General features: G+C 67.3%; 33 protein-coding genes and 4 tRNA genes (1 of these 37 cut by a window edge). 22 read left to right on the top strand and 15 right to left on the bottom strand.

All coding sequences use genetic code 11. From position 1 onward, the window contains the following. Positions 1-201: 201 nt before the first annotated feature. Together ACWEWT_RS24930 and ACWEWT_RS24925 are read right to left on the bottom strand one after the other, a co-directional pair. Entirely contained in the window at positions 202-660 is a 459-nt protein-coding gene (locus ACWEWT_RS24930; protein WP_452562405.1) for a TlpA family protein disulfide reductase, read from the bottom strand. Next, entirely contained in the window at positions 657-1,466 is an 810-nt protein-coding gene (locus ACWEWT_RS24925) for an LmeA family phospholipid-binding protein (protein WP_452562403.1), read from the bottom strand. The genes ACWEWT_RS24930 and ACWEWT_RS24925 overlap by 4 nt, the downstream gene beginning before the upstream one ends. A gap of 627 nt (positions 1,467-2,093) precedes the next feature. On the opposite strand from ACWEWT_RS24925, the gene ACWEWT_RS24920 reads away from it, so the two are divergent. From ACWEWT_RS24920 to pstB, 6 genes are all read left to right on the top strand, one after another. Then, positions 2,094-2,861, top strand: a complete 768-nt coding sequence (locus tag ACWEWT_RS24920) for a winged helix-turn-helix transcriptional regulator (RefSeq protein ID WP_452562401.1) — start codon at positions 2,094-2,096, stop codon at positions 2,859-2,861. Between the two features lie 11 nt (positions 2,862-2,872). Continuing rightward, complete coding sequence (gene mshD / locus ACWEWT_RS24915) at positions 2,873-3,781, top strand: mycothiol synthase (RefSeq protein ID WP_452562399.1); 909 nt, start codon at positions 2,873-2,875, stop codon at positions 3,779-3,781. A gap of 298 nt (positions 3,782-4,079) precedes the next feature. After that, positions 4,080-5,189 carry a phosphate ABC transporter substrate-binding protein PstS gene (gene pstS, locus ACWEWT_RS24910; protein WP_452562398.1) on the top strand — a complete coding sequence of 370 codons (1,110 nt, stop codon included), beginning with the start codon at positions 4,080-4,082 and terminating at the stop codon, positions 5,187-5,189. 88 nt (positions 5,190-5,277) lie between these two features. Further along, positions 5,278-6,246: a phosphate ABC transporter permease subunit PstC gene (pstC, locus tag ACWEWT_RS24905; RefSeq protein ID WP_452562396.1), complete on the top strand. Its 969-nt coding sequence runs from the start codon at positions 5,278-5,280 to the stop codon at positions 6,244-6,246. An 11-nt stretch (positions 6,247-6,257) separates the two neighbouring features. Beyond that, positions 6,258-7,154: a phosphate ABC transporter permease PstA gene (gene pstA / locus ACWEWT_RS24900; protein ID WP_452562418.1), complete on the top strand. Its 897-nt coding sequence runs from the start codon at positions 6,258-6,260 to the stop codon at positions 7,152-7,154. 20 nt (positions 7,155-7,174) lie between these two features. Continuing rightward, positions 7,175-7,951 carry a phosphate ABC transporter ATP-binding protein PstB gene (gene pstB / locus ACWEWT_RS24895; protein WP_030522834.1) on the top strand — a complete coding sequence of 259 codons (777 nt, stop codon included), beginning with the start codon at positions 7,175-7,177 and terminating at the stop codon, positions 7,949-7,951. A gap of 870 nt (positions 7,952-8,821) precedes the next feature. Here the strand turns inward: pstB and ACWEWT_RS24890 are convergent. From ACWEWT_RS24890 to dusB, 4 genes are all read right to left on the bottom strand, one after another. Next, a complete protein-coding gene (locus tag ACWEWT_RS24890) occupies positions 8,822-9,247 on the bottom strand; it encodes a hypothetical protein (RefSeq protein WP_452562395.1) in 426 nt (141 codons plus the stop codon). 445 nt (positions 9,248-9,692) lie between these two features. Next, positions 9,693-10,355 (bottom strand): phosphate signaling complex protein PhoU, encoded by a 663-nt coding sequence (phoU, locus tag ACWEWT_RS24885; RefSeq protein ID WP_452562394.1) that lies wholly within the window; start codon positions 10,353-10,355, stop codon positions 9,693-9,695. A gap of 716 nt (positions 10,356-11,071) precedes the next feature. Next, complete coding sequence (locus tag ACWEWT_RS24880; protein ID WP_452562392.1) at positions 11,072-12,700, bottom strand: LCP family protein; 1,629 nt, start codon at positions 12,698-12,700, stop codon at positions 11,072-11,074. 1,115 nt (positions 12,701-13,815) lie between these two features. Beyond that, the gene (gene dusB, locus ACWEWT_RS24875) at positions 13,816-14,964 is read right to left on the bottom strand and encodes a tRNA dihydrouridine synthase DusB (protein WP_452562390.1); all 1,149 of its coding nucleotides are present in this window, start codon (positions 14,962-14,964) and stop codon (positions 13,816-13,818) included. A 250-nt stretch (positions 14,965-15,214) separates the two neighbouring features. Between dusB and ACWEWT_RS24870 the strand changes: the two genes are divergently transcribed. Further along, a complete protein-coding gene (locus ACWEWT_RS24870) occupies positions 15,215-15,844 on the top strand; it encodes a hypothetical protein (protein WP_452562388.1) in 630 nt (209 codons plus the stop codon). 233 nt (positions 15,845-16,077) lie between these two features. Here ACWEWT_RS24870 and ACWEWT_RS24865 read toward each other — a convergent pair whose 3' ends face one another. Together ACWEWT_RS24865 and ACWEWT_RS24860 are read right to left on the bottom strand one after the other, a co-directional pair. Next, positions 16,078-17,046 (bottom strand): acyl-ACP desaturase, encoded by a 969-nt coding sequence (locus tag ACWEWT_RS24865; protein ID WP_452562386.1) that lies wholly within the window; start codon positions 17,044-17,046, stop codon positions 16,078-16,080. 476 nt (positions 17,047-17,522) lie between these two features. Further along, positions 17,523-17,595, bottom strand: a tRNA-Lys gene (locus ACWEWT_RS24860). Between the two features lie 875 nt (positions 17,596-18,470). On the opposite strand from ACWEWT_RS24860, the gene ACWEWT_RS24855 reads away from it, so the two are divergent. The 6 genes from ACWEWT_RS24855 to ACWEWT_RS24830 all read left to right on the top strand — a co-directional run bounded on the left by ACWEWT_RS24855 (position 18,471) and on the right by ACWEWT_RS24830 (position 20,676). Further along, positions 18,471-19,136, top strand: coding sequence for a TetR family transcriptional regulator (locus ACWEWT_RS24855; protein ID WP_452562384.1), 666 nt, complete (start codon positions 18,471-18,473; stop codon positions 19,134-19,136). Between the two features lie 94 nt (positions 19,137-19,230). Next, positions 19,231-19,306: transfer RNA gene (locus ACWEWT_RS24850), tRNA-Glu, on the top strand. 27 nt (positions 19,307-19,333) lie between these two features. Beyond that, positions 19,334-19,410, top strand: a tRNA-Asp gene (locus ACWEWT_RS24845). Between the two features lie 55 nt (positions 19,411-19,465). Next, positions 19,466-19,539: transfer RNA gene (locus ACWEWT_RS24840), tRNA-Phe, on the top strand. 73 nt (positions 19,540-19,612) lie between these two features. Next, positions 19,613-19,795 (top strand): hypothetical protein, encoded by a 183-nt coding sequence (locus tag ACWEWT_RS24835; protein ID WP_452562382.1) that lies wholly within the window; start codon positions 19,613-19,615, stop codon positions 19,793-19,795. A 161-nt stretch (positions 19,796-19,956) separates the two neighbouring features. Beyond that, on the top strand, positions 19,957-20,676 hold the full coding sequence (locus ACWEWT_RS24830) for a polyprenol monophosphomannose synthase (protein ID WP_452562381.1): 720 nt from the start codon (positions 19,957-19,959) through the stop codon (positions 20,674-20,676). Positions 20,677-20,704: 28 nt separating this feature from the next. On the opposite strand, the gene ACWEWT_RS24825 is transcribed toward ACWEWT_RS24830, so the two are convergent. Together ACWEWT_RS24825 and ACWEWT_RS24820 are read right to left on the bottom strand one after the other, a co-directional pair. Next, positions 20,705-22,153, bottom strand: a complete 1,449-nt coding sequence (locus ACWEWT_RS24825; RefSeq protein WP_452562379.1) for a 1-acylglycerol-3-phosphate O-acyltransferase — start codon at positions 22,151-22,153, stop codon at positions 20,705-20,707. Next, entirely contained in the window at positions 22,150-24,630 is a 2,481-nt protein-coding gene (locus ACWEWT_RS24820; RefSeq protein WP_452562378.1) for a glycerol-3-phosphate 1-O-acyltransferase, read from the bottom strand. The genes ACWEWT_RS24825 and ACWEWT_RS24820 overlap by 4 nt, the downstream gene beginning before the upstream one ends. A 235-nt stretch (positions 24,631-24,865) precedes the next feature. Between ACWEWT_RS24820 and ACWEWT_RS24815 the strand changes: the two genes are divergently transcribed. After that, on the top strand, positions 24,866-26,197 hold the full coding sequence (locus tag ACWEWT_RS24815) for a salicylate synthase (RefSeq protein ID WP_452562376.1): 1,332 nt from the start codon (positions 24,866-24,868) through the stop codon (positions 26,195-26,197). A gap of 27 nt (positions 26,198-26,224) precedes the next feature. On the opposite strand, the gene ACWEWT_RS24810 is transcribed toward ACWEWT_RS24815, so the two are convergent. After that, positions 26,225-27,850: a (2,3-dihydroxybenzoyl)adenylate synthase gene (locus ACWEWT_RS24810; RefSeq protein WP_452562375.1), complete on the bottom strand. Its 1,626-nt coding sequence runs from the start codon at positions 27,848-27,850 to the stop codon at positions 26,225-26,227. Positions 27,851-28,030: 180 nt separating this feature from the next. Between ACWEWT_RS24810 and ACWEWT_RS24805 the strand changes: the two genes are divergently transcribed. From ACWEWT_RS24805 to ACWEWT_RS24795, 3 genes are all read left to right on the top strand, one after another. Continuing rightward, positions 28,031-28,909: an oxidoreductase gene (locus ACWEWT_RS24805; RefSeq protein ID WP_452562374.1), complete on the top strand. Its 879-nt coding sequence runs from the start codon at positions 28,031-28,033 to the stop codon at positions 28,907-28,909. Positions 28,910-29,008: 99 nt separating this feature from the next. After that, a complete protein-coding gene (locus ACWEWT_RS24800) occupies positions 29,009-29,476 on the top strand; it encodes a carboxymuconolactone decarboxylase family protein (protein WP_452562372.1) in 468 nt (155 codons plus the stop codon). A 255-nt stretch (positions 29,477-29,731) separates the two neighbouring features. Continuing rightward, on the top strand, positions 29,732-30,823 hold the full coding sequence (locus tag ACWEWT_RS24795; protein WP_452562370.1) for a 3-deoxy-7-phosphoheptulonate synthase: 1,092 nt from the start codon (positions 29,732-29,734) through the stop codon (positions 30,821-30,823). A gap of 99 nt (positions 30,824-30,922) precedes the next feature. Here ACWEWT_RS24795 and ACWEWT_RS24790 read toward each other — a convergent pair whose 3' ends face one another. Continuing rightward, positions 30,923-31,486 (bottom strand): GNAT family N-acetyltransferase, encoded by a 564-nt coding sequence (locus tag ACWEWT_RS24790; protein WP_452562416.1) that lies wholly within the window; start codon positions 31,484-31,486, stop codon positions 30,923-30,925. A gap of 117 nt (positions 31,487-31,603) precedes the next feature. On the opposite strand from ACWEWT_RS24790, the gene sigJ reads away from it, so the two are divergent. After that, positions 31,604-32,533 carry an RNA polymerase sigma factor SigJ gene (sigJ, locus tag ACWEWT_RS24785; RefSeq protein WP_452562414.1) on the top strand — a complete coding sequence of 310 codons (930 nt, stop codon included), beginning with the start codon at positions 31,604-31,606 and terminating at the stop codon, positions 32,531-32,533. Positions 32,534-32,542: 9 nt separating this feature from the next. Here sigJ and ACWEWT_RS24780 read toward each other — a convergent pair whose 3' ends face one another. Continuing rightward, positions 32,543-33,187, bottom strand: coding sequence for a LysE family translocator (locus ACWEWT_RS24780; protein WP_452562369.1), 645 nt, complete (start codon positions 33,185-33,187; stop codon positions 32,543-32,545). A gap of 466 nt (positions 33,188-33,653) precedes the next feature. Between ACWEWT_RS24780 and ACWEWT_RS24775 the strand changes: the two genes are divergently transcribed. The 3 genes from ACWEWT_RS24775 to ACWEWT_RS24765 all read left to right on the top strand — a co-directional run bounded on the left by ACWEWT_RS24775 (position 33,654) and on the right by ACWEWT_RS24765 (position 37,594). Further along, entirely contained in the window at positions 33,654-35,324 is a 1,671-nt protein-coding gene (locus ACWEWT_RS24775) for a DNA repair helicase XPB (protein WP_452562367.1), read from the top strand. Positions 35,325-35,364: 40 nt separating this feature from the next. Continuing rightward, positions 35,365-36,033 carry a DUF3239 domain-containing protein gene (locus ACWEWT_RS24770; RefSeq protein WP_452562366.1) on the top strand — a complete coding sequence of 223 codons (669 nt, stop codon included), beginning with the start codon at positions 35,365-35,367 and terminating at the stop codon, positions 36,031-36,033. Positions 36,034-36,190: 157 nt separating this feature from the next. Further along, positions 36,191-37,594, top strand: a complete 1,404-nt coding sequence (locus tag ACWEWT_RS24765; protein WP_452562364.1) for a M1 family metallopeptidase — start codon at positions 36,191-36,193, stop codon at positions 37,592-37,594. Positions 37,595-37,618: 24 nt separating this feature from the next. On the opposite strand, the gene ACWEWT_RS24760 is transcribed toward ACWEWT_RS24765, so the two are convergent. Next, positions 37,619-39,892: a helicase-associated domain-containing protein gene (locus ACWEWT_RS24760; RefSeq protein ID WP_452562362.1), complete on the bottom strand. Its 2,274-nt coding sequence runs from the start codon at positions 39,890-39,892 to the stop codon at positions 37,619-37,621. Positions 39,893-40,043: 151 nt separating this feature from the next. On the opposite strand from ACWEWT_RS24760, the gene ACWEWT_RS24755 reads away from it, so the two are divergent. Next, positions 40,044-40,232: a hypothetical protein gene (locus ACWEWT_RS24755; protein ID WP_452562360.1), complete on the top strand. Its 189-nt coding sequence runs from the start codon at positions 40,044-40,046 to the stop codon at positions 40,230-40,232. A 71-nt stretch (positions 40,233-40,303) separates the two neighbouring features. Here the strand turns inward: ACWEWT_RS24755 and ACWEWT_RS24750 are convergent, their stop codons facing one another. Then, positions 40,304-40,620 carry the end of a transglycosylase family protein gene (locus tag ACWEWT_RS24750; protein ID WP_452562358.1) on the bottom strand. 343 nt of this gene lie beyond the right edge of the window, so only the last 317 of its 660 coding nucleotides appear in the window; the start codon falls outside the window, past its right edge; its stop codon occupies positions 40,304-40,306.

Here is a 40,620-nt window from a genome sequence, read left to right as displayed (position 1 = left end):
CGCAGGTGGGGCCCGCCCCGGTTCTGGAGCGACAGAGCGAAGGAGCGAAGCGACTGAGCGGCGGAGTGAAGAACCGGGGTTAATAGGGCCCCACCTGCGACGCCGGAGGCGGCGCCATAAACACGGCCCCCACCCGCGACGCCGGAGGCGGCGCCATGAACACAGCCCCCACCCCGCGGCGCCGAAGGCGCCGCCGAAAACTCAACTCGCGGCCGATCCCGCGGTGAGCGGGCTCAGCGCACTGCGCAGATCGCTGGTCTTGGGGACACCGGAGATCCGGAATCGTTCCCGGCCTTCGGCGTCGAATACGAACGTGGTCGGCAGCGAGAGTACGTTCAACGCCCTGGCCAGGGCCGGGTCGGTATCGATATCGATCTCGATATCGCGCGGTGGCTGGGGCGAATCGGCCAGGTCGCGAGTGGCGTCTGCGACCACCCGGCGTACCGCGGCGCACGGCCCGCACCAGTTGGCGGAGAAATGCAGTACCGCCGGGCTGCCCGACCCGGTCACTCCGGCGGCGACGAGCAGATCGTCACGCGCGCCGGTGTCGCGGTCCAGACCGACCGGCGCGGATCGCACCGAGCCCTCGCGCCGCCGCAGGTACAGGCCGACGGCCAGTCCGGCCAGCAGCATTACCGCCAGAATGGTGATCTCGATCATGGGCGCCGCAATCTGTTCAAATCGATCGTCACATCTCTACCCCGGCCCTCGACCACGATATGGCCGCCCAGGGCGGTGACCTCGGTGGGTCGGATTCCGAAAGGAAGTTCTTTCGTATCGATGGTACGGGTGAACATCGCGAGCATCGCCGGGATGTCGGCCTCGTCGACCACGGGCTCGGACGGGACCGGGGAAATTTCCTCGGAGTACAGACCCGTCGCCACGATCCGCACCTGGTCGCCGTCGAGCAGTAGGTCGGCGGCGACGCTCACTCGTTCCCCGGCGAAACTCGCGCCCTGCTGCCCACTCGGTGCCGAGGGCAGGGTTCCGGTCAGCACCAGTGCGCCCGCCGTGGTCATACCCGACCCGCCCGACCCGCCGGTGCCGTCGGATTTGTCCGCCGGCCGTGAGTGGACCTCCAGATCGGGGATACCGAACAGCCGGCCGAGCTCGGTGGGCGCGACCCGCATCCGGACGTCCACCTGCTCCACCGGCACGCTGCGCACCCGCCCGTCGACCAGGTCGCCGAGCGGCAGGTCCATGCCCAGCAGCGTGGCCTCCAGCCCGATCTCGCCGGGGATATCGGGCCGGACACTGTCGGCCTTGATCTCGATATTGTCGTAGCGGCCGTCGAGTGCCTGCCGCAGGAACGGGAAACCGTGGAAGGTGACCTCCGGGTCGGCACTGAGTTCGGCGCCCACCTTCAGCGATCGTGATACGCGGTACTCCGAATATGCGGCCGCACCGAAATCGACGACCACCGCCAGCCCCGCCAGGCACAGCAGTCCGATGATCAGCTTCCGCATGGCATGCACCCTAGTGGACGCCGACCAGGGCCCTCTTCGGGTCCGCGCGCAAAAGCGACCGGGCCCGCCCGGTTCGGAAGCGATGGAGCGAGGAATGCCGCGACCGGTCGCGTGCCGACGTCGACCATGGATCGGCAATCGTCGAGCACTACTGTGCTGTGAACCTGCCCGGGCGGCTCCAGCCGCACCGCAGCACCTACCTTTCGTCATCTGCTCTTCGCCGACTCCGGATGGTCGACCGGGGCCGCCCCTTTTTCCGGAGCGACGGAATGAGCAGTGCGCGGTGACCGATCCCGTGCCGGCGGCCTCGATAGACCGGCGGCCGGTGCTGCAGTGCGGCGATATGGGCTCACTCGAGCCCGCTGTACTGGTCTTCTGCCCACTCCGGACGGTCTACCTCAGTGGTCGGGGCCGGCCCAGGTTCTGGAGCGACAGAGCGAAGGAGTGCGGCGACTGAGCGCCGGAGTGAAGAACCGGAGTTAACAGGGCTCCGACCCCGCGTCGCCGGAGGCGGCGCAATAAATAGAGCTCGACGCGCTAATCTTGCAGCGATTGCATTATGGATGAGCAACGTGGCGACGGCGACGAAGCTGGCTTTCGCGTAGCTACGAGATGGGAGGAGTGCTTGTGGAGCTGCTCCTGCTGACCTCCGACCCCGACCCCGATTCGGTTCTGCCCTCGCTGACGCTGCTCGCGCACAATGTGCGTCCCGCGCCGACCGAGGTGGCGTCGTTGCTCGAGGCGGGTACCGCGGATATCGCGTTGGTGGACGCACGCACTGATCTGGCTGCCGCGCGCGGGCTGTGCCGGCTGCTCGGTAGCACCGGGTCTTCGGTTCCCGTGGTGGCCGTGCTCACCGAGGGCGGTCTGGTCGCGGTGAACGCCGATTGGGGTCTCGACGATATTCTGCTGCCCAGTACCGGTCCGGCGGAACTGGACGCTCGGCTCCGCCTGCTGGTCGGGCGCACCGGCGGGTCCGCCAGTCCGGAGAACTCGGGCAAGATCACCCTCGGCGAGCTGGTGATCGACGAGGGCACCTATACCGCTCGGCTGCGTGGGCGTCCGCTCGATCTGACCTATAAGGAGTTCGAGCTGCTGAAGTACCTCGCGCAGCACGCCGGCCGGGTCTTCACTCGTGCGCAGCTGCTGCAGGAGGTGTGGGGTTACGACTTCTTCGGTGGCACCCGGACCGTCGATGTGCATGTTCGGCGCCTGCGCGCGAAGCTGGGCAGCGAGTACGAGTCGCTGATCGGCACGGTGCGCAATGTCGGGTACAAGGCTGTACGTCCCGCCCGTTCGTCGAACAAGAACGATCCCGATGCCCGCTCTGCCAACGGCGGCAAGGACGAGGCCGAAGAGGATTCGATGGCACCGGTCAACGGCACCGTCCAGTGAGCTCGGGCGAGATGGACGATTACGAACTCCAATGGCACGAGATGCCCTCCGCCGATCTCGCGGACCGGGTGAGTGCGTTGCTCGGCGATGCCACCGCCACCGACGGTGTGGCGCCGGTTTCCGAGCAGGCCGTGCTGGCTCTGCGCCGGGACACTCCGGCGCGTCACCTGCTGGCGGTGGCGGGGGCGGAAGTGGCCGGTTACGCGAGTCTCACACCGGCGCACGGCGAGCACCCCGCCATGGTGGAGGCGGCGGTGGCGCCGAAGTGGCGTGACCGTGGCGTAGGCGGCGATCTGGTGGGCGCGGCGCTGGCGGCGGGTGGGCCCGGCGCGCGGATCTGGGCGCACGGGAAGCTACCCGCCGCCGAGGCGGTGGCCCGGCGGTTGGGGTTGGGTGCGGTGCGTGAGCTCTGGCAGATGCGGCGGCCGCTGGCAACTCCTGAGCTACCGGAGGTGGAGGTGCCCGCCGGTATCGTCGTCCGCGCCTATGACGGTCGCGGCGACGACGCGGAACTCCTGCGGGTCAACAACGCGGCCTTCGATTGGCATCCTGAGCAGGGTGGCTGGTCCGATGCGGAGTTCGAGGCGCGCCGCGCGGAGTCGTGGTTCGATCCGGCCGGACTCTTCCTGGCCTTCGATACGCAGCAGCCGCGGCGATTGCTCGGATTCCACTGGACCAAAGTTCATTACGACGAGGATCCCCCTGTGGGTGAGGTGTACGTGGTCGGTATCGACCCGGCCGCCCAGGGGCGTGGACTCGGTCGGCTGCTCACGCTGATCGGTTTGCGTCATCTACGGGACGCGGGCCTGGGTGAGGTCCTGCTGTACACCGAGGCGGACAACACCGCCGCCGTGCGCACCTATCGGGGTCTGGGTTTCGCTCCGGCGCATATCGATATCGCCTACTCGCTGCCGGCCTGAGCCGGGGCGCCCGGCGGGTTACCGTCCGGTACCTCCGGGTTGCTTCCCGGTGTGGGAATACTGCGTGGCGGTATGTGCGGAGTAACAGCGCGGCAAACATCACACATAACGGACGTGTTCGCGCCGCCCTGTTCACCTTCCGTTCACTTGCCCTGGTCCAGTTGTCCATCGACGCGCCCTAGGTTGATTCTGGGCGGCAGTAGGTCGCCTGGTGTGCAAGTTCCCCGCGAACGCCCGCACCACCGCACGCGCCCGGGCCGGTGAGGGACCGGGCGAGTAGGACGTCCGGAGGACTGGAGTGAAGTTCAAGCGCAGCAGCGCCCTCGTCGGTGTTATCGCGGCCGTGACGATGCCGCTGGCCGCCTGCGGCAGTGACGACAATGCGTCCACGACCGGTGTCGAGGCCAATTCCGACGTCACCTGCGGTGGCAAGGAGGCGCTCAAGGCCAGCGGTTCGTCGGCGCAGAAGAACGCCGTGGAGCGTTTCACCGCTGCCTTCGAAACCAACTGTGACGGCCAGACCCTCAACTACACCTCGAGTGGCTCCGGCGCGGGTGTCAAGGAATTCCTCGGCGGCCAGACCGATTTCGCCGGTAGCGACTCCCCGCTCAGCGAGAAGAAGGGCGAGCCCGCCGCGGCCGCCGAGCGTTGCGCGTCGCCCGCGTGGAACCTGCCGACCGTGTTCGGCCCGATCGCCATCACCTACAACATCGACGGCGTCACCGATCTCGCGCTCGACGGCCCGACCGTCGCCAAGATCTTCAACGGCACCGTCAAGACCTGGAACGCCCCGGAGATCCAGGCTCTCAACGAGGGCAAGCAGCTGCCCGCCGAGCCGATCAAGGTCGTGTACCGGTCCGACGAGTCCGGCACCACCGACAACCTGCAGCTCTACTTGGACGCCGCTTCCGAGGGCGCATGGGGCAAGGGTTCCGGCAAGGTCTTCAACGGTGGCGTCGGTGAGGGCACCCAGGGCAACGAGGGCACCTCGGCCGCGGTGAAGAACACCGAGAACTCCATCTCCTACAACGAGTGGTCGTTCGCCAAATCGCAGAACCTGTCCGTGGCCCGGATCATCACCTCCGCCGGTCCCGAACCGGTCGAGCTGACCTCCGAGACCGCCGGTAAAGCGATCAACGGCGTGAAGATCAAGGGCGAGGGCAACGACCTGGTGCTCGACACCTCGTCGTTCTACAAGCCCACCGAGGCCGGCTCCTACCCGATCATCCTGCCGACCTATGAGATCGTGTGCTCCAAGTACGCCGACGGGGCGACCGCGACCGCTGTCAAGGCATTCCTGTCCTCTGCCGTCACCAACGGCCAGGACGGTCTGGCGGACAACGGTTACGTGCCGATCCCGGAGGAGTTCAAGACCAAGCTGACCACGGCGATCAACGCCATCTCCTGATAGCGCGAATATGACAGTCAACCCAGAGGTAGCCGCCGCGGACTCGTCAGCAGTGACGAGCCCGCGCAAGGCCGGAGACACTGCACCCATGTCGAGCGACCCCAAGAAAGCGCCGTCGCGTAACAGTGGTGGCAACAGCCGGCGCGCCGAACTGATCTTCAAATCGCTGGCGACGACCGCGGCCGCGATCATCGTGGCGTCGATCGCACTGATCGCGCTGTTCCTGCTGATCCGTGCGGTGCCTTCGCTCCGGGCTGACGAGGTGAACTTCTTCACCAGCGCGGAGTTCAACACCGGTGACGCGGACAATCTCCGCTTCGGTATCCGTGACCTGTTCATGGTGACGGTGTTGAGCTCCGCCTTCGCGCTGGTCATCGCGGTCCCGATCGGTGTCGGTATCGCGTTGTTCCTGACCCGCTACGCACCCAAGCGGCTGGCCCGCCCGTTCTCCATGCTGACCGATCTGCTGGCCGCGGTGCCCTCGATCGTGTACGGCCTGTGGGGCCTGCTGGTGCTGGCGGAATACCTGAAACCGCTGCAGGAGTTCCTCAACCGGAATCTCGGCTGGTTCTTCCTGTTCTCCGACGGCAATGTGTCGATCGGGGGTGGCGGCACCATCTTCACGGCCGGTGTGGTGCTGGCGGTGATGATCCTGCCGATCATCACCTCGGTATCGCGTGAGGTTTTCGCGCTGACTCCCCGCGCGCATATCGAGGCCGCGCAGGCACTCGGCGCGACCAAATGGGAGGTCGTGCGGATGACGGTCCTGCCCTACGGCCGCAGCGGTGTCATCGCCGGATCCATGCTCGGTCTCGGCCGGGCGCTCGGTGAGACCATCGCTGTCCTGCTGATCCTGAAGATCTCCTCGACCCCGGGGACCTGGTCGCTGTTCGACGGCGGATTCACCTTCGCGTCCAAGATCGCCTCGGCCGCGGCCGAATTCAGCGCGCCGTTGCCCACCGGCGCCTATATCGCGGCGGGCTTCGTGCTCTTCGCGCTGACTTTCGTCGTCAACGCGCTGGCCCGGCTCGCGGCGGGCGGAAAGGTGAACGGCTGATGTCCACCACCATGACCAGCCTCGACAAGCCGATCAAGGCGCCGACCTTCCGGGACGTGAGTACGGCCCGCAAGATCAAGAACAATGTCGCGACCGTGGTGTTCGCGCTGTGCTTCCTCGTCGCGCTCATCCCGCTGGGCTGGGTGCTGTGGATGGTGGTCAGCAACGGTATCGGCGTCGTCATGTCGCTGGACTGGTGGCAGAACTCGCAGAAGGGCGTGCTGCCCGACCAGACCGGCGGCGGTGTGTACCACGCCATCTACGGCACCATCGTGCAATCGGCGGTGGCCGCGGTCATCGCCGTACCGCTGGGCATCATGGCGGCGGTCTACCTGATCGAGTACGGCACCGGCCGGTTCGCCAAGGTGACCACCTTCATGGTCGATATCCTGGCCGGCGTCCCCTCCATCGTCGCGGCCCTGTTCATCTTCGCGCTGTGGATCGCGACCCTGGGATTCCCGCAGAGCTCGTTCGCCGTGGCCCTGGCCCTGGTACTGCTGATGCTTCCGGTGGTCGTACGCAATACCGAGGAGATGCTCAAACTCGTCCCGGACGAGCTGCGTGAAGCCTCCTACGCCCTGGGTATCCCGAAGTGGAAGACGATCGTGCGGATCGTCATCCCGACCGCCCTGCCCGGCATGATCTCCGGGATCCTGCTCGCGCTGGCCCGCGTGATGGGCGAGACGGCGCCGGTGCTGGTGCTGGTCGGGTACAGCAAGGCGATCAACATGAACATCTTCGACGGCAATATGGCCTCGTTGCCGCTGCTGATCTTCCAGGAACTCAAGAGCGCCGAGGACGCGGGCCGGCAGCGGGTGTGGGGTGCCGCGCTGACCCTGATCCTCATGATCGCGGTGCTCTACCTGGCGGCCGCGGCTGTCAACAAGCTCCTCACGCGGAACCGATAAGGGCGGAAACGGAATAACTGATGGCCAAGCGGATCGACATCAAAGACCTGAACATCTTCTACGGCAAATTCCACGCCGTGGCCGATGTGGCGCTCAACGTCTTGCCGCGCAGTGTGACCGCCTTCATCGGCCCGTCCGGTTGCGGTAAGTCCACTGTGCTGCGGTCGCTGAACCGTATGCACGAGGTGACCCCGAACGCCAGCGTTTCGGGTTCGGTCATGCTCGACGGTGAGGACATCTACGCCTCGCAGGTGGACCCGGTCGGCGTGCGCCGCACCATCGGCATGGTGTTCCAGCGCCCGAACCCGTTTCCCACCATGTCCATTCGCGACAATGTGGTGGCCGGTCTCAAACTCCAGGGTGTACGCAACAAGGGCGAACTCGACGAGGTCGCCGAACGCTCGCTGCGCGGCGCGAACCTGTGGAACGAGGTGAAGGATCGCCTGGACAAGCCCGGTGGCGGACTCTCCGGCGGTCAGCAGCAGCGTCTGTGCATCGCGCGGGCCATCGCGGTATCCCCGGACGTCCTGCTGATGGACGAGCCGTGTTCGGCGCTGGACCCGATCTCCACGCTGGCGATCGAGGACCTGATCACCGAACTGAAGAAGGAATACACGATCGTCATCGTCACCCACAACATGCAGCAGGCGGCGCGGGTGAGCGATAAGACCGGTTTCTTCAACCTCGAGGCCCAGGGCAAACCGGGCCGGCTGGTGGAGATCGACGATACCGAGAAGATCTTCTCCAACCCCGGTGAGAAGGCCACCGAGGACTACATCTCCGGCCGTTTCGGCTGAGCCACCGGCGGCACCGACGACCAGAAGCCCGCGGGAACGATTCCCGCGGGCTTCTCTGTGTGCGTCGTACAGGCCGGAATCCCTCGTGTCGCCACCGGACCCGCAGCGGCCGCCGCGCCGCCACACCTTATTCCAGGCGAGTTGTTGTTTCTTCCAACATGATTCGATATCCTGTGTGAGGCAGGGGGGGAGAAAATGACACGACCTCTGCGAATTTTGTTCGAGTGAAAGAGGATTCGTGATGGCAATACGATTGTTCACCAGTGGATTGCTCGGTGTGGCCACGATCTTGGGCGCGACCTTGCTGGCCCCGCAGGCTGCGGCTGTGCCGACAGACCCGTGCAATGAGTCCACCGTTGGCAACACTCGCCATGAGGGCACGACGAAATGGGTGTGCTATTCGCATGGCCAGGGCCGGTACGAATGGATCGTGGCCAACTAGTGATACCGGCTTCGGCCGAAATCTACGCTGTCGACAATTGGCGATCCGTCGGCACGTAATCCAATTCCAATGATCGGCCCCGCCCGATATCAGGCGGGTTTCAGCGATCTCCGCAACGCCCGGAAACTCTGGATGTTGCGGAGATCGTGATTTCTGTACCGGGCGGCTTCGACTCCCACGTCTACCTGACCGGGGACGGTCCATCCCGGCCGACGGCACGACGGCTACCGGTTCGGTATGGCCCGCACCTCGCGCACCGCGACGGTGCCGGCCGTCGACCGAACGTGGGCCCGGGGCTATACCTCGGTGTCTTCGTCGGGCGGAAGTACACCGGTGACCGGGAAAATCGCCCGGCGACCGATTTCCACGGCCGGGCGAGAAGGCCCCCGAGGATTACACCTCCGACCGTTTCGACCGGTCCGGAGAATCTACTGATTCCAGACGCTGTTCTCGAATTTCCAGTCCGTGCAGCCCTGACCGTCCACGCACAGTTTCAGCCCGACCTGCAGAATGCGCGCCGGGCCCTCCGCGAAGATCTGATCGTGCGCGGGCTTGTCGCTACCGAAGCTGATCGTCCGATTGCCGCCGTCCTTCATGCCGAAGGTCGCCTGGGCTTCGAAACTGCAGTGGGCATCGGTATTGTCGTTGCGGCCCGTTTTGACGTACCACTGGATGCCGTACCCGTCCATGGGCACTCCGCCCAGGTGCACCACATCCGCGGACCACACACAGCTGCCGAGTTGCTGGCTGACGACGGGGGTGGCCGACGCGGTACCGGTGGTTCCCATCATGAGCGCGGTAGCGGAGGCGGCGACGCCGAGGCCGGACAGAACGGATTTCGCTGACTTGCGCATTACTCTTCCTTCTGGGGTTCATCGGTTCGAATATGCCGAATCCGCTGCTGCGGAGTCCGGTGATCGAGATTCGTCCGCCCGTAAAAGGGCAGAGTCGATCGAGCCACCGAGGCCCGATACCTTGTGGTTGTGGTTTCCGGTATATCGAACGACTACGGCATATCCGCGGTAGCCGGGATTCTCATCGGTGCGATTCCCGCGTCACGGGATCATCGGTCGACAGTTTTCCTTCCTCGAACGGCTGCACTCCGATTTCTCGGACCGCCCCCGCAGGCCATTACGAAGCCGTCCTCGTCGAAAATTTCGCTGACATGAGATTTGACGGTCTCGCCGGTGATCCGGTTCCACGGATTCCGAGGAATTCTGCCGATCCCGCTCACCGGACACAAAAATGCGGGACCGGTCGGACCGGTCCCGCAGTGTGTTGTATTTCGAGTTGTCCGGATCAGGACTCCGTGTCCTCGTCGGGGGGGAGAACGCCGGTCACCAGGAAGATCACCCGGCGGCCGATCTCGACCGCGTGATCGGCGAAACGCTCGTAGTAGCGGCCCAGCAGCGTCACATCGACGGCCGCGGCCACCCCGTACTTCCATTCCCGGTCCATCAGCAGGGTGAACAGGTGGCGATGCAGATCGTCCATCGCCTCGTCGTCCTGATTCAGCTGGGCCGCGCGCTCGGGATCACGGGTGTCGAGCACCTCCTGAGCGCTGTTGCCCATACTGACCGCGATCCGGCCCATTTCGGCGAAGTAGCCGTTGACCGCCTCCGGCAGGGCGTGATTGGGATGCCGGCGCCGCGCTACCTTGGCCACGTGCAGGGCCAGGGTGCCCATCCGGTTCACATCGTTGACGATCTGGATCGCGCTGACCACCTGCCGCAGATCACCCGCGACCGGGGCCTGCAGGGCCAGCAGCGCGAACGATTTCTCCTCGGCATCGGCGATCATCTCGGCGATCCGGTCGCCTTCCCCGATCACCTGCTCGGCGAGGGGGAGATCGGCCTGGAGCAGAGCCTGCGTGGCACGATCCATGGCCGAACCGGCGATACCGGCCATCTCGCCCAACAGGTGGGCGAGATCGGCCATTTGCTCGTTGTAGATGACACGCATGCAAAAGACAGTAGTTGGCGGCGCTGACCAAGTCACCAAACAAGCGGTGAATGAGTGGTGCCGAACGCTCGAGTCACTTCTACCGCATCCGAAAGGCCCAGAATTCGCAGATCATGCCGGAGATGTCCTGTTCGAGGAGGCCTGAGGCGAGCCGATCGCCTCGACAAGGCTCCCGTGTGACCCTGCACATCGGGTCACACGGGAGCTATTGTCGAAAAATCAGGCCGAGCGGCCGGACTCGGTCAGTAGATCCAGAAGAGCCAGGTGTCATTACCGTGCATATCGCCCTTGGCGCGGAACTCGCAAGTCGGGCTCACGTTGGAACCCTGCGCCTGCATCTGCGAACGCTCCTGCTCGCAATCCGCCGGCGACCGGTGCATATGCCACCGAGGAGCTGCCTGGGCCGGTCCCGCGAGCAGAGCCAAGGCGGCTACTACGGCAGAAGCTCCGAAGACAAATCTGCGTACCACTGAAATCCCCTCCCATGATGGTGATCACCCGATGATGATCGACCGATTCGAAGCTATCACCCACGCAGATGTTGCTCAACGGAAATTACTGCGCCGGAGCGTGTCTCGACACTGAAGCATCGGGTCGGATCCGCGGACAATCGCCTGCCGGAAGAGTTCTCCGGCCGCGTGCCGCAGCGAACCCGGCACCTCGCAACCGAGTTGACGGCACACGCACACCCGGCGCGGCCGGGTGTGGCCGCTGAGTCAGGCAGCGCAGGGGTCGTCAGCGGCGTTGACATGTTCGAGGTCGCTGGGCAACTCGACCGGGGCAGTGCTAGCGGCCGGTATATCGGTGATCAGGTTGCCGACAGGAGTGGGTTCGTTCACTGTCTGTTGGAAGTTCTCGCCCAGAACCAACTCGACAATGCTGTCCAACGATTCGTCGAGCTCCATGGTGGCGCCCGGGATGGCGCTGGCCACCGTCGCCGCTTCAGCCTCGTGACCGGCGGAATAGCGGACTTTGGTCTCGGCGGAGTTGCCGTCGGCGTAGTTGTCGGTGTTGTAGATACCGAAACCGACATTGGCCAACTGGCTGGCGGTCTGGTTGGCCAGGCCCGTGATACCCGAACCGTTGTAGACCAGCAGCGAAAGTGTACCGGGGTCGACCGCGGTGAGTGACGGCGGAACCGGCGCCTCTGCGGTTGGCGGCGGAGCCGGCGCGGTCTTCTCGCCCGGCAACGGCTGGTCGTCGCGGATGGCGCGGAAGATCGCTTGGATATCGGAGGTGCGGGGGATTTCGTTGCCGTAGGAGTTGGTTCCCGCGGTGGGGACAGTCAGAAAGGTGACCGCCCCGGATTCCAGGTCTTGTAGCGAACGGCCGAGCATGAGCAGATCGTTGGGTTCCACGTTGTGGACGAATGTCGCGTTCTTGAATGCCCCGATGACCCCGTTCAACTTGCCCGGATCCAGCAGGACCTTGCCCGCCAGCGTTCCGCGCAACAACGACGCGAGGAACTTCTGCTGCCGGTTGATCCGGTCGTAGTCGCTGCGCTCTTCGCCGTAGACATGGCGGGCGCGCACGTAGTTCAGCGCAGTTTTGCCGTCGATGCGATGGCGACCGGCTTCCGGGATGATCGTGCCGAGGACGCTGTCCTCGAGCGGTTTGGAGACACACACCTCGACGCCGTCGACCTTGTCCACCATCTGCTCGAAACCGGCGAAATCGATCCCGATGAAATGGTTGATGGTGCTACCGGTCAGTCGCTGGATAGTGGACACCAGGCAACGAGGGCCACCCAGGTTGTAGACGGCGTTGAGCTTATCGCCCATGGCCGAGTCGAAGAGCTCTTCGGTGTAGTCGTTCTTCTCGTTGTCGAAGCCGTAGCACTCGGGCCGGGTGACATCGAGGTCCCGCGGGAAGGATATGACGACCACCCGCGACCGGTCCTTGGGTATGTGCACCAGCATCGTGGTGTCCGCGCGGGCGCCCTCGGCGTCTTCCACGGTGCCCGCGCCGACATCGCCGTTGGCGCCGGCTCGGGTGTCGGTGCCGACGATCAGATAGTTCTCGTCGCCGAGCTGTGCGTTCGCGTCGATCACATTGTCGTCGTTCTCGGCGAGTGCCGAGACCTGGGTGAACCCATTGGTCGTCGCGCGCAGGTAGCTCCAGCCACCACCGGTGATCAGCAGCGCCAAGACGGAAAAGAAGGCCACGGCGGCGCGGCCGGCGAGTCGGAGCCGCCTGCTGCGTCTGCTCTCGGGGGCCGCCCGGCGTTTCGGTTTACCGACGGTTTCCGGGCCGGCCGGACTCGAGGTCGGCCACCCGGCGGTATCGGTCCGGCCGCCGATCCGGGAATCGGATTCGTCGAGCGGGTCGAGGACATCGGTGACCATTTCGGGGGGTTCCGCGGCCGTCGCCACGGCGGCTTTCGCGGTCTTGCCCCGCCGGGGTGTGCCGGAAGGTTGCCGGGACCGTTTCGGTGCCCCTTCGCTACCCGCTCGCGGGCCGCCTCGGGCCGGGTCGGGTTGCTGTGGAACCACCGTGGTCGGCTCGCCCGGCTCGACCGGTGGTGGTGCGGCGGGACGCTGTCCGGTCGGCGGGCGGGTGGACGGATCCGGCGCCGGTTTCGCGGGCGGCGGTACCGCTACCCGGTTGCCGGTGGGTGGTCGGTTCGGGCCGGGCGGCGGCAGCTCGCCGCCGGGGCGGCCGGGCGGGCGGCCGCCGGGCCCGGGCTGCTCGGGGCCCGGCCGCTGTGGGGGTACGGGCGGCTGGTTCCGGGCGGCGGGGTTCGGCGGCCGGTCGGGACGGCGCGGGGGCGGGCCCGCGGGCCGTCCGTCGGGTGGACCCGGTTGGGCGGCGGGAGTCGAGCCGGTGGGGGGCCGGCCCGGTCCGGGTGCGGCTGGACGCTGTGGGGGGGGCGGCGGCCGGTTCGGCCGGGCGGCAGGTGGACCTTCGGGACCGCCCTGCTCCGGCCGGGGGCGCTGCTCGGCCGCGGGCCGTGGTCCCGGACCCGGTGGGCGCGGAGCGCGTTCCGGGGGCGGCCCGTCCGGTGCCCCGTGCCGGGGCGCGTCGCCTTCGCGACGCCGGACCGTCCGTTCGCTGTCCACCCGGTCGACCAGATCCTGAACCGTCAGCGGCCCCGGGTTGGCCGGAGGCTCCGGCTGGCGTGGTCGCCGGGGCTCTCTCGCGCCGTCCATCTCGGGGGACTCTCCCGTGGGATACCGCTCCCACGGTGCGCGACCTCCGGGCCGTGGTGATCGCCCGTGCCGATCGTCACCCACCAATGAACCTCGCTTTTCGCATCTCGCTGCCGACACAGCCGTGCTCGAAAGGCTGCGCGGGATTCCGCAATGATAACGATTTCGCCACTGAGAGCCACTCGGACATTACGAGAGGGCAGCAAAAGCGGTAAATGCTGGAAAGTTGCCCGCAATTATGTTTGCACGCGCATACAACTGTTTACCGGCGTGGCGACCCGGCGTGTCGAATTCTTCCGTTGCCGTTCCGGTCAGCCGCCGCTGTGCATCACATCGGCGGCCGCCGGTACGGTTCCGTCTTCCGGATCGTCGAGCCAACCGTGCGGAAGCGCGACCTTGCCCGGCGATCCCTGCCGGCCCCGGGGACCTTCGGCGTCCTGTGGAAACGGGACGTCCGGATCGAGCTGGTCGATGAGTGTGCCGAGTTCGGCCAGCGAGGACACGGTCGCGAAACTGCGCCGCAACTCGGCGCCCAGCGGGAAGCCCATGAAGTACCAGGCCATATGTTTGCGCAGATCGCGCATGCCCTTGTCCTCGCCGTGGTGTTCGGCGAGCAAACCGGCATGGCGTGCCAGGATCGCGCCGACTTCACCGAGAGTGGGCGGGACCGGTGCGGGCTCGCCCTTCAGTGCCGCGCTCAATTCGCCGAACAGCCAGGGCCGGCCCAGGCAACCACGTCCCACCACGACCCCGTCGCATCCGGTCTGCGCCATCATGGTGACGGCGTCGGCGGCTCGGAAGATATCGCCGTTGCCGAGCACCGGAATGGTGGTGACCGCCTCTTTCAGGCGTGCGATGGCCGACCAGTCGGCTGTGCCGGAGTACCGCTGCGCGGCGGTCCGCGCGTGCAGCGATACCGCGGCCGCGCCCTCGCTCTCGGCGATACGGCCGGTGTCGAGGTAGGTCTGATGATCCTCGTCGATACCGATACGGAACTTCATGGTCACCGGGACTCCGGCCGGTTCGGCGGCCCGGACCATCTCCCGGACGATCCGGGCGAACAGGTTCCGCTTGTAGGGCAGGGCGGCCCCACCGCCGAGCCGGGTGACCTTGGGCACCGGGCAGCCGAGGTTCATATCGATATGGTCGGCCCAGCCTTCGCCGACAATGATCCGGACGGCTTCGCCCAGGGTCGCCGGATCCACTCCGTACAGCTGCATCGACCGCGGGGATTCGCCCGCGTCGAACGACATCATGTGCAGAGTTTTCTCGTTGCGTTCCACCACCGCGCGGGCGGTGATCATCTCGCAGACATAGATCGCGGTGGGACTGCCGAATTCCCGGCAGAGTCTGCGGAAGGCGAGATTGGTGATCCCGGCCATCGGGGCGAGGACGACCGGCGGGTCGACCGGGTAGGGGCCGATCCGCAGACGTGTCTCCTGCTCCAGCTGTGTTTGCACAGTGTTCTATTTTCCCTCGAGTGTCCCGGTCCGGTCACTGTCGGGTGTCTCACCGGTGGATTCTGTCCGGATGCGGCCCTCCTACCTGCGGCGCCGGTCGCCGGGACGGGGCCGCGGGGTAGTTGCCGGTTCGGTTCGGACCGAGCGCTAGCCTCGTGAACGCCGGAACCGCCGGACGCCCGATTTCCGCTGGACACACCGCCGGGGCAGCGCCCCGGATCGGGAGCAATCGAAAGAGGACGACATCACCATGGCCGAGCACACCGACGACGCCGTCCACGAGCCGGACAAGTCTCCCGCCGCAGCCGGCGACCCGGTCACCGCACCCGGGAAAACGGCGCCGGCCGCATCCCGCCCGGGCACCGTCTCGATCTCGGTGGCCGGCCTCGTCCGAGGCGCGGTACTCGCTGTCCTCGCGGTGGCGGCGATCGTATTCGCCGTGCTGTACTTCACGGCGCGCGGCGAGTTGGCCGATCGCGACGAGCGCGCGGCCGCCGACAGCCGAGCCGAACAACTGGCCACCGACTACGCCGTCGGCGCGGCCACGGTGAACTTCAAGGATCTCGATGCCTGGATCGCGGCCCTGAAGCAGAACACCAGCCCGCAGCTGGCCGGTAAGTTCGACGACACCGCGCCGAAACTGGAGCAGATCCTGGTGCCGCTGCAGTGGACCTCGACGGCCACCCCCATCGCGGCGAAGGTCATGTCCGAACAGGACGGGGTCTATCAGGTGAATGTCTTCGTGAACGTGACCTCGACCAATGCCCAGAATCCGGACGGGACGCAGACCACGGTCACCTACACGGTGACGATCGACGAGAACTCCGGCTGGCAGGTCACGGATGTGGGCGGTGTGGACGGCGCCCTGCCGATGAAGTGAGCTGTGTTTATCGGCGCCGCCTTCGGCGTCGCGGGGTGGGGGCACACTGTAAGCGGTCGATGGCCGCCGATCCGGAGAGGTCGGCTGTACGTGATCGTCGCTGTGCTCGTTCGTTCTGCCGCAGCGGGACCGGGGCCTGCCGGCGAATGGTTTGCCCATCCGGAACAGACGAGACCGCCGGTGGTTCCGGCGGTCTCGTCGTTGTGTCGTTGTGTTGATCGGCTGCCGGAAGCTCAGCTGTTGGCGGTGGCGAAGGCCTTCTCGCGCTTGGCCGCCTCGCGGGCGAGCATCCGGTCGCGCTGCTCCTCGAACTTCACCACGTCCTTGGACAGTTTCTCCAGGAAATCGCCGAGACGTTCCCGGGTCGCCTCACCACGCGCGGTGAAGTCGTTGCGGCCGAATATGTCCCACTTCTTCAGCACGGGCTGGACGACCTCTTCGAGATGCTGACGCAGGTCGTAGATGCCGTGTTTGGCCATCAGCACGCCGTTGCGGCGGAAGTTCGGCATCCCGGCACCCGGCATCTGGAAATTCTCCAGAATGAGGGTGATGGCATCGAGCGCCTGGTCCGGGGAGAGATCCAGGGCCGCCCCGCACATATTGCGATAGAAGATCATGTGCAGGTTCTCGTCGGCCGCGATGCGCTGCAGCATCCGGTCGGCGATGGCGTCGTCGCATACTTTGCCGGTATTACGGTGTGAGACCCGGGTGGCCAGTTCCTGGAATGTCACATAGGCCACCGAATGCAGAAAGCCGGCGTCGGCCTCGGCGGGCGAGGCGAAGCCGTTGGTCATATGCACCATGCGTGCCTGCTCCAGCGCGACGGGGTCGACGCCGCGGGTCACCACCAGGTAATCGCGGATCGCGATGCCGTGCCGGTTCTCCTCGGCGGTCCAGCGACCGACCCAGGTGCCCCAGGCGCCGTCCTGCGAGAAGTTCTCGGCGATTTCGCGGTGGTAGGAGGGCAGATTGTCCTCCGTCAGCAGGTTGGTGATCATGGCCGCCTTGGCGACCTCGTTGAGCTTGGATTGGTCGGGGTCCCAGTCCTGTCCGCCTAGCGCGGCGAAGTTGCGACCCTCGTCCCACGGGACGTAGTCGTGCGGATGCCACTCTTTTGCCAGGGAGAGGTGCCGGTTGACGTTCTGCTCGGCAACCGTCTCCAACTCTGTGAGCAGCTCGAGTTGAGTCAGATCCCTTGCCATGTAATCAAGCCCTTCATATGTGCGTTCGTGCGGGTCACCTGTTGTGGACCGTCGCCGATGCGGCCCTACCTTACGGCACCGTAGGTGTGATGCGAAACGCATCCGGCCGAGAAAGGTGCACGTTGGCGCAGGTGTCCCTGCACGGGCGGTCATACCCGAGTGTATGGCCGGATCCGCAGTCATGGGCGTATCGCCCGGTGTCCCGATTGCGTTAGCGGCCGTGGGAAATGGCACATCGGAAGGGCGCGGAGTACGCCCGGCCGGAGAGTTTCTGTGCTGATCAGCACGCTCCGCCGGGCTCCCGTGGGTGGGAAGGCGGATCCGCGATGTTCTCGGCCGGGGGCACCCGAGCCGGTTCGGGTCACAGCACGGCCGGGCCGAGGCTGGGCGAACTCACAGAGGATGAAGGAGAAGGAGGAGGGAGCGGAACCCCCGAGAAGAGATCGAGGGCCCGGCCGGTGGCCGGGCCCTCGTCGTGCCCCCACCAGGGCTCGAACCTGGGACCTGCGGATTAAAAGTCCGTAGCTCTACCAACTGAGCTATAGGGGCGCGGGCGCAAGTGTAATGGGAGCGTCCGGATTTCTCGTAATCGGGTGGTTGGGCTGGTGCTTTCCGTCACCCGGCCGGTCTCGTCCCCGGCTCCACGGCTGGAGACCGCGGGTGGGCCGGCGGGGGTCCGGGGAGGTCGGACTGTTCCGGATGGCTCCGGCGGGCCATAAACCATACCAATAGGTTCTGTATCACGGTACCTGCGGCATTGTTGATACAACGGGTAGCACGATACGATCCAAATATGTTGGATACCAATGCCTTTGGATCGGTAAAGGCAGATTTCTCGCAGATATGGGGTCCGGGGGCTCGTCTCGGGAGGTGTTTCGGGCCCATCGGCACGCTCCGGCGAGACGGTATGCACCGAGGGGTCGGAGCGGCCGACCGAGTGCTGGTCCGGGGATCGGCCGGGTGACGGAACATCCTCCGTTACCGGAGGATTCGCTCGGTCGTTCGATTTCGGCCGATCGTGTCGCGTTCGCGAAATCCGCGCGTCGAAATGGTAGCCCGCTGCATCGGTTTACCGCATGCCGGTACGAGATTCCGAGTACCGTTACGAATCAGCGAATTCGGAGTGTCACTCGGTTCGACGCTGCGGGAGGCGGATGGGGGACCAGGAACAGCGTGGCGGAATGCCCGGATGCGCACCCCCTGCGGCGCACCCGGGCCATCGAATTATACCAGCCGGTGTGTTTCCACTGCGGGCTGGGTTTCGTACCAAAGGTTCGGTACAGGTCAATAAACCGACCGATGGTCGGCATACAACAGGATAAGTTCGCGAACCCTGCCCGCCCCGCAAAGGCGGATGAACGGTCGCGAGCGTTCCGCGGGTGGAAATCCCGGGGATTGCACAAGGCTTCGGAGGCGTTTCGAGCATGGCACGGCAGCAAGAACGGGCCCGTCGGACACGGGCAGCAATTATCCGGTCCGCCGCCGTTGAGTTCGGGAAGAGCGGCTATGCCGCGGCTTCGCTCAACCGGATTCTGGAGGGATCGCGGGCGACCAAGGGCGCCATGTACTTCCATTTCGATTCGAAGGAAGATCTGGCCCGGGCCGTCCTCGATTCGGCGATAGAGCGGTACGGCAGCACAATCGAGCGCTGGCTCGCGCGTACAGACCTGGGGCCGCTCGACATTTTGCACGGTGTCTTCGACGAGCTCGCCCTGCGGCTCGAACACGACATCATCGTGCAGGCCGAATTCCGGCTCGTCATCGACCCGGGTTTCCACCGGCGGGGCCACGGCGGCTGTCCGATGCTCTCCGCGGCCATCCGCGATCTGACCGTCGGGGCGATCGAACAGGGGCAGTTGCGTCCGGATACCGACCCCGACCGTTTCACCCGCACCCTCGCCGGCGCGCTGATCGGTCAGCGTTATATGGCCGACGCCCACGGCGGTGGCGATCCCGATCTGCGCACGCGGTTCCGTGAATCGCTGGAAGTGCTGGTGCAGGCGACCTGTACCCCGGCCTGGACCGCGGAGTTCGACCGATCGGGGTGGCGGGCGAGCGCGCGGCTGGAGGAGCTGGGTTCGCCAGGTTGACCAGCAGATTTGGGAATTGTGTGCACCCTGTCATAAGCTATGCGAGCTCCCAACGGACAGCCGTTGAAAGCCGGTCCGGAGAAATCCGGGACGAGCCCCCTTCGTCTAGCGGCCTAGGACGCCGCCCTTTCAAGGCGGTAGCGCGGGTTCGAATCCCGTAGGGGGTACCACCTATGTGAGTAGGTGGCACACAGCAAGGCCCTGTGGCGCAGTTGGTTAGCGCGCCGCCCTGTCACGGCGGAGGTCGCGGGTTCGAGTCCCGTCAGGGTCGCCAGTGGATGCCGGAGCAATCCGGCTTCCATCGGATGGCATTCGTTCCGGGTGCCTGCGGCCAGGTAGCTCAGTTGGTACGAGCGTTCGCCTGAAAAGCGAAAGGTCGCCGGTTCGATCCCGGCCCTGGCCACAATCACCCCCCTGATCCCGGCGATCGGGGGGTTTTTCTGTTTCGGACCCCGTTCGAGTGGAATGCTGTGAGCATGGCCGAACGGTGGTACTACTGCTTGAAGCATCAGCGTGTCGAACGTGGGCGCCAGTGCTGGTTCCGGGACCGTATGGGGCCCTATCCGGATCAGGCCACGGCCGAACGCGCGCTCCAGATCGTGCATCAGCGCAACGCCACGCAGGACGCGGCGGACCGGGTGTGGCGCGAGGGCGACTGATCGGCCGGAAACTGCCCACGGCCCCGCTCTGCGACGCTATGACCGGTGCGCTGCGTGCCCTGGTGAGCGGTTGGGCTACCGTTCACGGGTAATACGTAGCGACGCTTGCGGCCGGTTGTACCGGCTGCCGGGCGAGACCAGGTGAGCAGGGAGGGCGACCCTTGAGGGTTACCGTTGTTGTGCCGACCTACAACGAGCGGGACAATCTGCCGGTTGCGGTGGAGCGGCTGACCGCGCTACCCGTGCCCGGCCTGCACGTACTGGTAGTCGACGACAACTCCCCGGACGGCACCGGCGAGGTCGCGGAGAAACTGGCCGCCGATCTGCCGAACGTGGTCTCGGTACTGCACCGGACCGAGAAGGACGGGCTGGGCCGGGCGTATATCGCCGGGATCACCCGCGCCCTGGAGGAGGGCGCGGATGTGGTGATCCAGATGGACGCCGATCTGTCCCATCCGGCCGAGGTGATTCCCGCCATGCTGGAGGAACTGAACCGGCCCGGGACGGGTGTGGTGCTCGGTTCCCGTTATGTACCCGGCGGTTCGACCGCGGCGGAATGGAAGTGGTACCGCAAGGCACTGTCCGCGTGGGCCAACTTCTACGTGAACACCATCCTCCAGCTCGGGATCAAGGACGCCACCGCCGGTTTCAAGGCCTGGCAGGCCGATACGCTGCGAGCCATCGATATCGGCACGATCCGCAGCAACGGCTATTCGTTCCAGGTCGAGATGAACTATCGGGCGAAGCGCCACGGCGTCGAGATCGCCGAGGTGCCCATCCGCTTCGAGGAGCGGACCCTCGGAGCCTCCAAGATGAGCCTCAAGGTCCAGCTGGAGTCGGCGCTGATGCCGTGGAAGCTGCTGCTGGGCCGCGCGCTCTGACAGCGTTCACCTCGACCGATCGCGCCGGTTACCGCGGCCAGTCCCGCAGGGTGTCCAGATAGCGCTGCCGGACCTCGGCGACCTTCGCGTCCAGTTCGCCCGCGCCGATCTCGATCGGCGGCAGGATCGCTACATCCACCACACCCGGCCGCGCGATCATCGAATCGCGTCTGCCGATATCGGCGGCATTGCGGATCACCACGGGGATCACCGGCACTCCCGCCTGCTCGGCCATGTGGAAGGCGCCTTTCTTGAACCTGCCCGGCTGCGCGGTATAGGAGCGGGTGCCTTCCGGGGCGATCGCGACGGAGAGCCCGCCGCGCAGGGTGTCCACCACGGGGGTCAGGGATGCCTTGGCCAGGTCGGTGTTCGAACGGTCGATGAAGGTGACACCGACGAATCGCATCAGCGGTCCGAAAATCGGATGCCGGATGAGTTCCTTCTTACCGATTCCGGTGACATTGCCGCCGAGCACCGCGGGCACGATGAGTACGTCGAACTGGCTCTGATGGTTGAACAGGAATACCGCCGGTCGCGGTGCCCGGGCGTTCTCGGCACCCGTGACCCGTAGCCGGATCCCGCAGAGCCGCAGCGGCCAGGCCGTGCCGTATCTCATGAGGGCATCGGCCATGGCCCGGCGGTCGCGGGTGTAGGACTTGCGCAGGACGCCGTACAGCGCCCCACCGAGCAGCGCGAAGAGGCCCAGCAGGGTCCGCAGATAGTCGGCGGGGCGCGGCGCGGTCCGCGCGGCGACGGCGGGTGCGGTCCAGCCGTACTCGGCGGCGGTCGCCGCGAGGACCGGGTCGGGAGCGATCGGCACCGGTGTCCCGGCGCGGGACAGCAGCGGCAGGTCGCTCGCACTACCGCTGTAGACGTAGGAAAGAGCGAGGTCGAAAGCGTTGGCCGCCGCGAATTCCGAGACCGCCGCGGCCTTCTCGGGACCGTGGACCACCTCGCCCTCGATCAGGCCGGTCAGCCGGTCGGCGGCCACCGCGGGCCGGGTGCCGAGCACATGGGGGATACCGAGAGCGGCGGCGGCGGGGCGTAGCTGGAATTCGGCCGAATCCCCGGCCAGCACCACCGTATGCCCGGCGGCGATATGCTCCTGGACCAAGCGCAGCAGCTCGGGGCGCACCCGGTCGTACCAGCCGCGCTCGAACAATCGTTCGCCCAGTGCGGTCAGCTCCGCCGGGGATCGACCGGCCGCACGGTGTACAGCGCGCTCGAGGATATCGGCAGCCGGACTCGTACCGGTGTGGCGTAACTGATCGAACAGGATGGCGGTCAGGTCGCGGTCGGGCCCACGCCACCGCGGCACCGGCGCCGACCGGAGTTCGGCCAGGGCCGTCAGATCGAACACCGCTCCGATGCCGGCGCCGCGGGGCCCGGATCGGATGGCCGCGACCGTGTCGTCGATCGTCGCGGCCGCGGGGAGCACGGCCGGGGTGTCCTCGGCTCCGTTTTCCCGGGCGCTCATCGGATCCGTCCCGCCGGGAGGTTGGAGGGGTCGAGGGCGGCGGCGCGTGAGATACGGATACCGATGGTGCGCAGCCGTTCGGCGAATTCGCGCCGCCGCTCGGCGAGATCCGCCGCCGATTCCGGGTCGGCGGGTTCGAGCAGCCCCCGGTTCGCGGCGAGTTTCAGTGCGCTGCCGAACAGTTCGGTGGAGACCGATTCCGTACTGTGCAGGCGTTGCTGGAGCAGCATCTGTCTGCCGACGGCGACGCACTCGTCGATCAGTTCCTTGCGGTCGACCTGCGCGGACGGGTCTCGGGCGGCCAGCCGTTCGGCCACCACCAGCTGTGCGTCGAAGAACGACCGTAGTACCCGGTGGGCCATCATGAAACCGGTGCCGGTGAGCGCGGCCAGGATCTCGCTGCCGAGCGTATCGCGGGACCGGGATCGCCACCCCGGGTCCACCAGCAGCATCTCCGCGGTGATCCGCTCGGCGAATTCGGCCCGGTCCGGGAAGAAGAACTCGAACTTCAGCAGATCCCGCAGCCGGTAGGCCTCGTCCCAGCCGATACCCAGGGCATCGGTATCCGGTCCGACGGCATCGCCGGCCGGATCCTCGGGCGCGGATTCCACCGCTGCCAGGATAGCCAGCTCCACGATGGCGCGATCGACGAACCAGTGCACCGCGCTGTTGCGGTAGAACGCGGCTTCGAGATGGGCACCCGCCTCGATCGAGTACACCGGTTCCACCCCGCCGCGATAGACCGTGACGACATTCGCGAGTGACAACTGCTCCAGCACGACGGCCAGGCTCTGCTCATCGCGCAGTTTCGCGATCTCGCCGCGTGGCAGGTCGCGTTGTTCGATGTAGTCCAGGACGGGGGCGAGGACCTCGCAGACCTCGGCCCGGGTGAGCGCCCGCTGGTGGACGCCCAGCAGGGCCAGCGCTACCAGGGCGTTGACGGTGATCGGGGTGACCGAGTTGATCCCCACCGCCACATCGAACGCGAGCCGCTGCACTGCCAGGCGTTCGCTCTCCTCCACCGAATCGCGCGGATCGACCGGTTGTGCTTCGTTTCGATCGGCCGGGTCGGTCCGGTGCAGCGGGATGGTGACCGGCCGCGCGGCGAGTGGATCACCGTGCGCGGCGAGGCGTTCCCGCGTCGAGAGCGGATCGCCGAACCGGACGTAGACGTGCCCGGCCGAATGCTGCTGATTGCGGACGTAGCGGGCCAGCCAGGCCAGACCTTCGGATTTCTTGCGGCCGCCCATCTGTTCCGCGGCGATGGCACCGAGTTCGTTGAGCCGCTCGTAGGTGATCGACACAGGTACCAGCAGCGCGTCGGCGATCCGTTCCTGCCGGACGGCCGCGGCCAGGTAGTTGAGCAGGCCGTAGCGGGGTGGGCGCAGTTTGCCGGTCCGGGTGCGGCCGCCCTCGAAGTACCACTCCAGGTTGAACCGTCGTGCCATCAGATAGCCGAAGTACTCCTCGACCACCGCCTGGTAGACGGTATCGCCGCCGAAGCTGCGCCGGATGAAGATCGTGCCGGTACGCCGGGCGATCGGGCCCATCGGCCAGAACCGCAGGTTCGCGCCCCCGACCACGTGGTTGGGTGGGAAATCGTTGCGTGCCAGCACATCGCCCAGCACGAACGCGTCCACATACGACCGATGGGAGGGCAGGAAGACCAGCGGATAGCGTCGGTTGAGCTCGCGTAGCGCGGTCAGCCCGGATTCGTCGCAGTCCACCTTCCAGGTCGACGCGTGCACCGGGCGCATGGCCTGGGTGAACAGATCCGAGACTGTGCGGCTCTGGGCGGCGACGAGTTCGTTGAGTGCCTTCTCGGCCCGGCGGTGCACATCCTGCGGGTCGGATCCGGATTCGTCGGCGAGCAGTTCGAGCCGGCGCAGGAATTCCGGGGAGTCCAGGATCTCCTCGGCGACCAGGCGGGGCACCTTGTACCGGTCGCCGATCACGTTGCGCTCGGCGCGTTCGAGTGCGACCACCGCGGCCCGTACCACCGCGCGGGCGAACGGTTCGCCGGTGCCGGCGCGGTGCAGTGCCGCCGCCTCGGGATTGTTGGCGCGCAGCTCGCCGAGCCGGGCCGGACTACCGGTGAGTACCAGATGCCGGTCCGGGGAACGCTCGACCAGGCGCCGCTGGGCGAGCCGGTTCGGGTGGCGGGGATTGGTGAGCAGCGCGAGGTCGCCGAAGGTCACCCGCCGGACGCCGTCGCGCTCGGGTGGGAGCCACAGCACGCGGACCGGGACCACCAGTGGATCGTCGGTGCGGCCGGTGAGCCGGTCGCCGATGGCGCCGGCGTCCAGGTCGAGCTGGGTCACCGGGGCGTCCACGCCCAGCTCGGCCGCGAGTCCGCCGTCGGCTATCCACCGCCCGATCAGTTCGCGTTCGGTGCCCGAGGCCGAATCCACCAGCGCGACCACCGATTCCAGCGGTAGGTGGGAGGCGGCCGGGGCTCCGCCGCGGTGCTCGATCATGGTGTGGATCCTCTGCTCCGAGGGGCACGGGCCCCGCGTCTGGGCGGCTCCGCGCGACTTCCACGGCAGAGCCCGATCTCGTCGGCTGTTGAAATTACTCGCTGCCAACCACTATGGACGGCTCTCGCGCCGTTGGGGTTGTTTGGGGCGTATCCGGTGTTTCCGGCACCTCCCAGGAAGGAGAGGTAATGCTAACCTTACTTTCTGGTTCTGGCCGGTTAGCCTTGGAGGATCGTTGTCGACCACGGACGAGCGTTCACGCGCCGAGTATGTGACCGACCCGGCGGCAGCGATGTCCCGCCTGGCCGCCGAGGACCATTTCGGCGACTATATGGTCTACGAACGCGGCGGCGAGTGGGTCTTCGCCGCGGACCCGATCGGTACGATCGAACTCGACGCCGACGAACTGCGGGTCACCTGGGCGGCCGAGACCACCACCCGGCCCTGGGCCGGGAGCCCGGCCGCGGTCATGAACAGAGTCCTCGCCGAGCTGCCGATGACCGGGCGTAACGCCTACGGCTGGATCGGATTCGAATTCTGCGCGTGGTCACTGGGCGCCACCGAGTATCTGCAGCCGGGTACCCCGCTGGTCCATCTCATGGTTCCGCGCGTGGAGGTGCGTATCGATACCTCGGGCGCGGTATGGATCACCGGTGCCGGTGCCGCGGAGGCGGCCGCCCTCGCCGGTACCATCGCGCATTCCCGGGACAGCGCGCTACCGCAGCCGTATCCGGTGGATGTGCGGATCGACAACTCCGGATACCGGGAGCGCGTCGCCGAGGCCGTGGCGGAGATCGATTCCGGGCGGTACCAGAAGGTCATCCTGTCGCGGAAGGTCGATCTGCCGTTCCCGGTGGATATCCCCGGCACCTACCGGCTCGGCCGGGCGCACAACACGCCCGCGCGATCGTTCCTGCTGAACCTGGGCGGGCTCGAAGCGGCCGGGTTCAGCCCGGAACTGGTGCTCTCGGTGGACGACGAACGGGTGGTCAGTACCGAACCGCTCGCGGGTACCCGCGCCTTCGGCCTCGGTGCCGAGACCGACAGTGCGGCCCGGGCGGAACTGGTCACCGATCCGAAGGAGATCGTCGAACACGCACTCTCCGTACAGACCTGTTTCGCGGAGGTCGGTACCGTCGCCGAACCCGGGACCACATCGGTCTCGGATTTCATGGCGGTGCGCGAACGCGGCAGTGTGCAGCATCTCGCCTCGACGGTGCGGGGGCGCCTCGCGGCCGGACGTACGGCCTGGGACGCGCTGGACGCCGTCTTCCCCTCGGTGACCGCGTCCGGTATCCCCAAGCGACCCGGGGTGGATTCGGTCTTCCGGCACGACAGTTCGCGCGGTCTGTACTCCGGTGCGGTGCTGAGGGTGTCGCCGACCGGCGCGCTGGAGGCCGCGTTGGTCCTGCGCGCGGTATACCAGACCGACGCGGGCGCGTGGTTGCGCGCGGGCGCCGGAATCGTCGCGCAGTCACAGCCCGCTCGCGAGTTCGAGGAGACCTGCGAGAAGCTCGGCAGTGTGGCGCCCTATGTGGTGAAGGCACAGGGCGCGCTGCCCCGGTAGCGGCGGCCGGGCCCGGCCGCCTCCGGTCTAGCTCGGTTCTTCGCGGAGGGCCTTCTTGTCGATCTTGCCCACCGCGGTCAGTGGCAGGGTATCCGCCCGGCGCAGTACATCCGGGAGTTTGTAGGTGGCCAGGCCGCGCCCGGTGAGGAACTCTTTGATCTCGGCCAGGGCCGGCATATCCCCGGTGACGACCAGCACCGCGCAGACCTTCTCGCCGAGGCCGGGATCGGGCAGGCCGACCGCCGCCGCGTGCCGGACGGCCGGGTGGGCGAGTAGATGCTCCTCGAGTTCGTCGCAGGAGATGTTCTCGCCGCCCCGGTTGATCACATCCTTGATCCGTCCCGAGACCACCAGGTGGCCGCTGGGCAGTTGCCGCACCAGATCACCGCTGCGGTAGTAGCCGTCGGGGGTGAAAGCGCGAGCATTGTGCTCGGGGGCGCGATAGTAGCCGCGCAGGGTGTAGGGGCCGCGGGTGAGCAGTTCGCCCTCCGCGCCCGGCGCGATATCGGCGCCGTCCTCGTCGACCACTCTGATCTCGTCGGCCGGGCAGAGCGGCCGGCCCTGCGTGGTGCAGATGAGATCCGGGTCGTCGTCGAGCCTGGTGAAGTTCAGCAGCCCCTCGGCCATACCGAATACCTGCTGCAGGGTCGCGTTCAGCGCGGGCATCACTTCGCGCGCGTTCACCTCGGCCAATTTCGCGCCACCGACCTGTAGCAGCCGCAGCGAGGAGATATCGGCGTCCTCCCATTCCACGGCGGCCGACCACAGCTGCGCCAGCGGTGGCACCACCGCGGTCACGGTCACGCCGAAGCGTTCGATCACCGCGAACGCGCTCTCCGGGCTGGGGTCGGCGGCGAAGGCCAGCGCACCGCCGGTCGCCACCGTGCCGAGAATGCCCGGGCAGGCCAGTGGGAAATTGTGCGCGGCGGGCAGGGTGGCGAGGTAGACGTCCCGGTCGCCGAGTTCGCATACCGCCGCGCTGGCAGTGGCGTTGTAGACATAGTCGTCGTGGGTGCGGGCGATGAGTTTCGGGAGCCCGGTGGTGCCGCCGGATACCAGCATGAGTGCGATATCGGCGGGATCGACGGCGGGCAGTGCCCCGTGGTCGCGGGCGATCGACATCAACTCGGTGAATTCGCCGGGCTCGCCGGAGACCAGCACGTGCCGCAGCGATTCGACGGTGCCCAGGAGGGTGGCGGCCAGTTCCCGGTAGTCGAAATCGCCCTGGCGATCCGCGACCAGGTACGCGACCGCGCCGGAGAGGCCGGCCAGATGCTCGATCTCGGCGCGCCGGTGCGCGGGCAGGGTCAGTACCGGAATGATGCCGGCGCGCAGCAATCCGAACAGCGCGATCGCGAAATCGGGGGTATTGAGCAGTTGCACGATCACCCGATCTCCCGGCGCGATACCGAGAGCCAGGAATCCGTAGGCCATCCGGTCGGCCTCGGCGTCGAATTCGGCATAGTTCAGCGGCCGGTCGCCGAGCAGCGCCGGATGCTCCGGGCTGCGGTGGGCGGTATCGCGGAGCAGATCGCCCACGGTTCTGCCGGTCCAGTAACCGGCGGCACGGTAGGTCTCGGCCAGATCTGTGGGAAAGGGGACATAGCCGTCACGGTGGGTGCCGGCGGCGGTGGAAGTCACGATATGCCTCATAGGAAAAAGGGACTCGAAAGCGTGTGCGGCGCGTTCCCGGTCCAGTAATAGGTTAGGCAACCCTATATCTTTTGGGAAGGCCGGGCTGTTCTCTCGCAGGTCCCGGCGCTGACCGGCCGCTGAGCGAGGCCCGGTTCGTCGTGCCCGGTGCATATCGCCGCAGCGCATTAGACTCGCCACATGAGTGGTTGGGGCGTCGGGGACATCCCCGATCAGCAGGGTCGAACCTTCATCATCACCGGTGCCAACAGCGGGCTGGGCGCGGTCGCCGCGCGTGCCCTGGCCGGCGCCGGGGCGCAGGTGATCCTGGCCTGCCGGAATACGAGCAAAGGGCAGGCCGTCGCCGACGAGATCGGCGAGCGTGCGCAGGTCCGGCGCCTGGATCTGGCCGATCTGTCCTCGGTCCGGGAGTTCGCCGCCGGGGTGGACCGCGCCGATGTGCTGATCAACAATGCCGGCGTCATGGCGGTACCGCTGCGACGGACCGCCGACGGCTTCGAGATGCAGATCGGTACCAACCACCTGGGTCATTTCGCGCTGACCGGGCTGTTGCTGGGCAAGATCGGGGAGCGGATCGTCACGCTGTCCAGCGGTGCGCACGCCGCGGGCGCCATCGATCTCGACGATCTCAACTGGGAGCGGCGGCCCTATAAACGCTGGTCGGCCTATGGGCAGTCGAAGCTGGCGAATCTGCTCTTCGCCTTCGAGCTGCAGCGCCGGCTCACCGCGGCGGGCTCGGCGAAACTGTCGGTGGCGGCCCATCCGGGTTACGCGGCCACCGACCTCCAATCGCATACCGAGACCGTGCTCGACTCGGTGATGAGTATCGGCAACAAGGTGTTCGCGCAGAGCGCGGAGATGGGCGCCCTGCCCGAACTCTTCGCCGCGACCGCCACCGTCGAACCGGGCGCGTACTACGGGCCCACCGGCCTGGGCGGAATGCGTGGCCACCCGGGTCGCTCCGGTTGTTCCAAACGGGCGAAAGACCAGCTCACCGCTCGTTCGCTCTGGGAGCTCTCGGAGCGCTCGACCGATGTGAAATTCGATTTCTCGGCCTGATCCGGTAGTCCGCGCACGGTGATCTCCGGGCGGGATGTCACATCTGAGTTCGGTACTTCGTCTGTTCTGTGACAAGGCAGGAACGAAAGGAGCCCGGATATGGAACCCCGCGTGAATCTCTTCGAGAACAAGGTCACCGCGAGCTACGTCAAGCGGCTGGTCACCGCCGGTAAGGTCGCCGAGGGCTCGGGTCTGCCCGCCGCCACCTACGAACTGGTGAAGATTCGCGCCAGCCAGATCAACGGCTGCGCGATGTGCCTGGATATGCACACCAAGGACGCCCTGCACGCCGGAGAGACCTCGCTGCGGATCAACCTGGTCGCCGCGTGGCGGGAGGCGACGGTGTTCACCGAAGCCGAACGCGCCGCGCTCGAACTCACCGAGGCGGGTACCCGGCTGGCCGACGGCGGCGGGGTGAGTGAGGACACCTGGCAGCGTGTCCGCAAACACTACGACGAGGACCAGGTCGGCGGTTTGCTCGTCGCGATCGCGACCATCAACGCGTGGAACCGGCTCAATGCCATCGCCCACACGCCGGCCGGTAACTACGAGCCCGGCATGTTCTGAAACCCTACCGGGGCGGAATTGTGTTGAGTATCACTTTCTTTCGGGCTATTCCGCCCCGGACCGACCTCTCCGGTCGGCCGCCTGGTACCGTGACCAATCGTGCAGCGCGTGTATTTCTGGTTTAGCAAGCCGGCCCGGGGCGGGTCGGTCTGCGGCTACCACGCGCGCTGACCAGTTCACCCCGAGCCGGATAAGACCGGCTCGACGGGTAGATGTTTCCGTGGGTCGGCCCGAACGAGAAGGACACCACCCACGATGACAACCGCAGTCGATATCGACGCCCACCATTCCGATCTGGACGATCAGCGAACTCTCAGTGTGAGCCCGTTACGCTCGCCCGCCGAGGTACGCCGCGTCCACGCCATCACCGACGATCACGCCACCATCGTGCGCGCCGGACGCAAATCCACCGTCGATGTCCTCAACGGGCTCGACGACCGTCTCATGGTGGTCGTCGGTCCCTGCTCGGTACACGATCCCGCCGCCGCCCTCGACTACGCCCGGCGCCTGGCCGCCGCGTCGGCGGACCTGTCCGACCGGCTGCATCTGGTGATGCGGGTCTACTTCGAGAAGCCGCGCACCACGCTGGGGTGGAAAGGCCTGATCAACGATCCGCACCTCAACGGCAGCTTCGACGTCAACACCGGCCTGGGGATCGGCCGTCAGCTGTTGCTCGATATCACCGCGCTGGGGCTGCCGGTGGCCTGCGAATTCCTCGACCCGATCACCCCGCAGTACATCTCGGATCTGGTCTCCTACGGCGCGATCGGCGCGCGTACCGCCGCCAGTCAGGTGCACCGGCAGTTGAGCAGCGCGCTGTCCATGCCGGTCGGTATCAAGAACGGGACCGACGGTGATGTGCAGGTCGCGGTGGACGGGGTCAGGGCGGCCGCCGCCAGCCACGTCTTCCCGGGCACCGATCTCGACGGCCGTTCCGCGCTCATCCGGACCGCGGGTAACGAGGACTGCCATGTGATCCTGCGTGGTGGTTCCAACGGCACCAACTACGACGCCGCCTCCGTCGCCGATGCGTGCGCGCGGCTGGAGAAGTCGAAACTGGCACAGCGCATCGTCGTCGACGCCAGCCACGGCAACAGCAACAAGGATCACAAACGCCAGCCCGTGGTCGTCGCCGATATCGCCGAGCGGCTGGCCGCCGGGGAACCCGGTGTGGTCGGTGTGATGCTGGAGAGCTTCCTGGTCGAGGGTCGCCAGGATCTCACCCTGGGCCGGTCGACCGACCTCACCTACGGTCAGTCCATCACCGATGCCTGCATGGACTGGGATACCACCGCCGCCCAGCTGGATCGGCTGGCCGACGCCGTCGACCGGCGCCGCCGGCGCTGACGACACGGTCGCTGCGCCGGACGGACCATACGGTCCGCGGCGCGAGCGGCCGAGTCGGCGGCGGCCGCGGAATCCGGCGGGCACCCCGAATTCCGTGGATCAGACCCCGGCCGGCCATCCGTCCGCCGGACCGGGTGGATCGGTGTTCAGCCTGGCGGCCATCCAATGGTCACGGCGGTCTCCACGCAGCACACTGCCGAGCCGGGCCAGCCCCTCGTAGCGGAATCCGTGTTTGCGGGCCGCGGCGGCGGAGGCATGGTTGCCGACGAAGGCGCGCCAGTGGATGCGGGTCAGGCCCATACCCTGTGGGTCGAAACCGAAATCACAGGCCAGCGTGATGGCCCGGGAAATCAGTCCCTGCCGTCGGTATCCGGCGGCGACCCAGTAGCCGATTTCGGCGGAGCCCTCGTCCCGCGCGCGGACTCCGAGACCCACGGTGCCGACGAGACGGCCGTGCTCACCGAGCCGGATGGCCCAGGCCGGGCTCTTACCGGCCCACCCCTCGGCCGATCTGGTGTGGACGAAGTATTCGGCATCGGCGCGGCCGTAAGGAACCGGAATCGTCACCCACCGGGCGATCACCGGATCCTGACAGCATTCGACGATCGCCTCGATATCGGAATCCCTCGGCGGACTCAACCAGGCGGCCCCATCGGTCAACACGCGCTCCTCCATCTCATGATGGTGGCAGTTCGCGACGCACTCCGGCATCCGAATTTCGGTGGCCCCACCTCCGGGCCGCTGCCCGCCCGGGCGGTGACGCTCCGTAGAATTCCGGCGGTGGTAGCCGCGCTTCTCGCCGACCTGTTCGAGTCCCATCGTGGACATCTGCTGGCGGTCGCCTACCGGCTGACCGGCAGTGTCGCCGACGCCGAGGACGCCGTCCAGGAGAGCTGGCTGCGGCTGACCGGCACCTCGCAATCGGAGATCGAGGATCTGCGCGCCTGGCTGACCACCGTGGTCTCCCGGCTCTGCCTGGACCGATTGCGCAGCGCCGCGGTACGCCGGGAAAGCTATGTGGGCCAGTGGCTTCCGGAACCGGTGGTGACGCCACTGTCGGGTGCCCCCGGCGCGGACCCACTGGCCTCGGTGGTGCAGCGCCAGGAGTTCCGGATGGCGGCGCTGGTGGTTCTGGACCAGCTCACGCCGCCGCAACGGGTGGCCTTCGTACTACACGAGGGGCTGGCGGTTCCCTACGGTGAAATCGCCGGGATCCTCGATATCACCCCAGAAGCCGCCCGGCAGCTGGCCGCCCGCGCGCGCAAGGTCGTCCGGGAACAGACCCCGCCCGCCGCCGCCGACAGCGATCACGAGGCAGCGGTACACAAACTGCTCGTCGCACTGAGTACCGGCGACGCCCGGGCTGTGGCCGCGGTACTGCATCCGGACGCGGTGATGATCGGCGATTCCGGCGGTACCACCCAGACCGCGCGCAATATGATCTTCGGCCCGGACAAGGTCGCCCGGCTGTTCCTCGGCCTCATCCGTCGCTACGGGCTGGACGGGTCGGGTGTGGACTTCGTGGCCGAGACCATGGAGTTCGTGCGGGTCAACGGGCAACTCGGAGTGCTCGTCCATGCCCGCGCGGGCGACGGCGACCATCCCGGATTCCCCGCGCGGATCATGGGATTCACCGTGGTGGACGGGGTGGTCCGGGGTGCCTACGATCACGCCAACCCGGCGAAACTGAGCGGGATCCGGTTGGGCTGACCGGACGTCTCAGGCGGCAGCCGGCCGGGCCCGGTCGGTGAGCAGTAGCGCCGCCATCGTCCCCAGCACCGAACCCATCAGCAAGCGCTGCGCCCGCAACCAGAGCGGCCGCCCGCCCAGGAACCCGGCCACGGTTCCCGCCGTGCACACGATCAGGGCGTTCACTACCAGCGCGACAGTGATCTGGACCGCCCCGAGGCATAGGCTCTGTGCCCACACCGGACCCGCTCCGGGGGCCACGAACTGCGGAATCAGCGCCAGATACATGACAGCGATCTTCGGGTTCAGCAGATTGGTGACCAACCCCATAGTGAACAGCCGCCGGGCCGGATCGCGGGGCAGCGGCTCCGGCGTGAACACCGAAACCGCGCCCGGCCGGATCGCCTGCCAGGCCAGCCACAGCAGATAGGCGGCGCCGGCCACCTTCAGTCCTGTGTAAAGCGCCGGGACCAGTGTGAACACCGCGGTTATCCCGGTCGCGGCCGCGGTCAGGTAGACACCGAAACCGGCGGCGACACCGGTCAGCGAGATCATTCCGGCGCGCCGGCCCTGCGATATCGTGCGTGAAACCAGGTACATCATGTTCGGACCGGGAGTGAGGACCAGCCCGAGCGCGGCCACCGCCACCCCGGCCGCCGCCGCGATTTCGATCATGGCTCCCATACTGGCCGTGCCGGTGGGCCCTGTCGCGGGCCAGTTCACACCTACTGGACGGGGTCAGGAGCCGCTCATCACGGAACCGCCGGTCGGTGAAAGACGGCCCGTGTCGCGACCCGGTGCGGTGGCGACCGGATCCGTCACTCAGCTCCGACAGAAATCTCGGATGCAAGTCCGTACCAGTCGATCGACCGACCGGACACAACATGCCACCGCGCCCCGCATGAGTCGTGTCTTACGAGACACCTCGAAGGGTTGAGGCCCGTCCCGCCCCTTGGCCGAAGGTGCTCAAAGGTCACCTTCCACGGACGGCCCACCGCACATCGCATGCGCCGAAGGCGCGAGTCTCGAGGCCTGAACGACGGGACACCAGGGGGCCTCGACCCCGCGCGCGCCAGCGCGCCGACAACACTGTCGGGGGTTTCGGGGACAATGGGCGGCAGCCGAGGTGAGGAGGTGTCCCGTGGCGGATGGGCCGCTGATCGTGCAGAGCGATAAGACAGTCCTGTTGGAGGTCGATCACGAACTCGCGGATGTGGCGCGCCAGGCGATCGCCCCGTTCGCGGAACTGGAGCGTGCGCCCGAACATGTGCACACCTACCGGGTGACACCGCTCGCCCTGTGGAACGCCCGGGCCGCCGGACACGACGCGGAGCAGGTGGTGGATGCCCTGGTCGGGCACTCCCGCTACCCGGTTCCCCAGCCGTTGCTCGTCGATATCGTCGAGACGATGGCGCGGTACGGGCGGCTGCAGCTGGTCAAACATCCGGCGCACGGACTGACCCTGGTCAGCCTGGACCGCGCGGTATTGGCCGAGGTGCTGCGGCACAAGAAGATCGCCCCCATGCTCGGTGAGCGAATCGACGAGGACACGGTGGTGGTCCACGCGTCCGAGCGCGGGCACATCAAACAACAGCTCCTCAAGATCGGCTGGCCCGCCGAGGACCTGGCCGGATACGTCGACGGTGAAGCCCATCCGATCGATCTGGACTTCCAGGACGCGAGCTGGCAGTTGCGCGATTACCAGGAGATGGCCGCCGATTCGTTCTGGGCGGGCGGGTCCGGTGTGGTGGTGCTGCCGTGCGGTGCCGGTAAGACGATGGTGGGCGCGGCCGCGATGGCGCGGGCCAAGGCCACCACCCTCATCCTGGTGACCAATACCGTCGCGGGCCGGCAGTGGCGCCGGGAACTGCTGGCGCGGACCTCGCTCACCGAGGAGGAGATCGGCGAGTACTCCGGGGAACGCAAGGAGATCCGGCCGGTCACCATCGCCACCTACCAGGTGATCACCCGCAAATCCAAGGGTGAGTACAAGCATCTGGAACTGTTCGACAGCCGGGACTGGGGTCTGGTGATCTACGACGAGGTGCATCTGCTGCCCGCCCCGGTGTTCCGGATGACGGCCGATCTGCAGTCGCGGCGCCGGCTCGGTCTCACCGCGACCCTGGTCCGCGAGGACGGCCGTGAGGGTGATGTGTTCTCGCTGATCGGCCCCAAACGTTACGACGCGCCGTGGAAGGATATCGAGGCGCAGGGCTGGATCGCCCCGGCCGAATGTATCGAGGTCCGGGTCACCCTGACCGATGCCGAACGGATGGCCTACGCGACCGCCGAACCCGAGGAACGCTACAAACTCTGCTCCACCGCGCACACCAAGATCGCGGTGGTGAAATCCGTCCTGGACCGGCACCGCGGGGCACCCACTCTGGTCATCGGCGCATATCTCGACCAGTTGGAGGAACTGGGCACCGCCCTGGACGCCCCGGTGATCCAGGGGTCGACGAAGAACAAGGAACGCGAGGCCCTTTTCGACGCTTTCCGCCGCGGCGAGATCCCGGTACTCGTGGTCAGCAAGGTCGCGAATTTCTCCATCGATCTGCCGGAGGCGTCGGTGGCGGTGCAGGTCTCCGGAACTTTCGGTTCGCGGCAGGAGGAAGCCCAGCGGCTGGGCCGGTTGCTGCGGCCGAAACAGGACGGTGGACAGGCCCATTTCTATTCCGTGGTGGCGCGCGACACTCTGGACGCGGATTATGCTGCGCATCGGCAACGTTTTCTCGCGGAACAGGGTTACGCCTATCGGATAACGGATGCCGACGATCTACTGGGACCCGCCATCGGGCCCGGCGAGCAATAAGGGCGTTCCGAACTCGACGAATTGTGTTAGGAATGGCGACGTGCGACGCTTCGAATTCGCGGTGGACCGCCGGCACGCCCACGCGGTCAACGAAGTAGTCGCTCGACGCCGCCGGGTGCGGATCGCCGCGGTCCCCGCCGCCGTCGGTGCCGCACTCGCCACCGCCTATCTGGTGTGGCTCGGGCACCCCTGGTCCTACCCGCTGGCCCTCGCCGCTGCACTGGGTTCGGCGACAGCGCTGTGGGTGGCGCTGTGGGCGCCGCGCCGGGCCGGTATCGCCCGGCTCTATGCCGAAGGTGAGCTGGTGCCGGCGGTGGTCGCACCGATCCGGTCACGCGGCACGGTGCTGCTCGCGTTGGTGAATGTCGATCGCCGCGATACCGGCGAGTCGCGGTACGCGCTGGTCACCAGGAAGGTACGGCAGTTGCCGGGGCATCGGGTGACCGAGGGGGAGCGGGTACCCGCGGTCGCGGTCCGCGGTGACCGGACCACTCGTTCGATCGGGGAACGCTGGCTCCCGGTCGAGGCGATGCCGATCGCTTGGGGGACCACCGATACGGCGGTGATCGACCGGGCGCGTTCGGCCATCGCCGAGATCGAATGGCGGGTGCTCGCGGATAATCTCGCGCTCGCCGAACAGGTCCACCGCAGCGCGGCCAAACGGCTGCTGCTCGATCCGGGCCGGTTGCCGGAGGAGCTCGGTACCTGACCGCGGTACGCGGTGCCGCGCGAGGTGATCGCAGCCGGACCGGGAAGTACTCGCGCGCCGCGTTTTCCGAGGTCCGGGAATCCCGGGGTGTTTGCGACTAACCTCGTCGAGCGGGGTTGTCGGGAGAACACGAGTCGAGTACGGAAGGTGGAATCGGATGAGGCTCACCCGCTGGCTGATCGCCGCGGTGGTCGTATTGTCGAGCCCGGCTCTGGTTCCGGCCGCCGCGCAGACATCGTCCGCGTCGCTGGCGGGTTCGCCGGGGCTGGGTGACCCCTACTTCCCGAAGGACGGCAACGGCGGATACGACGTAGCCCACTACGATGTGACCCTCGGTTACGACCCGGCCGATCACCAGCTCACCGCGTCGACTCGGATCGACGCCGTCGCCACCCAGCCACTGACGGCCTTCAACCTCGATTACAGTGGGCCACCCGTGCGCGCGGTGCGGGTGAACAACGCGCCCGCCGGTTTCGAATGGCAGAAACCGCACGAACTGGTCGTACGCCCGGCGCTTCCGCTACTGCCCGGCCTGCCGTTCACCGTTACCGTCGATTACGCGGGTACCGCTCCCGATACCCGCGGCGAGGGCTGGACCTATGCCCCTACCGGCGGCGTATTCGCCGCCGGACAACCGCATTCGGCCTCCACCTGGTATCCGCTCAACGATTCCCCGCGGGACAAGGCCACCTTCACCCTGCACGCGACCGTTCCCGCGGAATGGCAGGTGATGTCGGGGGGCGATCGGGTACGCGACGAGGTGCGTGACGGTTTCCGCACGGTGAGCTGGGAGCAGCGGTATCCGGTGATCGGCTACCTCACCACCGTGGCCATCGATCGCTTCGAATACCTGGAGCAGCGCCGCGCGAACGGCACCCCGCTGCTGAGCGCGTTCGCGCCGGGCGCCGGGAAATTGCGCCGGTTCGAGGAAAAGCTTCCGCAGGTCCTCGATTTCGCCGAAGGTCTCTACGGTCCGTATCCGTTCGATACCGGTGGTGGCATATTCCTGGCCGCCGAGATCCCGTTCTCCCTGGAAACCCAGACCCGGCCCACCTACGCGTCGTGGGCCGATCTGAACACCGTGGTGCACGAGACGGCCCATCAGTGGTGGGGAGATTCGGTATCGGTGCAGAGCTGGTCCGATATCTGCCTCAACGAATGTATCGCCAGCTATACCGCCGACTATCTCTGGCCGGAGCGGACAGAAGGTGCCGATGTGGACGCCGAATACCGCGATACGATCCGGGAGATGCTCGGGAAACCGAAATTCTGGGAAATCCCGCTGCAGGATCCCGGACCGGAGGATATGTTCACCTCGGTCTACTACCGAGGCCCGCTGTTCATGCACGCGTTGCGTAAACAGCTGGGGGACAGTGTGTTCTTCGACGCGCTGCGGGAATTCGCCACCGTGCATGCCTACGGCAATGCCTCGATGCCGGAATTCCGCACCTTCATCCAGTCCCGATCGCCGACCGATCTCACCGGATTCCTCGACGCCTGGTTGCGCGGTACCACCCCGCCGCCGGACCAGTATCTCTATCCGGGTTCGCTGCGCGGCTGAGCGGTCCGGGGCCGGGCCGGACGGCTATTCGAGCAGCGCGACCGACGAGATCCGGTGCAGGGTGAACTGCCGGACCGTTCCGGTGACCGGGTCCAGCGCGTCGAGTTGACCGTTGCCGACCCGTACCGGCTCGACAACCCGTTGGATCGCCGTGCCCTTCGCGTCGACGTAGCCGATATGTACCTGCCGGCGCACTCGGGCCGCCAGTTGGAGCAGGGCCAGGGCGGCGGCCGTACTGGTGCGGGTGCCGTCGCTGCGCACCGTCTGTCCGGAGGTGGCGGTGGCCGCGCGCTCGCCCGCACGCAGTTCGGTGACGAGCAGTTCCAGTTGATCGGTCGTCGGCGGGGACGGCCGATACGGCTGCCGGGCCAGGGGACGCACACTGATTCGCGCACCGCGCTGCCGCAGGTCCACGATCGCGCCGGAGGCATCCTCGCCGGCGGGCGCGAAACCGGCCGCGCGCAAGTGTTCGAAGAGCTCGCCCAGTGGCGCCTGGGATATCGCCACCGTCGGTGCGATACCCCGCAGGGCCAGGGTGTCGGCCACGGGGGAAGCCAGCACCTGGGCGAGCAGGGCGGGATCTTCACTGCGCACGAACGATTGCGCCATCCCGGCCCGCAATCGGCCGTGCCGCCGCGCCACATCATCGATCAGATAGGTGAGCGTCTGCGGGACGGGGGTTCGGGAATGCCGGTCGAACAGGCTGTGCAGTTCCGCCGCGGTGAGACCGGCGTCGAGCGCGCGGCGCAGCGTCGGTTCCCCGATCCGGTAGACGGTGGCCGCCCCGGCCGATTCCACATCGGCGACGAGTTCGATGCGGCGCTGTAGGTCGGCGGTGAGCGGTCCCGGTGCCACCACTGTCAGATCCGCCTGGACCAGGACATGGTCGACCGGATCGGGAAGAGAGGCCTCCAGCGCGGATTCGGCGGCCGCGAGGGTATCGGTCAGCAGCGCCCGGGCAGCGGCGGTGAGGGCGCCGCGGCCGATCAGACCGAGTGCGGCGGCCTCGTACAGCGTGTTGTCGATCACCGGGCGGCGGAAATGCCGACGGCGTCGCGGGGTGCGCCACGCGAGCAGGCGGGCCAGGTCCGCGGGATCGAGTTCGGTGCCGGAAGGTTGCTCGGCCAGAGTTTCGAGGACGGTTCGCCGGTCCCGCACCGCGTAGGGCACCCGTAATTCGTGGGCGAGCGCCGCCAGCGGTTTGTCCGCGGCATCGCGCAGACCGATCATCCACGGATTCCGGTCCAGTTCCAGCCAGGCATGCGCGAGCGGGACCCAGCGTCGCGCGGCCGGCGCCTCCAGCCAGGAATCCGCGGCCGGGGTGGGCGCCCAGAAATCGTCGGCGTCGGCTTCCGGCGCCGGATCGGGGAAGCCTTTCTCGATCAACTTCGCCGCTGCCAGCAGTTCCACCAGCAGGCCGGCCCGGGTTTCGTCGATTCCGGCGGTCTTGGCCAGCCGGCGCAGTTCGCGCACCCCCAGCCCGCCTGCCCGCAGCGCCGGCGCGGGCAGCTGGCCCAGCACGTCGAGGATTGCCGCGCAGTGCCGGAGCAGTTCGCCGACCTCGCCCGCGCCGACGCCGTCGACCTCGGCCGGCTGATGCGGAGTCGCCCGCGGTTCCGGTTCGGCCAGCCGGTAGGGGTCGGTGATCGGTTCGCCGCGCAGCAGCTGCGCCACGGCGGGCGGCAGCTCCACCGTCTCGTCGTCGATCCGCCGCAGCAGCCGTGCCGTCAGCAGCCGCGGCACCGGGCGGTCTTCCGGCGCGTCCGGCGCGGCATCGCGAGTACGCCCGCGCGGGCCGGTCGCGGCGAGCTTGTCCAGCAGCGCGCGCTCGGCGGGAGCGAGGAGGGGGAGTGCCGCGGTGATCTCCGGTTCGGTGAGCGCCCCGGCGGAGTCCGCACCGCTGCCGAGTGGCCACGGCAGCGCCTCTGCGGTGGCCGGCACCAGGCGGATCCGGTCGCCGTCGAACCAGAGCAGCGCCCGATCGGCCAGCTCGGTGACGGCCGCGTCCACCGTCGCCGCCTTGGCCCGGGGACGCAGTGCGCGTTTGAGTTCGGTACGGGTCAGCGGCTCACCGCCGCCCGCGGTGTGCAGCGCCAGAACTTCCACGATCGCGAACGGGACGGTGCCCAGATCGTCGGCCGCGCGCAGTACCGAGGCGCGTTGTTCGGCGCGGGCGGCGAGCACCGCCATGGAGGCGGGCAGGGGTACCGCGAGATCGGGCCGACGTTCCAGTAGAGCCACCAGCTGTGCGTCGGATCGGGTACCGAGCCAGGCGGTGAACGAGTCTTGGCCGGTCATCCGGTCCAGACTAGTCCGGGGCCGTGGGTTCGGTGCGGGTGCGGGCCGGGGATCGTCGGAGCGCGGCCCGCCGGGCCGGTCGGGTGTGCGCTGTGTGTCACGGAGGCGGTTGACGTATGGGTCCGCGACGCGGCCGTGCCAGAATGATGAGGTGGTGAACAAATCGAAGAAACCCTACGTCGACAACGGCTGGCCCCAGGTGGCCGATGGTGAGCACGCTGTCACCGAGTTGTCGTCGTCCCGCTCCGGTAATCTCTCGCCCTTCGGCGAGGACACCGAGTTCCCGGTGGCTGCCGACCAGCTGCCGTATCTGCACCCGCAAACAGTGATCAACCGCTGAGCGGACGAACGAAAGAACCCCGCGTCACCTGAGTCGGTGAAGCGGGGTTCTTTCGTAGCAGGGGTGCCCGTTCAGGAGGGCAGCAGGCCCTTGTTGGCTTCGAAGACGTTGAGAAGTCCGGAGTCCAGCTGGGGGGTGCCGGCCTTGACGGCCTCGAACAGATCCAGCGCGGGCTGCGGAACCTGGACGCCCTGGGCCTGGACGGCGGCGAGCGCGCGATCCACGGCGGTGTAGACCTCTTGGGTCTGTGTCTGCGGTTGGGCCTGAGCCTGGGTCGGTGCGCCCGGCGCAGCCTGAGTGTCGGGGGTTTCGGTCTCGGTCTGCACGGCCGGGGTATCGGCCGGGGTCTCGCGGGGGGTCGAGCCGCTGCTCAGTCCCAGCGAAGACG

The organism is Nocardia sp. NPDC003963 (assembly GCF_053605105.1).
This window is presented reverse-complemented; position numbering and strand designations above follow the sequence as displayed.

What these genes read in the sequence shown, in the direction of transcription:
- ACWEWT_RS24930 (WP_452562405.1), bottom strand. Translation starts at nt 660, where the DNA reads ATGATCGAGATCACCATTCTGGCGGTAATGCTGCTGGCCGGACTGGCC.
- ACWEWT_RS24925 (WP_452562403.1), bottom strand. Translation starts at nt 1,466, where the DNA reads ATGCGGAAGCTGATCATCGGACTGCTGTGCCTGGCGGGGCTGGCGGTG.
- mshD (WP_452562399.1), top strand. Translation starts at nt 2,873, where the DNA reads ATGGACGATTACGAACTCCAATGGCACGAGATGCCCTCCGCCGATCTC.
- pstC (WP_452562396.1), top strand. Translation starts at nt 5,278, where the DNA reads ATGTCGAGCGACCCCAAGAAAGCGCCGTCGCGTAACAGTGGTGGCAAC.
- pstA (WP_452562418.1), top strand. Translation starts at nt 6,258, where the DNA reads ATGACCAGCCTCGACAAGCCGATCAAGGCGCCGACCTTCCGGGACGTG.
- pstB (WP_030522834.1), top strand. Translation starts at nt 7,175, where the DNA reads ATGGCCAAGCGGATCGACATCAAAGACCTGAACATCTTCTACGGCAAA.
- ACWEWT_RS24890 (WP_452562395.1), bottom strand. Translation starts at nt 9,247, where the DNA reads ATGCGCAAGTCAGCGAAATCCGTTCTGTCCGGCCTCGGCGTCGCCGCC.
- phoU (WP_452562394.1), bottom strand. Translation starts at nt 10,355, where the DNA reads ATGCGTGTCATCTACAACGAGCAAATGGCCGATCTCGCCCACCTGTTG.
- ACWEWT_RS24880 (WP_452562392.1), bottom strand. Translation starts at nt 12,700, where the DNA reads ATGGTCACCGATGTCCTCGACCCGCTCGACGAATCCGATTCCCGGATC.
- ACWEWT_RS24870 (WP_452562388.1), top strand. Translation starts at nt 15,215, where the DNA reads ATGGCCGAGCACACCGACGACGCCGTCCACGAGCCGGACAAGTCTCCC.
- ACWEWT_RS24865 (WP_452562386.1), bottom strand. Translation starts at nt 17,046, where the DNA reads ATGGCAAGGGATCTGACTCAACTCGAGCTGCTCACAGAGTTGGAGACG.
- ACWEWT_RS24855 (WP_452562384.1), top strand. Translation starts at nt 18,471, where the DNA reads ATGGCACGGCAGCAAGAACGGGCCCGTCGGACACGGGCAGCAATTATC.
- ACWEWT_RS24835 (WP_452562382.1), top strand. Translation starts at nt 19,613, where the DNA reads ATGGCCGAACGGTGGTACTACTGCTTGAAGCATCAGCGTGTCGAACGT.
- ACWEWT_RS24825 (WP_452562379.1), bottom strand. Translation starts at nt 22,153, where the DNA reads ATGAGCGCCCGGGAAAACGGAGCCGAGGACACCCCGGCCGTGCTCCCC.
- ACWEWT_RS24820 (WP_452562378.1), bottom strand. Translation starts at nt 24,630, where the DNA reads ATGATCGAGCACCGCGGCGGAGCCCCGGCCGCCTCCCACCTACCGCTG.
- ACWEWT_RS24810 (WP_452562375.1), bottom strand. Translation starts at nt 27,850, where the DNA reads ATGAGGCATATCGTGACTTCCACCGCCGCCGGCACCCACCGTGACGGC.
- ACWEWT_RS24805 (WP_452562374.1), top strand. Translation starts at nt 28,031, where the DNA reads ATGAGTGGTTGGGGCGTCGGGGACATCCCCGATCAGCAGGGTCGAACC.
- ACWEWT_RS24800 (WP_452562372.1), top strand. Translation starts at nt 29,009, where the DNA reads ATGGAACCCCGCGTGAATCTCTTCGAGAACAAGGTCACCGCGAGCTAC.
- ACWEWT_RS24795 (WP_452562370.1), top strand. Translation starts at nt 29,732, where the DNA reads ATGACAACCGCAGTCGATATCGACGCCCACCATTCCGATCTGGACGAT.
- ACWEWT_RS24780 (WP_452562369.1), bottom strand. Translation starts at nt 33,187, where the DNA reads ATGATCGAAATCGCGGCGGCGGCCGGGGTGGCGGTGGCCGCGCTCGGG.
- ACWEWT_RS24765 (WP_452562364.1), top strand. Translation starts at nt 36,191, where the DNA reads ATGAGGCTCACCCGCTGGCTGATCGCCGCGGTGGTCGTATTGTCGAGC.
- ACWEWT_RS24760 (WP_452562362.1), bottom strand. Translation starts at nt 39,892, where the DNA reads ATGACCGGCCAAGACTCGTTCACCGCCTGGCTCGGTACCCGATCCGAC.